Origin of the sequence: Sediminibacterium sp. C3 (genome assembly GCF_000508085.1) — a bacterium.
Classification (GTDB): Bacteria; Bacteroidota; Bacteroidia; order Chitinophagales; family Chitinophagaceae; genus Sediminibacterium.
Map to the genome: position 1 here is coordinate 1446964 of NZ_KI669560.1, position 57671 is coordinate 1504634.

47 protein-coding genes and 2 rRNA genes (2 of these 49 only partly in view) are annotated in these 57671 nt (G+C 40.7%); 29 read left to right on the forward strand and 20 right to left on the reverse strand.

Translation table 11 applies throughout. The annotated features are described in order from the left end of the window. From F777_RS0106645 to F777_RS0106655, 3 genes are all read left to right on the forward strand, one after another. Nucleotides 1–2559: ribosomal RNA gene (locus tag F777_RS0106645) — 23S ribosomal RNA — on the forward strand (it extends 253 nt beyond the left edge of the window). Nucleotides 2560–2621: 62 nt separating this feature from the next. Beyond that, nucleotides 2622–2732: ribosomal RNA gene (gene rrf / locus F777_RS0106650) — 5S ribosomal RNA — on the forward strand. A 151-nt stretch (nt 2733–2883) separates the two neighbouring features. After that, nucleotides 2884–4155 (forward strand): sensor histidine kinase, encoded by a 1272-nt coding sequence (locus F777_RS0106655; protein WP_026751352.1) that lies wholly within the window; start codon nt 2884–2886, stop codon nt 4153–4155. Nucleotides 4156–4161: 6 nt separating this feature from the next. Here F777_RS0106655 and F777_RS0106660 read toward each other — a convergent pair whose 3' ends face one another. After that, nucleotides 4162–4629: a GNAT family N-acetyltransferase gene (locus F777_RS0106660; protein WP_235785896.1), complete on the reverse strand. Its 468-nt coding sequence runs from the start codon at nt 4627–4629 to the stop codon at nt 4162–4164. A gap of 96 nt (nt 4630–4725) precedes the next feature. Between F777_RS0106660 and F777_RS0106665 the strand changes: the two genes are divergently transcribed. Further along, nucleotides 4726–6396, forward strand: a complete 1671-nt coding sequence (locus F777_RS0106665; RefSeq protein WP_026751354.1) for an ArnT family glycosyltransferase — start codon at nt 4726–4728, stop codon at nt 6394–6396. Nucleotides 6397–6415: 19 nt separating this feature from the next. Here F777_RS0106665 and F777_RS0106670 read toward each other — a convergent pair whose 3' ends face one another. The 3 genes from F777_RS0106670 to F777_RS0106680 are packed head-to-tail and all read right to left on the reverse strand — an operon-like array spanning nt 6416 to nt 10103. After that, a complete protein-coding gene (locus F777_RS0106670) occupies nt 6416–7633 on the reverse strand; it encodes a glycosyltransferase family 9 protein (RefSeq protein WP_026751355.1) in 1218 nt (405 codons plus the stop codon). A 49-nt stretch (nt 7634–7682) separates the two neighbouring features. Beyond that, nucleotides 7683–8945: a replication-associated recombination protein A gene (locus tag F777_RS0106675; protein ID WP_026751356.1), complete on the reverse strand. Its 1263-nt coding sequence runs from the start codon at nt 8943–8945 to the stop codon at nt 7683–7685. A 12-nt stretch (nt 8946–8957) separates the two neighbouring features. After that, nucleotides 8958–10103, reverse strand: a complete 1146-nt coding sequence (locus tag F777_RS0106680; RefSeq protein WP_026751357.1) for an MFS transporter — start codon at nt 10101–10103, stop codon at nt 8958–8960. A 106-nt stretch (nt 10104–10209) separates the two neighbouring features. Here F777_RS0106680 and aspS point away from each other — a divergent pair, with 106 nt between their 5' ends. Further along, nucleotides 10210–12036, forward strand: coding sequence for an aspartate--tRNA ligase (gene aspS, locus F777_RS0106685; protein ID WP_026751358.1), 1827 nt, complete (start codon nt 10210–10212; stop codon nt 12034–12036). On the opposite strand, the gene F777_RS17215 is transcribed toward aspS, so the two are convergent. Both F777_RS17215 and F777_RS0106695 read right to left on the reverse strand, forming a co-directional pair. Next, a complete protein-coding gene (locus F777_RS17215) occupies nt 12037–12723 on the reverse strand; it encodes a hypothetical protein (RefSeq protein WP_051408484.1) in 687 nt (228 codons plus the stop codon). Next, entirely contained in the window at nt 12720–13058 is a 339-nt protein-coding gene (locus tag F777_RS0106695) for a PadR family transcriptional regulator (RefSeq protein WP_026751359.1), read from the reverse strand. The genes F777_RS17215 and F777_RS0106695 overlap by 4 nt, the downstream gene beginning before the upstream one ends. Nucleotides 13059–13230: 172 nt before the next feature. Between F777_RS0106695 and F777_RS0106700 the strand changes: the two genes are divergently transcribed. The 4 genes from F777_RS0106700 to accC all read left to right on the forward strand — a co-directional run bounded on the left by F777_RS0106700 (nt 13231) and on the right by accC (nt 16388). Then, nucleotides 13231–13737, forward strand: a complete 507-nt coding sequence (locus tag F777_RS0106700) for a hypothetical protein (RefSeq protein ID WP_026751360.1) — start codon at nt 13231–13233, stop codon at nt 13735–13737. Between the two features lie 89 nt (nt 13738–13826). Beyond that, a complete protein-coding gene (gene efp, locus F777_RS0106705) occupies nt 13827–14393 on the forward strand; it encodes an elongation factor P (RefSeq protein ID WP_026751361.1) in 567 nt (188 codons plus the stop codon). A 151-nt stretch (nt 14394–14544) separates the two neighbouring features. Then, entirely contained in the window at nt 14545–15024 is a 480-nt protein-coding gene (gene accB, locus F777_RS0106710) for an acetyl-CoA carboxylase biotin carboxyl carrier protein (RefSeq protein WP_026751362.1), read from the forward strand. Nucleotides 15025–15050: 26 nt separating this feature from the next. Beyond that, nucleotides 15051–16388, forward strand: a complete 1338-nt coding sequence (gene accC, locus F777_RS0106715; protein ID WP_026751363.1) for an acetyl-CoA carboxylase biotin carboxylase subunit — start codon at nt 15051–15053, stop codon at nt 16386–16388. 131 nt (nt 16389–16519) lie between these two features. On the opposite strand, the gene F777_RS0106720 is transcribed toward accC, so the two are convergent. From F777_RS0106720 to F777_RS0106730, 3 genes are all read right to left on the reverse strand, one after another. Beyond that, entirely contained in the window at nt 16520–16906 is a 387-nt protein-coding gene (locus F777_RS0106720) for a hypothetical protein (protein WP_026751364.1), read from the reverse strand. 103 nt (nt 16907–17009) lie between these two features. Further along, complete coding sequence (locus F777_RS0106725) at nt 17010–19199, reverse strand: glutamine synthetase III family protein (RefSeq protein ID WP_026751365.1); 2190 nt, start codon at nt 19197–19199, stop codon at nt 17010–17012. A gap of 117 nt (nt 19200–19316) precedes the next feature. Then, entirely contained in the window at nt 19317–23477 is a 4161-nt protein-coding gene (locus F777_RS0106730) for an SdrD B-like domain-containing protein (protein WP_026751366.1), read from the reverse strand. A gap of 232 nt (nt 23478–23709) precedes the next feature. Here F777_RS0106730 and F777_RS0106735 point away from each other — a divergent pair, with 232 nt between their 5' ends. From F777_RS0106735 to F777_RS0106750, 4 genes are read left to right on the forward strand one after another with little or no spacing between them, the layout of a single operon-like run. Next, nucleotides 23710–24648, forward strand: a complete 939-nt coding sequence (locus F777_RS0106735) for an SMP-30/gluconolactonase/LRE family protein (RefSeq protein WP_152530879.1) — start codon at nt 23710–23712, stop codon at nt 24646–24648. 23 nt (nt 24649–24671) lie between these two features. Next, complete coding sequence (locus F777_RS0106740) at nt 24672–25556, forward strand: cytochrome c peroxidase (protein WP_235785897.1); 885 nt, start codon at nt 24672–24674, stop codon at nt 25554–25556. A gap of 6 nt (nt 25557–25562) precedes the next feature. Then, nucleotides 25563–27335, forward strand: coding sequence for a hypothetical protein (locus F777_RS16015; RefSeq protein ID WP_051408485.1), 1773 nt, complete (start codon nt 25563–25565; stop codon nt 27333–27335). A gap of 21 nt (nt 27336–27356) precedes the next feature. Next, the gene (locus F777_RS0106750; protein ID WP_026751369.1) at nt 27357–27995 is read left to right on the forward strand and encodes a response regulator transcription factor; all 639 of its coding nucleotides are present in this window, start codon (nt 27357–27359) and stop codon (nt 27993–27995) included. 1 nt (nt 27996) lies between these two features. On the opposite strand, the gene F777_RS0106755 is transcribed toward F777_RS0106750, so the two are convergent. Next, complete coding sequence (locus F777_RS0106755; protein ID WP_026751370.1) at nt 27997–30483, reverse strand: DUF4114 domain-containing protein; 2487 nt, start codon at nt 30481–30483, stop codon at nt 27997–27999. A gap of 162 nt (nt 30484–30645) precedes the next feature. Between F777_RS0106755 and purL the strand changes: the two genes are divergently transcribed. Continuing rightward, nucleotides 30646–32853, forward strand: a complete 2208-nt coding sequence (gene purL / locus F777_RS0106760; protein WP_026751371.1) for a phosphoribosylformylglycinamidine synthase subunit PurL — start codon at nt 30646–30648, stop codon at nt 32851–32853. Next, nucleotides 32853–33854: an ADP-glyceromanno-heptose 6-epimerase gene (rfaD, locus tag F777_RS0106765; protein ID WP_026751372.1), complete on the forward strand. Its 1002-nt coding sequence runs from the start codon at nt 32853–32855 to the stop codon at nt 33852–33854. Before purL ends, rfaD begins: the two co-directional genes overlap by 1 nt. Before the next feature lie 115 nt (nt 33855–33969). Here rfaD and F777_RS0106770 read toward each other — a convergent pair whose 3' ends face one another. Next, the gene (locus F777_RS0106770; protein WP_026751373.1) at nt 33970–34845 is read right to left on the reverse strand and encodes a dienelactone hydrolase family protein; all 876 of its coding nucleotides are present in this window, start codon (nt 34843–34845) and stop codon (nt 33970–33972) included. Between the two features lie 190 nt (nt 34846–35035). Between F777_RS0106770 and F777_RS0106775 the strand changes: the two genes are divergently transcribed. Both F777_RS0106775 and F777_RS0106780 read left to right on the forward strand, forming a co-directional pair. After that, entirely contained in the window at nt 35036–36685 is a 1650-nt protein-coding gene (locus tag F777_RS0106775; RefSeq protein WP_026751374.1) for a CTP synthase, read from the forward strand. A gap of 118 nt (nt 36686–36803) precedes the next feature. Beyond that, nucleotides 36804–37184: a hypothetical protein gene (locus tag F777_RS0106780; protein WP_026751375.1), complete on the forward strand. Its 381-nt coding sequence runs from the start codon at nt 36804–36806 to the stop codon at nt 37182–37184. Here the strand turns inward: F777_RS0106780 and F777_RS0106785 are convergent. Next, nucleotides 37181–38143, reverse strand: a complete 963-nt coding sequence (locus F777_RS0106785; protein ID WP_026751376.1) for a DUF4407 domain-containing protein — start codon at nt 38141–38143, stop codon at nt 37181–37183. The two genes, F777_RS0106780 and F777_RS0106785, sit on opposite strands and share 4 nt — an antisense overlap. Nucleotides 38144–38269: 126 nt before the next feature. On the opposite strand from F777_RS0106785, the gene yidC reads away from it, so the two are divergent. Then, a complete protein-coding gene (gene yidC, locus F777_RS0106790; protein ID WP_026751377.1) occupies nt 38270–40108 on the forward strand; it encodes a membrane protein insertase YidC in 1839 nt (612 codons plus the stop codon). 5 nt (nt 40109–40113) lie between these two features. Continuing rightward, nucleotides 40114–40749 carry a hypothetical protein gene (locus F777_RS0106795; protein WP_152530880.1) on the forward strand — a complete coding sequence of 212 codons (636 nt, stop codon included), beginning with the start codon at nt 40114–40116 and terminating at the stop codon, nt 40747–40749. A 15-nt stretch (nt 40750–40764) separates the two neighbouring features. Here F777_RS0106795 and F777_RS0106800 read toward each other — a convergent pair whose 3' ends face one another. Further along, nucleotides 40765–41118: a hypothetical protein gene (locus F777_RS0106800; protein ID WP_026751379.1), complete on the reverse strand. Its 354-nt coding sequence runs from the start codon at nt 41116–41118 to the stop codon at nt 40765–40767. A 132-nt stretch (nt 41119–41250) separates the two neighbouring features. On the opposite strand from F777_RS0106800, the gene F777_RS0106805 reads away from it, so the two are divergent. From F777_RS0106805 to F777_RS0106815, 3 genes are read left to right on the forward strand one after another with little or no spacing between them, the layout of a single operon-like run. Continuing rightward, a complete protein-coding gene (locus tag F777_RS0106805) occupies nt 41251–42672 on the forward strand; it encodes a tetratricopeptide repeat protein (RefSeq protein ID WP_026751380.1) in 1422 nt (473 codons plus the stop codon). 34 nt (nt 42673–42706) lie between these two features. Further along, nucleotides 42707–43471 carry a phosphosulfolactate synthase gene (locus F777_RS0106810; protein WP_026751381.1) on the forward strand — a complete coding sequence of 255 codons (765 nt, stop codon included), beginning with the start codon at nt 42707–42709 and terminating at the stop codon, nt 43469–43471. Nucleotide 43472: 1 nt separating this feature from the next. Then, complete coding sequence (locus tag F777_RS0106815; protein ID WP_026751382.1) at nt 43473–44207, forward strand: shikimate dehydrogenase family protein; 735 nt, start codon at nt 43473–43475, stop codon at nt 44205–44207. A 30-nt stretch (nt 44208–44237) separates the two neighbouring features. Here the strand turns inward: F777_RS0106815 and F777_RS0106820 are convergent, their stop codons facing one another. From F777_RS0106820 to F777_RS0106830, 3 genes are read right to left on the reverse strand one after another with little or no spacing between them, the layout of a single operon-like run. Continuing rightward, the gene (locus F777_RS0106820) at nt 44238–44666 is read right to left on the reverse strand and encodes an acyl-CoA thioesterase (RefSeq protein ID WP_026751383.1); all 429 of its coding nucleotides are present in this window, start codon (nt 44664–44666) and stop codon (nt 44238–44240) included. Nucleotides 44667–44685: 19 nt separating this feature from the next. Then, a complete protein-coding gene (gene rdgB, locus F777_RS0106825; RefSeq protein WP_026751384.1) occupies nt 44686–45276 on the reverse strand; it encodes an RdgB/HAM1 family non-canonical purine NTP pyrophosphatase in 591 nt (196 codons plus the stop codon). A gap of 6 nt (nt 45277–45282) precedes the next feature. Beyond that, a complete protein-coding gene (locus F777_RS0106830; protein WP_026751385.1) occupies nt 45283–45939 on the reverse strand; it encodes a hypothetical protein in 657 nt (218 codons plus the stop codon). Between the two features lie 71 nt (nt 45940–46010). Here F777_RS0106830 and F777_RS0106835 point away from each other — a divergent pair, with 71 nt between their 5' ends. Beyond that, nucleotides 46011–47075 (forward strand): branched-chain amino acid aminotransferase, encoded by a 1065-nt coding sequence (locus tag F777_RS0106835; RefSeq protein WP_026751386.1) that lies wholly within the window; start codon nt 46011–46013, stop codon nt 47073–47075. Nucleotides 47076–47139: 64 nt separating this feature from the next. Here F777_RS0106835 and F777_RS0106840 read toward each other — a convergent pair whose 3' ends face one another. The 4 genes from F777_RS0106840 to F777_RS0106855 form a co-directional block, all read right to left on the reverse strand. Continuing rightward, the gene (locus F777_RS0106840; RefSeq protein ID WP_026751387.1) at nt 47140–47958 is read right to left on the reverse strand and encodes an IS3 family transposase; all 819 of its coding nucleotides are present in this window, start codon (nt 47956–47958) and stop codon (nt 47140–47142) included. Further along, entirely contained in the window at nt 47955–48359 is a 405-nt protein-coding gene (locus tag F777_RS18570; RefSeq protein WP_026751388.1) for a hypothetical protein, read from the reverse strand. The genes F777_RS0106840 and F777_RS18570 overlap by 4 nt, the downstream gene beginning before the upstream one ends. A gap of 141 nt (nt 48360–48500) precedes the next feature. Next, nucleotides 48501–50102, reverse strand: coding sequence for a T9SS type A sorting domain-containing protein (locus F777_RS0106850; protein ID WP_026751389.1), 1602 nt, complete (start codon nt 50100–50102; stop codon nt 48501–48503). A gap of 164 nt (nt 50103–50266) precedes the next feature. After that, nucleotides 50267–51982 carry a hypothetical protein gene (locus tag F777_RS0106855; RefSeq protein ID WP_026751390.1) on the reverse strand — a complete coding sequence of 572 codons (1716 nt, stop codon included), beginning with the start codon at nt 51980–51982 and terminating at the stop codon, nt 50267–50269. 188 nt (nt 51983–52170) lie between these two features. On the opposite strand from F777_RS0106855, the gene rpsL reads away from it, so the two are divergent. From rpsL to rplD, 6 genes are all read left to right on the forward strand, one after another. Next, nucleotides 52171–52551, forward strand: coding sequence for a 30S ribosomal protein S12 (rpsL, locus tag F777_RS0106860; RefSeq protein WP_026751391.1), 381 nt, complete (start codon nt 52171–52173; stop codon nt 52549–52551). Between the two features lie 71 nt (nt 52552–52622). After that, on the forward strand, nt 52623–53090 hold the full coding sequence (gene rpsG / locus F777_RS0106865; RefSeq protein WP_026751392.1) for a 30S ribosomal protein S7: 468 nt from the start codon (nt 52623–52625) through the stop codon (nt 53088–53090). Nucleotides 53091–53332: 242 nt separating this feature from the next. Further along, complete coding sequence (gene fusA, locus F777_RS0106870; RefSeq protein ID WP_026751393.1) at nt 53333–55483, forward strand: elongation factor G; 2151 nt, start codon at nt 53333–53335, stop codon at nt 55481–55483. A gap of 348 nt (nt 55484–55831) precedes the next feature. Continuing rightward, nucleotides 55832–56137 carry a 30S ribosomal protein S10 gene (gene rpsJ, locus F777_RS0106880; RefSeq protein ID WP_026751395.1) on the forward strand — a complete coding sequence of 102 codons (306 nt, stop codon included), beginning with the start codon at nt 55832–55834 and terminating at the stop codon, nt 56135–56137. Between the two features lie 291 nt (nt 56138–56428). Beyond that, on the forward strand, nt 56429–57046 hold the full coding sequence (gene rplC, locus F777_RS0106885; protein WP_026751396.1) for a 50S ribosomal protein L3: 618 nt from the start codon (nt 56429–56431) through the stop codon (nt 57044–57046). 35 nt (nt 57047–57081) lie between these two features. Further along, nucleotides 57082–57671, forward strand: the 5' portion of a protein-coding gene (gene rplD, locus F777_RS0106890) for a 50S ribosomal protein L4 (RefSeq protein ID WP_026751397.1). 43 nt of this gene lie beyond the right edge of the window; the window shows 590 of its 633 coding nt (coding positions 1–590); its start codon is at nt 57082–57084; its stop codon lies beyond the right edge, outside the window.

The following is a 57671-nucleotide window of genomic DNA, read 5'->3' on the forward strand; positions in this document are numbered from 1 at the left end:
AAGAGCCCAAACCGGGTCAGCGTGCTGATCCGGGGTTATAGGACTGCATTTAGAAATTGTTATCAAACTGAATCATCTGGAAAGATGAGCCATAGCAGGTGATAGCCCTGTAGGTGCAAATTAACAAGGACGAGCAGTATCCTGAGTAACGCGGGACCGGAGGAATCTTGCGTGAATTTGCCAGCACCATCTGGTAAGGCTAAATACTCCTCAGACACCGATAGTGAACCAGTACCGTAAGGGAAAGGTGAAAAGCACCCCGAACAGGGGAGTGAAATAGTACCTGAAACCGTGCGCCTACAAGCGGTCGGAGTCCCGATTTATCGGGATGACGGCGTGCCTTTTGCATAATGAGCCTACGAGTTGCTCCTCACTGGCGAGGTTAAGTTCTTATATAACGGAGCCGAAGCGAAAGCGAGTCCAAATAGGGCGAATAGTCAGTGGGGGCAGACGCGAAACTTTGTGATCTATCCATGGGCAGGTTGAAGGTGTGGTAACACACACTGGAGGACCGAACCCGTTGACGTTGAAAAGTCTTGGGATGACCTGTGGATAGGGGTGAAAGGCCAATCAAACTGAGAGATAGCTCGTTCTCCCCGAAATGTTTTTAGGAACAGCGTTGCATTATGAAGTTTATTAGAGGTAGAGCTACTGATTGGGCTAGGGGGCTTCACCGCCTACCAAACCCTGACAAACTCCGAATGCTAATAAATATCTGCAGCAGTGAGGCTTTGGGCGCTAAGGTCCAGGGCCGAGAGGGAAATAACCCAGATTAGCAACTAAGGTCCCTAATACGTAGTTAAGTTGATCAAACGAGGTGGGATTTCTATAACAGCCAGGATGTTGGCTTGGAAGCAGCCATTCATTTAAAGAGTGCGTAACAGCTCACTGGTCGAGAGATCCTGCACGGAAAATAATCGGGCATCAAACTACGAACCGAAGTTCTAAATTCTAGCTTGCTAGAGTGGTAGGGGAGCATTGAAATCTGCACAGAAGGTGTATCGCGAGATATGCTGGAGCGATTTCAAAAGAAAATGTAGGCATAAGTAACGATAATTAAAGTGAAAAACTTTAACGCGAAAAGTCTAAGGTTTCCTGATCAACGTTAATCGGATCAGGGTTAGTCTGGTCCTTAGGAAAACCCGAAAGGGGCATCTGATGGAAAGAAGGTTAATATTCCTTCACCTACTATGCAATAAAAGTGACGCAGGGACGTGGTGGTTGCGTACGGACGGAAGTGTACGCCTGAGTGGAGTCTTCGGATGAAGCGAAATCATAAAATCCCTGCCAAGAAAAGCGAGCATAGCAGCCAGTACCGGAATCCGACACAGGTAGACGGGATGAGTATTCTAACGCGCTCGGGTGAGCCGTGGAGAAGGAACTAGGCAAATTAACGCTGTAACTTCGGGATAAAGCGTACCATCGCGAGATGGTCACAGTAAAATGGTACAACCAACTGTTTAACAAAAACACAGGGCCCTGCAAAAACGTAAGTTGACGTATAGAGCCTGAAACCTGCCCGGTGCTGGAAGGTTAAGGAAGGGTGTTCGGCGCAAGCCAAAGCTCCTGACTGAAGCCCCAGTAAACGGCGGCCGTAACTATAACGGTCCTAAGGTAGCGAAATTCCTTGTCGGGTAAGTTCCGACCTGCACGAATGGTCTAATGAGTTGTACACTGTCTCCTCCACGAGCCCGGTGAAATTGTAGTATCGGTGAAGATGCCGGTTACCCGCCACGGGACGGAAAGACCCCGTGAACCTTCACTACAACTTTGCATTGATTTTGAGCAACAAATGTGTAGGATAGTTGGGAGACTATGAAGCAGTGTCGCCAGGCATTGTGGAGTCAACGTTGAAATACCAACCTTTTGTTGCTTAGAACCTAACCCTGAACAAGGGGACATTGCATGGTGGGTAGTTTGACTGGGGTGGTCGCCTCCTAAAAAGTAACGGAGGCTCGCAAAGGTACCCTCAGTACGGTTGGTAATCGTACGCAGAGCGCATTAGTAAAAGGGTGCTTGACTGTGAGACAAACACGTCGAGCAGGAGCGAAAGCTGGCTAAAGTGATCCGGTGGTTCTGTATGGAAGGGCCATCGCTCAAAGGATAAAAGGTACTCCGGGGATAACAGGCTGATCTTACCCAAGAGCTCATATCGACGGTAAGGTTTGGCACCTCGATGTCGGTTCGTCACATCCTGGGGCTGGAGAAGGTCCCAAGGGTTCGGCTGTTCGCCGATTAAAGTGGCACGTGAACTGGGTTCAGAACGTCGCAAGACAGTTCGGTCCCTATCTGTGGTGGGCGCTAGTAAATTGAGAGGACGTGACCTTAGTACGAGAGGACCGGGTTGCACGTACCGCTGGTGTATCTGTTATGCCGCCAGGTGTAATGCAGAGTAGCTATGTACGGCAAGGATAAACGCTGAAAGCATCTAAGCGTGAAACCTTCCACAAGATGAGTTTACTTTTAAGGGTCGTCGAAGACTACGACGTTGATAGGCTATAGGTGTAAAGTTGGTAACAACAAAGCCGAGTAGTACTAATTGCCCGTAAGCTTTATTTTTTTATGTTTTGTTTTTTTCCTTTCCAATATGTAAAATATTAAGGTCGTATGACCCAAGATTTTATGGTGGTTTTGCCGGGGGTGTTCACCTCTTCCCATTCCGAACAGAGAAGTTAAGTCCCCCATGGCCGATGGTACTCGCATCTAGCTGGGAGAGTAGGTAGCTGCCATATTTATTCAAGCCTCGTTCCGTTTTCTCGGATCGAGGCTTTTTTTATTATTATAATAGCTGCATTTTCTCAAACCACCTCCCTATTTTCAATAACTTGCAGATTGCTGTTTTTTTACTGTATTTTGCATTTGTATTGATTTTACTATCAACCAATGGCTAACCCAATAAAATCCTTTTTCAATAAGATCCTTACGTTGGGAATCAATGATGAGATGCACTTTGTAGAGATACAGAAGAGCTATATGTTCAATTTGTTTCTCGTCATTGCTACTCCACTTGTTTTTTTTGTTTTTTTATTCAACCTGGCTAATCAACAATACTTACCAGCAGCTGTAAGCGCTTTACAGTTTTCCATTTTTTGTTTTGGCTTCTGGATCTCGTACTCGCAGAAATACTTGTATCTGCGTTCCGGAATGCTGATTGTACTTGCTTTTATTGGACTATTGGCAGCTTATTTTTTTAAGTCAGGAAATGAATACCGCATGCTCATCATGATCATTGCGGCGGTAGTACTCTTCGATAAACTATGGCAGTACACGGTCTTTGCCATCATGGTTGCCTTTGTTTTTGTATTTATTCGCCTGGCCGATATACCCATATCCACGATCTCCAGAGTAGACCTGTTGGTAGAAACGGTTAAGATATTGCTGCCCATGCTGATCTTTATTCTCTGTCTGTTTTATCTAAAACACGGATACCTGAATTATCAGTTGAAGCTGGAAAAAGCATTCCAGGAGCTCGCTGCAGCCAAAGAACAAAAAGAAAGAATACTCAATGCCGTAGCGCATGATCTGAGAAGCCCGATCAGCAGTATTGCCGGTATTACCAAGCTGATCCTGATGGATGATAACCTTACTGCAGAGCAGAGGGAATTGCTGCAGCTTGCGGAGCATTCTTCCTCTAATACAATTGGATTAATCAATGATCTGCTGCAGACCAATCTGAAGGAGATCCATTCTTATAAATTTGTTAAGGCCGACCTGAATGAAGTGTTGCATCAGTCGGTTCGCCTGCTGGAATTCAATGCCAGCGATAAAAAAATTCAGCTTCGGACTGAAATGGTTCATGAGCACCTGATTGCTTCGATAGATCCCGACAAAATTGATCGGGTCATTACCAATCTGGTGAACAATGCCATTAAATTCAGCAATCCCAATTCCGTAATCAATATTTCGCTGTCGAGGCAGCAGGATGAAGCAGTGATTGCAGTGAAGGATCATGGTATCGGAATTCCTGAAGATAAAAAAGAGAAAGTATTCGACTCTTTTACAGAAGCCAAACGAAAAGGAACTTCCTGTGAAACCAGCTTTGGTCTTGGACTCTCTATCTGTAAGCAAATCATCGAAGTACACAAAGGAAAGATCCGGCTCGAAAGCAAGGAAGGAGCAGGTAGCTCATTCTATGTGTATCTGCCATTAACGTAGCGAGGCTTAAAGCACCATCTCAATGTGCTCAATGCCATCTTCGAGGTATATTTCGCCCACTGCCACAAATCCAAATGAAGCATAAAATTGTTTGAGGTATAGTTGTGCGCCAATCCGGATAGGACCTCTTCCAAAGTATTTGTAGCATTGCTCTATGGCCATGGCAATCAGTTCTCTTCCTGCGCCTGTTCCCCTGGCAGCAGGTGCGCTTACCACCCTGCCAATGCTCATTTCATTATAGGCCAGTCCGGGTGGCAGTAAACGGCAATAAGCAATCAACTGATCGTTCTTCCAGTACATCTGGTGATAGCTTTCCTGATCTTTGTTATCGGCATCCTGGAAAACACAGTTCTGTTCCACTACAAATACTTCATTGCGAAGCCGTATAATGCTGTATAATTCCAGGGGCGTTAATTCCCCGAATGGTTTAATAACCCAATGGCTGGTAAAGGACATGGCAGTTGTATTGATCATTTAAGGATAAAAATAGCGTTTAAAATGAAACCGGCCGTTGCCCTGATTTTTGTACTATTGCACAGCGCTACCATTTTTTAAACAATCCGGACGAGTATGAAAAAAATCAGCATCAGCGAATCTCTTGTATGGAAGCTTGTTTTCTTCCTGACCCTGGTGGTATATGCGGCCGGCCTGTTTGTGGAAGTGCTGGAACCGGATGCAGCTGTATACGCCGAAGTATCGCGCGAAATGTTTGTATCGGGTAAATGGATGGATATTTTTCTGATGGGGGCAGACTGGCTGGATAAGCCCCATTTTCAGTTCTGGGTTACTGCCTGGTTTTACAGTTTGTTTGGCGTAAATATTATTGCCTATAAACTGCCCGCCGTTATTGGTGTGCTGTTGGCTGCCTGGTATACCTATCTCTATGGCAAACGTTTTTATTCAGAGAAACATGGGGTGGTGGCCGCACTTATTTTACTTACTGCCCAGCATACCATTACTTCCAATATGGATGTACGGGCAGAACCTTATATGACGCTTTTCACCATCATGGCACTGTACCATGTAGTGGTGTACCTGGATAGCAAAAAAATGGCCCATCTGATTTATTGCAGCGCAGCACTGGCCGCTTTGATGATGACCAAGGGGCTCTTTACCATCATACCTGTTGGCGCAGGGGTTGGATGTACGTTGCTGTACCGGGGCAAATGGAAAGAAATATTGCACTGGCAATGGCTGTTGCTGGCAGTACTTGCAGTTTTTTTCATGATTCCGACACTTTATGGTTACTACCAGCAGTTCGACCTTCATCCCGAGAAATGGGTGTTCGGGAAGCAGCAGGTTTCCGGAATCCGTTTCTTCCTGATCGACAGCCAGTGGGGAAGGTTTGCCAACAGTGGCCCGATCAAGGGCAGCGGCGATCCATTCTTTTTTGTGCATACCCTTTTATGGGCTTTTTTACCCTGGGCCTGGCTGGCTTATTATGGGCTGGCGCTAAGAACAAAAGCATTGGTTCAACGCAAACATGTTCCGGAAACCTATACCTATTTTGGTTTCCTGGTCATGTTCCTGATTTTCTCCGCATCCAAATTTCAACTGGCACATTACCTGAACCCGGTATTCCCTTTACTGGCCATCATGGCTGCCGAAGCGCTCATGAACGCATCGCAAAAAGCACTGCGGGTACTTACGGTAATGCAGTCTGCAACCGTTGTGTTGTTGCTGATTGCACTGGGTATGCTGATGGTGTTTTTTCAAAGTAGTTTCCTTCATACAGATACTTTGTTGGTATTGCTTGCAGGTATGCTGCTGGCTGGTTTCGTTTTCTTTGCTAAAAACAAGCCTGTATTTGCCCGGATGATTTTTGTTCCGGTACTGGTTACCCTGAGCATCAACTATTACCTGAACAGGGAGTTTTATCCAATACTCACCACATATCAGTCGGAGTCTGCAGTGGCAGATTATTACCTGCAACAACAATTGCCCAAAGACCGTCTCGTAAGCCTGGATGTAACATCGTTCAGTACCAGCTTTAAATTAAATACGGTGGTGCCTCCTCTGTGGACAGATAAAGTACAACCCGATGAATTGCAGGATAAGTATGTGTACACAACACAACGCGGGCTGGAACTGATCGACTCTTTACAGATACCACGGAAACCGGTTCATCAGTTTACAGACTTTCATGTAACCATGCTTACCGGAACCTTCCTGAACAAAGCAACCAGAGAACAGGAACTGAGTCCTATGTTCCTTGTGCAAACAGGAAAGCGGGTTCAATAATCTTGTTGGCGGATGAAACTTAAACGCCTGCAGCTAAAAATCTTGCCAGTCTTTCTTCTACCTGTATGGTACTGATGCCGGTGATGCAGGGACGTTCTGTGCAACTTGTTTTACGATGGTTGGCTGCACTCACGCAAGGAGAGCAGGCCAGTCCCAGATAAAATGGTTCGGCATTGCCACCCAGGGGCAGGTAGAGGCTGGGTGTTTCAGGCCCAAACAATACAAACACTTTCAGATCGGTTACTGCAGCGAAATGAGCAGGCCCGGAATCGTTTGTAATCATAAAGGAGCTTACGCTGTACAGGGGAACCAGTTCACTGAAAGAAAATACACCGGCAGAATTCACACAGCGGGTGCCGGGCGTCATATCAATCACGTTTTGTACATAACCACGTTCTGCAGGAGAGCCGGTAAAAACAATCAGGATATCGGGAAACTGCGCTACCAGGTTTTGTGCCACGAGGGCAAAGTTGGCCGGTAACCACCTGCGTTGGGGTAACAGATCGGATGCGTTTACATTGAACAGCACAACACGCTCATTCTTCCATTCCGGATACAGCCCCCTTATTTTTTCACGGACTTTGTTTTTGGCTTCTTCCGGTACGGTTGCTTTAGCCAGTTCCAGTTCATGCCCGGTAACCAGGCTGGTAGGATAGGGGTTCTGGTAAAAACCCAGCGCCTGATTGGTAAGCGAAATAAAATTCACTCCCATGTGTACATGCGGATTGTACCGCACAGGACGGTTGATCAGCCAGCCCCGGAACATACCTTCGTCGTGAAAACTGCTGTAACCCACTCTGTCTTTGGCTAAACTAAAAAAGCTGAGCATGGCAGTGAAGCGAGAAAACAACTCCAGGTCGATGGTGCAGGTAATCTGCTTTTTGCGGCACCAGATCATGAAACGGATCAGGTCGCCAGCCAGGTGAAGCAGGCTGCTGGGCCGCATGGTAAAAATATTTTCTGCGGGTACGGTTTTTAAAATCTCCAGACTTTTTACGTTGTCTTTGAAAATAACAAAGAACAGTTCGGCATTGCCCTCGGCTTTGAGTTTGCGCATGGCCGGGTCGGCAATGATGGCGCTGCCCATTTCGGATAATTCAATGAACAGGGTGCGCTCAATGGCAGGTCTGCCCGATTTTCCGCGAAACAGATCGGTAACAATCGATACTACACTCAATAAAGTACACAATGGAACACCTGCCCATTTGTCTATCTTTCGCATAGTATCAACTTTCATGTAGTATTCTTTTGGTCAAATAAAAGCGAAGGTATGAATTAACTGACTCCTAGTATCCATATTTGTTCTTCCATCGTTCCTTCAGGAACTTACGGAGCTCATTTTCACGGGCATTGTTTCCGGGAACATAAAAAGGGGTGTTCTTCAACTGATCCGGCAGGTATTCCTGTTCTATGAAATTGCCTTCTCCCAAATGAGAATACTGGTAGTCCTTTCCATAATCCATGCGCTTCATGAGCTGGGTGGGTGCATTGCGCAGGTGCAGCGGCACCGGCAGGTCTCCGTGCTTCTGCACTGCCTGCTGTGCTTTTGAAATGGCTTCGTACGAAGCATTGCTCTTGGCAGAGGAAGCCAGGTAGGTAGCACACTGCGAAAGAATGATCCTGCTTTCCGGATAACCGATTTTGCTGACTGCATCAAAAGTAGAGTTGGCCAGCAGCAGGGCATTTGGATTGGCATTGCCGATATCTTCACTCGCAAATATGAGCATCCTTCTGGCAATAAACTTTACATCTTCTCCACCTTCAATCATTCTGGCTAACCAGTACACCGCTCCATTTGGATCTGAGCCACGCATGCTTTTAATAAATGCTGAAACAATATCGTAATGTTGCTCGCCGCTTTTATCGTATAAGGCTATTTTCTTTTGTGCAACTTTCTGAACTGCCTCATCAGTAATTTCCGTAACACCTGACTGAACAACAATTTCCAGTAGGTTCAATAATTTTCGGCCATCTCCACCGCTAAGGTTGATCAAGGCCTCGGTTTCCTGTAGCTGTATATTTTTTGCTTTCAGCTGTTCGTCTTTCTGAATAGCTTCTTCTAATAGTTGCACCAGTTTTTCTTTGTCCAGTGCTTTGAGTACATACACCTGACAGCGGCTTAACAAGGCTGCATTTACTTCAAAGGATGGATTTTCTGTTGTTGCCCCAATTAAGCGAATGGTTCCTTTTTCTACTGCACCCAATAATGCATCCTGCTGACTTTTATTGAAGCGGTGTATTTCATCTATGAATAAAACGGCACGCTGCAATTCTTTCGCCTGTTCAATTACTTCTCTTACTTCTTTCACGCCACTGCTGATAGCGGACAATTGAAAATAAGGGACCCTAAGGGTTTGGGTAATTACATTGGCTAGCGTTGTTTTGCCCACGCCTGGAGGCCCCCAGAGAATCATGGAAGGAATGCTTCCGTTTTCCATTGAAGTCCTTAGTATGCTTCCCTTTCCTGTGATATGTTCCTGACCAACAATATCATCAATGGTATTGGGACGCATTCTTTCTGCAAGCGGTATCTGAGATTCGAACAACATTCACCTCAAGGTTTAGGTTTTAAATTTAGTGAATCTGGCTAGTATCGTGGTACCAAATCCCAGTATGGCAATAATACCAAATGACCACTGTAATCCAAAAGCCTCTGCTATGAATCCAATTAATGGAGGACCAATAAAAAATCCAAAGAACCCGATACTGGATACAGCAGCCAATGCCATGCCCGGGCTCATTTTCTCTGATTTGCCTGCCTGACTATATACAATGGGAACCACAGAAGAAACACCAAATCCAACCATCAGAAAGCCGATAGTTGCGGTAACGATTGAAGGAAAGAAAACTGCCATTAATAAGCCGGCAGCTATAATTCCCCCGCTTGCCTGTAAAATTTCTTTTCTTCCAAAACGTAACACCAGGCCGTCTCCTAAAAATCTTCCCAATGCCATCGTACCCATAAATGCGGAATAACCCAGGGTTACCAATGATGGGGGAGCTTGTACCACTTTTTGAAAATAGATACCACTCCAGTCGAACATGGTACCTTCTGCTGCCATGCAACAGAAAGAGATTAATCCGAGTTTTAAAAGAGAGGAATCTGGTTTTACAAAAATGGGTTGATTACCTGTAACGGCATCTTTGGGCATTCTGCCAAATTTCATGATCAATGCCAAAGCCATCATGGTAAGGGCAACAATCAAAAAATGTTGCAGAGGAATTAATCCCAATGATATCATTAAAGTCCCAACAGCAGCACCAGTAAATCCTGCCAGACTCCAGATGCCATGGAAGGAAGCCATAATGGATTTACCGTATAATTCTTCCACAGCAACTGCCTGGGTATTCACGGATATATTCATCATGTTGCCCAATAAGCCAAAGAAAAATAATAAGCTGGTTAGCACTACAACAGAATCAGCTGTTCCCAGTAAACTCAACACCAGCGGGTAGCATAGTGCAGCCAGTAACATAACGGTTCTGCTCCCCAGTTTAGCTACCAACCAGCCAGAGATGGGCAAACTGACCATGGATCCGGTGGGTAAGGCAAATAAAATACCACCCAGTTCAGCATCATTGAGTTCCAGTTTCTGTTTGATATCTGGGATCCTGCTGGCCCAGCTGGCAAATGTAATTCCAGCAATAAAAAAATATGTTCCGATTGCCAGTCGATGCGTTCGCTTCGACAGTGTTTGATGACCCATATACTTGATTCAGGTTGCAAAAATACCTCAATCCTGCTACTTGACCCATTTAGGTTATATTTGCGCTCAGAAACAGGCCTGGCCTGGTATAAACTTCAGTTAGATTATGTATCGTTCAAATAATTGCGGAGAATTAAGAATCTCTAATGTGGGCTCGGAAACCGTTTTAGCGGGTTGGGTTCAGACTGTCAGAAAATTTGGTGCCATAACTTTTGTAGACCTGAGAGACCGTTATGGAATTACCCAGTTGTTGTTTGGGGAAAACCTGGCTAAACAATTAGAAGAGCAACCCTTGGGTCGTGAGTTTGTTTTGCAGGCCAAAGGATTGGTGCAGGAGAGAAGTAATAAAAATCCCAATATCCCAACTGGTGATATTGAAATAGTGGTGAGTGAGTTTACCATTCTGAATAAGTCGGCTGTTCCACCATTCACCATTCAGGATGATACCGATGGGGGAGATGATTTAAGAATGAAGTATCGCTTTTTGGATTTAAGAAGAAATGTAGTCAAGCGAAATTTAGAATTGCGTTATGCAGTGAATCGCGCTGCCAGAAATTATTTGCATGAGAACCATTTCATGGATATTGAAACTCCATTCCTGATTAAATCTACGCCTGAAGGGGCCAGAGATTTTGTGGTTCCTTCCAGAATGAATCCGGGTCAGTTTTATGCATTGCCACAAAGTCCGCAAACTTTCAAGCAATTGTTGATGGTGAGCGGTTATGATCGTTATTACCAGATTGTAAAATGCTTCAGAGATGAAGATTTGCGTGCAGATCGTCAACCTGAGTTTACGCAGATTGACTGTGAAATGGCATTTGTAGAACAGGAAGATATTCTGCAGATGTTTGAAGGAATGGTGAAGCGCATTTTCAAAGACGTTAAGGATATTGACTATACGGAAACAGTAGAGCGTATGTCATGGGAAGATGCCATGTGGAATTACGGTAACGACAAACCGGATATCCGCTTTGGCATGAAGCTTTCAAATTTGAAGAGTGCCTTTTTGAAAGCAGGTAAAATTGCTGCAACAGGGGAGCTCATTAATGGTGCAGGTTTTGGGGTATTTGATAATGCTGAAACAGTATTGGCGATTGCCGTGCCCGGATGTGCTGAATACACACGCAAGCAAACTGATGAATTAACCGAGTGGGTGAAAAGACCACAAATTGGCATGCAGGGATTGGTGTTTATCAAATGCAATGCTGACGGTACTTACAAGAGCAGCGTAGATAAATTTTATACTGAAGAAAAACTCAAGGCAATAGCTGATTCTGCCGGAGCTAAAGCCGGAGATTTGGTATTGATTCTAGCAGGTCGTGAAGAAAGAACCCGAAAAGCCATTAGTGAATTGCGATTGGAAATGGGTAAGCGACTGGGTTTGCGCAAGGACAATGAATTCAAGTTGCTATGGGTGATGGACTTCCCATTGTTTGAATATGCAGAGGAAGAGAATCGCTGGGTTGCCCGACACCATCCGTTTACTTCACCCAAGCCTGACCAGATTGATATTATGATCAATAACAATCCGGTGATTGAGAATGCAGAGAAATACCTGGAACACCCTTATTCCAATATCAAAGCCAATGCCTATGATATGGTGTTGAATGGTAATGAAATAGGCGGAGGCTCTATCCGTATTTATCAGCGTCCGCTACAGGAAAAAATGTTTGCAGCCCTGGGTATGACCGAAGAAGAAGCTCAGCATAAGTTTGGTTTCCTATTGGGAGCATTTGAATATGGTGCCCCTCCACACGGTGGTATAGCATTTGGATTCGATCGCTTGTGTTCTATTTTAGGTGGAAGTGAAAGTATCCGTGACTTCATTGCCTTCCCTAAAAACAATAGCGGAAGAGATGTGATGCTGGATGCACCAAGCAGTATTGATGACAAGCAGTTTGATGAATTGCAGATTAAATTGAATTTGAAATAATCATGCAAAAGCTTTAGGGTATAATGTAATTGCATTGCGGTGCAGCTCCTTTACAAAATCGCGGTGGGCCAAAAGAGAAATGAATATGATCAACATGAAGAGTGCAACTATGGCATAGGCCGTGAAGTGCATTTGTTTTACTCCTGCATAATCAAATAAACTGTTACTGAAAAATATCTGTACAAATAAACCTGAATGAATAACTCCTGAAAGCCGCTCACTGGTCAGTATCATTTCTTTTTTTTGTGCTTTGAAAAGTTTATTCATTTTAAGGGTGTATACGATCTCAAAAACAAACAGGCAAACACCTACTATGAATAAGAAAAGTCCACGGTGATAATCCTGCGTCAAAAATTTACCTATTAAGAGCATTGCCGCATAAATACAAAGCGTCATTGCAATTTTTGGAACGGTGAAATAGGAGAAGAACAGTTTCCATTTTTGTTTTCTGCTTTTTTTGCTCACCATTTCCATTCTGGTGGCAACAATATCAGCAAACCCTTTGATACCAAATCCCGCGTATACTTTATCCAATGCCTGATCAAAAGAGAGCTTGGGATTGGTTTTCATTTTTTCTTCTATGGCTTCCGATAAGTGATCTACCAGTTCAACCTGTACATCATAATACTGTACATAATGCTTTCTGCAAAAGGCATAGAGACTTTCGTATTGGGCTTCTGTAATCATCCTATTACGGGTTTAGGGTTTACAATGAATTCCAGACTTTGCATGAATGCTTTCATTTCATCCATGGCAACTGCAGTTTGTTTTTTACCTGCCTTTGTTAAGCTGTAATATTTGCGCATACGGCTACCGTTCATCTCTGTTTCTGTTTCAACAATTCCCTGCTCTTCCAGCTTATGCAGCAGGGGATAAAGGGCACCTTCCGTAATGGTTAGTTCACCCTTAGTAATTTCTTTAACCATCTGCGTCATCTGGTATCCGTACATTCTGCCATTGTCTTTTAATAGCCGCAATAGAATGGGTTCCAGGCACCCTTTGTAAAGAGAAGATTTTTTCATGATTGATGTATTACTACTGAATGAATGATGTAAATCCTATGCAATAATACATAATTTCATTATACATAAGTAAATTATGCATAATTTTTTTGTGTATTAATCCTCTCATGCATTGTTGGGAATCGCCATGGGATAATTCTTTACCTTTAGGCCCTATTTATCGTTTGCATTTATGAAACAACTGACTATTTACAGAATTCTCTCTTTTATATTGGTTCCTGTTGCTTTTTTCATTGCCTTAATCGACATATTTGTTTTGCTGATGGGGCTTTCCGGTAATCCTGCCATGTTGTTCATTGCCTTTGTGATGGCCTGTCTGGTGATTTATGTGTTTACCTCGTTACGGTTTTTGCTCAATGGCATTGGCAACCAGCGCCAGTGCAGTCATTCTCTGCGGGACTGGATTAAGGTAAATGCCTATGGAACTTTGTTTATTGCAGGTATGTTTTTTCTGAATTCATCAGGTGTTTTTTTTCTGGGGGATTTACAGTTGCAGCAAATGTTAACGGATGTAATGGAACAACAACCCGAATTGTCCGGACAGATTTCTATGGAAACGATGGTAAGCATGTTCAAAACAGTGGCTGTTATCATGTTTATTGTGAGCATTACTGCAATCATCCATGTTCAAATCAGTTTCAGACTTTTGCGTAAATACGCCTATTTATTTGGACAATAATCGGCTAATAAGCAAGCTTATTTGTTGTTTCCATCGTATTTCCTACTTTTGCACCCGTCTTATCCAGACACTATATTAAAAAAAATTATATGGCAACAACTTCCGACATCAGTCGTGGCATGATTTTAAAATTGGATGGTAATTTATACTCTGTTGTAGAATTTGGTGAAAACAAGACTGCCAGAGCTGCAGCTAAGGTTTGGGCCAAGTTGAAAGGAGTAGACAATAAGCGTTCTATTGAAAAAACCTGGAACAGTGGGGAAACCATTTTCCCTGTAAGAGTAGAAAAGAAGGCTTTTCAGTTTCTTTACAAAGATGAAACTGGCTACAATCTGATGAACAATGAAACTTTCGAGCAAATTGCTTTGTCAGAAGAAATGATTGATGCACCCCAGTTCTTAATGGATGGTTCCGAGGTTTTTGTATTCATCAATACAGAAACTGAACAACCGATTGGTGCAGAATTACCTGAAAAGATTGTAGTAAGAATTACTTACTGCGAACCAGGCTTAAAAGGTGATACAGCTACCAGAGCGCTAAAAGCGGCAACTATTGAAACCGGAGCTACCGTTATGGTGCCTTTGTTTGTTGATCAGGATGAATTAATCCGTATCAATACCAAAACCGGAGATTACGTAGAACGCGTAAAAGAATAATATACCGGATTGCCGGATAAAAATGACCTGAACACTGCGATTCAGGTCATTTTGTTTACAAACAGAAAATCCGCTGTTTTTATTAAAAAAAGGCTATTTTGCCCCCGATTTCAGTAAAAAATAACTGTTTTTACCCCTAAAATTGCCATTTATGGACTTAAAGCAAATCCACGAATTAATCAAAATCATCAACAAAAGTAATATCGGAGAAATCAGCATCGAGGATAAAGATGGTAAAGTAACCATCAAGCAGAAGGAAGAACCTGCTGTTACCGTGGCTGCCGCTCCAAGTCATCAAGTGTATACTACTGCTGCTCCCGCTCCGGCACCTGCTCCGGCTGCTGCTGCACCAGCTGCCCCTGCTGCTGCCCCTGCACCAAAGGCTGATAATCTGATTACCATTAAGAGCCCTATGATTGGCACATTCTACCGCAGACCAGCACCGGATAAACCAATCCTTGCAGAAGTAGGTACAGAAATTGCGCCAGGTAAAGTTGTTTGCATTATTGAAGCAATGAAGCTATTCAATGAAATTGAAAGTGAAGTGAAAGGAACCATCGTGAAAGTACTGGTGGATGATGCTAGTCCAGTAGAGTATGATCAGCCATTGTTCCTGGTTGAACCGGCTTAATCGATTCTTTACCTAAAAAAAATTACATGTTTAAAAAAATACTAATTGCCAACAGAGGTGAGATTGCTTTGCGCGTAATCAGAACCTGTAGAGAGATGGGCATCAAGACAGTAGCTGTTTATTCAACTGCTGACAGAGATAGCCTTCACGTTAAGTTTGCAGATGAAGCGGTTTGTATTGGTAAGCCGCAGAGTAGTGACTCTTACTTGAATATTGCGCATATTATGGCGGCTGCAGAAATTACCAATGCAGATGCCATTCACCCCGGGTATGGATTTTTGGCAGAGAACGCAAGATTCTCTCAAATATGTGCGGACCACGGTATAAAATTTATTGGCCCTACTCCTGATATGATCAGTAAAATGGGAGATAAGATTACCGCTAAGGAAACCATGATTAAAGCGGGTGTTCCAGTGGTGCCAGGTGGAGAAGGATTGCTGGAAAGCATTGAACAAACCAAGGCTTTAGCCAAAGAAGTTGGTTACCCAGTTATTCTAAAAGCTACTGCAGGTGGTGGTGGAAAGGGAATGCGTGTGGTTTGGAGTGAAGACGAAATTGAAAAAGCATATACTACCGCTAAAATGGAAGCTGCTGCTTCTTTCAAGAATGATGGTATCTACATGGAGAAATTTGTAGAGGAGCCACGTCATATTGAAATTCAAGTGGCTGGTGACCAATACGGAAATGTTTGCCATTTAAGTGAAAGAGACTGCTCTATTCAGCGTCGTCACCAGAAACTGGTAGAAGAATCTCCCTCTCCTTTCATGACTGCAGATTTGCGCGCCCGTATGGGTGAAGCAGCTATTAAAGCGGCTGCCGCCATTAACTACGAAAGCGTAGGAACGATTGAATTCCTGGTAGATAAACACCGCAATTTCTACTTCATGGAAATGAATACCCGAATTCAGGTAGAACATTGTGTAACAGAAGAAGTGGTTAGTTACGATTTGATTAAAGAACAAATCAAGATTGCCATGGGCGAAAAAATCTCTGGCAGAAACTATGAGCCCCAGTTACATGCTATCGAGTGCAGAATCAATGCGGAAGATCCGTATAATGATTTCAGACCTTCACCAGGAAAGATAACGAATCTTTTCACACCCGGTGGGCATGGCGTTAGAGTAGACAGTCACGTGTATGCGGGGTATGTAATCCCTCCGTACTACGATTCCATGATTGGGAAATTAATTACGGTTGCACAAACCCGCGAAGAAGCCATTGATACCATGTACAGAGCTTTGAGTGAGTATGTAATTGAAGGAGTTAAAACAACCATTCCTTTCCATTTACAGCTGATGCAAAATGAAGATTTTAGAAAAGGTAATTTTACTACCAAATTCCTGGAGTCCTTTACTATGAAGTAATACATTCAGATAATATGGATACCTAAAACAAAAGCCCCCGAATGTATTTTCGGGGGCTTTTTATATAAATTTTTAACAGTTTCTATCTGCTAATGCATGTATGCTTCACGTTATTAGTGAAGCTTCCTGCATTACTTTGAACCGCCACCACCTCTCTGTGGACGGTTTCTTCTCATCTCCTCGTAGAAGTCATTCACAGCTTTAATCTGATCATCCGTTAAAGGAATTGCCTTGAATTTTTTGGTTTTTTCATCATTCACGGTCTTCATTTTAGTGGCTCTTTCTTCTTCGCTCATATCGCGCATGCCACGCATTTCTCCCTGACTCCAAAGCTGGATTTCCAATACTTTGTCTGCCTGAGCATCTGTTAATTTGGTTTTTTCAATCAATTGTGGTTTTACACGTTGCTTCATCATTTCAAGCATTTGTGCTGGGTCCATCTGACCCATACCCTGGGCCTGAACACTTCCTATAGAAAGCGCTAAGGCAAATACGGCTAAAGAGATTATTTTTTTCATTTTTGTAAGTTTATAAAACAAAATAGTGGATTTTTTGAATCCACTATTTGTTTATCGGTCAAATACCAACTGAGGTCGGCATTTATTTTTGGTTTTTGAGCAACTATCTGATGAATAATAACTCACGGTATTTAGGCAGGGTCCAGTATTCGTCGTCTACCAGGTGTTCCAGTTTATCAACGTGGTATCTGATTTCGTCAAAATAAGTGCTCTTGATATTTTCATAAGCAATCGCTTTTTCACGGCTATGAACAATATTGTTGGCAACTTTTCTGGCTTCTACCATTTCATACACTTTGGTGTGTACAACAGAAATATGTTTGCTGATATATTTCAGAATGGTTAACTGACTGCTGTAGGCTGATTCATCCAGGCCTGCATTTTTTAGTCCGTTTACATTGTTTAATAAATCATTCTGGTATTTGATAGCCGCCGGTAAGATATGATTGATGGCCAAATCACCCATTACACGAGCTTCAATTTGTACAGTCTTAATGTATTTCTCCAACTCAATTTCGTATCTGGCTTCCAGTTCTGAATGAGAATAAATGCCATTGGATTGATACAAATTCATGGCTTTTTCAGTGATCATTGCATCTAAGGCTACAGGAGTAGTTTTTAGATTGGGTAAACCACGTCTTTCTGCCTCTTTATGCCATTCTTCGCTGTATCCATCTCCTTCGAATAATACATTCTTACTGGCAACAATATATTTCTGAATTACGTGCATGATGGCAATTTCTTTCTTTTCTCCTTTCTCAATCATGCCATCAACTTCAACCTTGAACTTCTTCAGCGTATCAGCCATAATTGTATTTAATACGGTCATGGCATTCGCACAGTTTGCAGAAGATCCAACTGCTCTGAATTCAAATTTATTACCAGTAAATGCAAATGGAGAAGTCCTGTTTCTATCTGTATTGTCCAGCATTAATTCCGGAATGCTTCTGTGTAAATCTAGTTTTAAGATGGCTTCATCCTGCTCATCAAATTTGTGTCCGACTCTTGATTCAACATCTGCCAGTACCTTAGAAAGATATTGTCCAACAAATACCGATATAATTGCAGGGGGAGCTTCATTGGCGCCTAATCGGTAGTCGTTTGAAGCTGATGCAATGGCTGCTCTCATGATGTCTGCATGATCGTGTACTGCCTTAATGGTATTCACAAAGAAAGTAAGGAACATCAGATTGGTCTTTGGCGTTTTGCCAGGAGCGAGAAGGTTTACACCTGTGTCTGTTGCAAGGCTCCAGTTATTGTGTTTACCGCTTCCGTTGATTCCTGCAAATGGTTTCTCATGTTGTAAAACAACAAGATTATGGCGTTTTGCCACGCGGGCCATCACATCCATCAATAAAATATTGTGATCCACCGCAATGTTTACTTCTTCAAAAATTGGCGCACACTCAAACTGAGCCGGTGCTACTTCATTGTGTCTGGTTCTTAAAGGAATCCCTAATTTATATGATTCCTGTTCAAAATCTCTCATGAAAGCATATATTCTTTCAGGAATAGAACCGAAGTAGTGATCTTCCATTTGCTGGCCCTTTGCAGGTGCTGCACCAAAAACGGTTCTGCCACACTGAATTAAATCGGGTCTTGCAGTAGCTAATCCTGCATCAATTACAAAGTATTCCTGTTCCCATCCAAGCGTTGTGGTTACTTTGGCAATATTCTTATCAAAATAATTACATACTTCCACAGCTGCCTTATTCAGCGCTTCCGTTGCTTTTAATAAGGGGGCTTTATAGTCAAGTGATTCACCTGTATACGATACAAATATGGTTGGAATGCACAAGGTTTTACCTTTTCCAATTTCCATGATGAAAGCCGGGGATGAAGGGTCCCATGCTGTATAACCACGAGCTTCAAAAGTAGCTCTTAAGCCACCACTGGGGAAAGAAGAAGCATCGGGTTCCTGTTGAATTAACGCAGCTCCGTCAAACTCTTCAATGGCTGTACCGTCACTTTTTAAGGTAAAAAAGGAATCGTGTTTTTCAGCAGTTGTACCTGTTAATGGCTGAAACCAGTGTGTAAAATGGGTAACACCCTTGCTTTCTGCCCAGGCTCTGATGCCATTCGCAATTTGACTTGCCACGCTGCGGTCAATTTTTTTACCACCGCGAATGCTGTTGATTAAACTTTTATATGCTTCGTCGCTTAAATATTCCCGGGCAGTTTTTTGGGTAAAAACGTTTTCTCCGAAAATAGCAGTGATTTTTTTGCTGAATTCTGGGATGGCTGTTTCCGCATCATTGGCAATGCTACTGATTGCTTTAAATCGTAAAGACATATTTTTTGGTTTATTTCGAGCAAAAATAAGCCTATTTGCCATTAATAGTTAAATATTTCAGGCAAATAGGCTTAAAATGTGAATAAAATAACCAAAAAATATTACATATAATTATTACTAATATTTCCCTGCCATGATTTTGATTGGCTTGTATTTAGAATTATCAACGCCAGTACCATCCAGGTTCAGAATCATGATTTTATGAACTTCATTGCTGTTCATTTCAACAGGTACAATATTTTCTCCTCTGAAAGCATTTACCTGTTTGGTCAATATTACTTTACCAGTAACAGCATCTGTTAATTTCAATTGAAGTGTTTTGGTGTTCTCACTTCTAAACCGAACGTTGAATTTATTGCCGGTAACAGGATTAGGGAATGCACTCATGCTCATTTCTTTCAGGCTGTTCAGGTAGTTCTTATCTTCTTTACTGAACGAAATACTGCTCATAGCCAACTGTAAATCGGATGACTTCCCTTTTGTTGGAGGAACAACAGTGATAACAATTGAGTTTACATCTTTTAAATCAATTGTACTGCTGAATGCGCTTGATTTGAAATCTTCAATGCCAACCGCGTATTCTTTAGCTTCCGTACTGATAGGCAAGGTAAGGTTGTATTGATCATCCCATTTTGCAATGGATTGTTTCACCAGGGTAATAATTACAGGCGTATTTCCAGCTGCAGTAAATTTCAAAGATTTGAAAGCGCTCAGATCCTGAAGTACGCCACCTGCTCTTAATAATTTGTATACAGTTATATAGTCAGGAGTGGTACCTGAAACTTCTACATTTCTGAATACATTAAAGTCTTCCTTGTTTCTAGTAGCATTGCTATTGGTTACAGTAAATTTCTTAACACTGGTAGTGTTATTGTTGTAATCCAGTCCCCACGCACCATCAGCCATGAATACCTGGTCTTCTAGTTTTCCATTCATGTATAAGTGAATAGAAGATTCAAATAAATCACTGGTAGGGATGGTAACGGTACTTAATCCATTTGCATTGGCTGTAAATGGTATGGTACGTTTTACCTGGGTAGTGGTTTGCTCATTTGCTCTGTCGGTAATTTCAAGGTAACCACTGGTTCCTGCAGTATTATTCTTTAATGTTAAGGTAACGGTTTCATCCAGACGGTTACCTGCAGTGAAGTATACATTAGGTAATCCCGCAGTGTTGGGAACTGCAACTACTGGTAAACTGTTATTAAGTCTGGTAATGATATCGTTTGCCATTTCAATAACCAGGCTTGGTGAACCTCCCCAAAGCTGAATATTGTACATCATTTCTTCCAATGTATAGTCCTTGTTTAACCAGTTGGATTGTAAAGTGTAATTGTTTCTTCCACTTTCTGCACCAATTACAAAACTGGTAGCGTATTCAATTTCTCCTTTGTTGTTTCTAAGATTGTATTGTACCAGTTCGTGACCTTTTACTTTGATTGTTCCCAAAGAGATAAGTTCATATCCTTTTAAGCGATCACAAATTGCTTTGGTATGGTCGTATACCTGTCCAACCGTTCTGGTTCCAAAAGCAACTGCTTTAGAAATATTATTACTTACAAAATCAATCGACATGATTTCTTTTGCATTGGTAATGGAAATGATATCTGTTGGTGTTGATATATAAGACTTGTAACCGTTTGATAATCGGGTAGGAAGAATGTCCTGTAATTTCAAAGTAGTTCCTACAGATGCTCCTGCATAACGGTTATACTGATCAGGCTGTGGTAATTTTGCATAATCTACAGGTCCTTGTTCACTTTTTACAGCTCTGTTGTATACACGGTAAGCAATGGCATCACCTAAACTCTTGCTTTCAACACCACCGCTTCCACCACCACCTACACCACCAATGGTTACAAAACCAAAGTCGTAAGTATGGTTATTTTCTCCATAAACGCCTGCTGTGATGGTAATATCAGCATCGTTGTTGTTTAGTGCGGCGTCACTGTCTCTTAAATCAGCATCAGCATCAACTCCACCATTGTTTATAATCGTTAATTCATAAGTGCTTAACGGAGTCTGAACGCTACCACCTGTTGCGTTTGGAATGCGAATAATATAAGATCCACCTGGCTGTAACTGACTGATATTATAGATAGCAGAAGCAGTATTTACACCATTAGGATCAGAAGAGAAGAAGTAGTTGCCATCTGCATCAGTTGTAGCTGTTGCAATTACAGTAGCTCCCTGAACCAGGGTTACGGTAACGCCGGCAATGCCATTTTCATTGGCATCCTGTACACCATCTCCGTCTGCATCAAACCATACACGGTTGCCTATTTCAATAGGAGCAGGCGCTGTAATCAATTCCAGATCACCCAGTCCATTGGCTTTACCGAATACGCTTACATCATTTCCGGTATATAAAACCTTACCATTGGTAGCAACACCATTGTTGTTATTATAATATCTAACACCTCCAGTGTACCAATCATTGATTGGGTCAAATGCGGTTGATATCAATTCCTTACCGGGAAAATTCAATACTGAACCGGTACTGGTTTCCTCATGATCAAGGAATAATTTTCCACTTGCGGTATTGCCCATGCCTAATGCACTGCCTTCATTTTTTCTGAAACGGTCTGTAAAATAGAATTCACCGCCTCCAGGGCCTTCACCATTTCCGGCACCTGCAGAAGTAAGGGAACCGTCAGAGCCATTATTTTCTAATGTAAAACTGCTGTAAGTTCCATTGTTGCTTGCTTTTAGAATATCTCCGGCAGCATTACCCGTATATAAAGTTGAACCGCTCAACGCAAAATTCTGGTTGCCGGTCTGATGACCTGTACGATCCATTAAACCCAAAATCATTGATCCGTCTGCTGGATTAAATTCAATGCTGGTTAGCATGGGTTGAGGATAGATGGCAGTACCTGCATTTCCTTTCACTGTTAATTCTGTAAAAGTTCTGGCCCACGGATGCCATGATCCATGGCTGGTAGTTGCAAATGGTATCGTGCCGTTAGGATCTACATAGTCGGTATTGTGATAAATATTAAATCCTGTGTTGATATTGGCTCTTCTGTTGTAGGTTAAAGGCGCATCCAGAACAGTTGTAAATGTTGCTGTGCCTGGAGTAGCGGTTGCATCCACTTTTAATACAACCATTTTTAATTCATTTCTGTCAACGGCTGAGTTGTCTGGTTTTACTCCATCCAATACACCCCCAACATAAATGGCGCCTCTGTAATATTTAACTGCAAAAGGTCTGAAACTACTATTGCCTTCTGTTACAGGGAAAGTATTATAAGATACAATTTGAGAGGCTAAAGTTGGGGCTGTTCCGTTCGCGCCAATTTCCACTCTCCACAATTTTCTGTCATTCAAATTAATCAGGTATAAATAACGACCATCATCTGAAATAGTCATACCTCCGATACCTTTTTTACCAACTTCTGTAAAAGCCAATGCATCATAGTTGGCTGATCTGATATCGTTATCTCCTGGATTGAAATTTCTACCAGGTATATCGCCCGCATCAAATGCAGGGTTAATTGCTTTTAAGTCAACAAAACTGGTTGTGTTCGATTTGTTCGTTGTTGATTTGGCATTGTTGGTAACATAGATTCCATTCATTCCAAGAGGCCCCATAGAAACATGGCGTTTTACAAATGCTGCATAGAAGAGTTTATTGGCCTGTCTGCTATAGGCTGTTGCCCAAACCGAACCTATTTGTCCCATATCTGCTAAAACATTGGCCGCAGCAACACCGTCATAATTAAAAGCATAGCTGGCATCGTTATTAGCTGCGTTAAACCAGTCTCCATTACTTATTCTGTTGTTTCCGTTCGTATAAGTAGGTACAATGATTCTTGCGTTCAAATTGTCTATATAGTCGCCAGGATAGTTAATTCCAAAATCTGCATTGGTTGCAGGTGCAGTTACAAATTGAACAGAGGTTTTATTGTTTGCACCAGAAGCAGCAGGGAAATCAACTGCATTCCATCCGCTGAATTCAAGTCTTACCTTGGTTGCGGCAGGTATTGTACCAGCAGAAAAATTATAGATGCCATTTGTGCCTGATGTAGTAGTTCCTAATACGGTGCCCGTTTCATCATAGGCTTTCACAGTGATACCCGCAACTCCCGGCTCATTGTAAGAAGCTGTGTTGTTCTTAACACCATTAGAGTTGAAATCTCTGTAAACAACACCACTAACCTGAGCATCCAATGATTGCATCAAGCTCAGTGAAAAAAAAGCGGTGATAACCCAACCCATCATTCGTTGGGATTGCGTTGCTTTTTTGGTTGGTTCAGCTGTGTAAAAACGACTCATAAAACAGATATTTAGAAATAAGGTAAAATCACTGATTAAATATTAAACTAAAGGTAGATACAATGCTGGTTTTTTTGCTAAAAATGCCCTAAAATCAAGGCTTTTGGGCGAAAAATACCAACCGATTTGTAGGAAATTATCCCGCTGGAATATAAAAAAATGGTCATATTTCAAGGGAAGGGTATTTTACAAACCAGATAGGGTGTATTTTTAAAGTTGAAAAAAACGGAGTTTGTTGTATAATAAAATTTTATTTACCCTGCTTTTTGTCTGGACTACTTTAGGGCCAGTTTGCCTTTATGCGCAACGCGAAATAAAACCTTGTCAGCAAGAGCCTGCATTTATCAGAACCCTGGGTTTTGATCCGCTTTGGACTGGCTTGAGTACTTCTGAAAAAAAATTGATTGGAATTAGTTTAGTTGTGTTTGAGAAAAAAAACGGCGAAACTGCACCCAATCCGCAAACGCCTAAACAGGAAATATATCAGCATCCCAGTTGGAGAGAAGCTGGTTATCTTTCTACCATCACATTTGACAGGCAGGGAAATGTATATGCCATACCGGCACCATTAATTTCCATGTTGTACAATAAAACAGAAAAGCTAAATACGGTTTATCAGATTAATGCAAATACAGGTGAAATGAGCGAATGGATGTCATTGCCTTTTTACGGGAAACCTGGTATCACCAATCCTTTTGGCTTATTGGGAATTACGTATGATTGTTTGCAGCAAACAATGGCCGTTGGATCAGTTGCAGGATCGGACCGATATAATGAAAGAGGCGTAATTTATTTGCTGGATGTGGAATCAAAAAAAATCACGGATACGCTGCGGAATATAGACGTTATGGGACTTGCTTTTGCCTTGGATGAAAAAGGGAACAAGCGATTGTATTTTGGAAAAACCAGAACTGGTGAAATATATTCCGTGCAGGTAAACTCGAATGGAAAATGGATTCGTAAATCGAAGCGAAGAGAGTTAACTTTAGAAGGCTATGGGCCTCGTGGTGATGATAAAGCCAGGAAAATTAAATTCAGTGGCAATCAGATGATAGTTAGCGGAACTGCATTCAATTATAATCTTCAGGCCTCCAGTGAGAAACCCGAAACGGTTTATACATTTATCTGGCTCCCTAAAGAGCAGAAATGGGGGCTGATTCAGTATCAGTAAAATTGAAGAAAAAGCTTTACATATTGGGTTTAATAATAACCGTGTCTGGTGTTCTGATGGGTTTGATTAGAACCTCTGTTCATAGCGTTCCATCCACCAGATTGGCGAGGGTTTCACTCGGAAGATTTTTATTTTATGATAACAGGCTTTCCTATAATCAAACCAAGTCCTGTGTTTCCTGTCATGATCCTAAACTAGCATTCACAGATGGTTACAGAAGATCTGTAGGAGCCGATGGTTATGCAGTTAGGCACAATGCACCGTCTTTGCTAAATGCTGTTTACCGGTCTTCACTTACCTGGAAAGATTCAACCGTAAATAGTTTGTATAAACAGCTTCATTTTCCATTTTTTAATGAACAACCCAAAGAATTGGGATGGACTTTACATGAAACACAAATTTTAAAAAGACTGGCTTCAGTTCCAGTCTACAGTAAACTATTCAGGTTGTCATTTCCTTCTGCAAAAAAATGGTTTACAACAGAGCAGATAAAAACAGCCATTGTAGCTTTTGAAGAACAATTGGTTGCTTATGGTTCTGCCTATGATGGGTATATAAGAGGGAGTAAAAATGCTTTGAGCTCAGAAGCAGCAAAAGGTTTGTTGGTGTTTAATTCAGCTAAAACGAAATGTAGTAAATGTCATCAGCCGGAAAGACCATTTCAGTCTGTTCCATCCAGATTTGTGGATGGAATAAAGGTTCCTTCTTTGCGTAATATTTGGTTAACGGGTCCATATATGCATGATGGCAGACTAGATAATCTAGAAGACGTGATTGGCCATTACGAATCTAAATATTCCTTTCAGTTGAATCAATCAGAAAAGCAACAACTGCTTGCTTTTCTCAAGGCATTAACAGATACTAGTTATCTTAGCAGAACGGTGTTGCTAAATCCATTTCAATATTAATTGTATATGCAAAAGTCTGGACTGATTTTCTTAACGATACTGCTTGGTTTTTTTCTGTCAGCTGATGCCCAGATAAAAAATACTAAAAATCAAAAAAGCAAAACAAAATCATCCGTTTACCTGAATGAGTACAGAAAGGGATTAATGTCACCCACTGTTAAGGATACCCAATCATTTATTATTGCAAGAAAAAAGGAAATTGAAAATATTCTAAAGGATTCTCTCCCTGTAAAATTGTTTCGCGAAAAGGGGGGAGCGCAGGCTATGCTGGCACAGAAAATTGCCTTGTCTGATGGTTTCTTTACTCGATACCTTTTTGATCTCAAAACGAAAAAGCCATTATGGAATGAAATTTTTGGAGTTTATCCTGCCAGACCCGGTGATATTAAAAAAGGGATAAAAGCATTGCCCGGAACCCTGATGCGCGTGGAAATGTACAATTATGCAAATAATCTCACAACTATTGGGATTGTTGATTTATTTACACAGAAACTAGTGAGTGCCGATCATTATCCGGATATGCAGCCGGATATTCCACAGTCTTTGATTGAGCTGGCCGAGCAAATTGCAATGAATGCACCGGAAGTAGAAAAGGCACTGGGTTATAAACCCGGGAATCAGAAGCCGGTAATGACCAGTACTAAAACGGCATTAAATAGAACCAAATGCGAGCGTTCCCAACATTTATGTGTTGCACCCACTTTTATTCAGGGCAATCGGGCGCTTTGGGCAATTGTAGATTTGACTGATAATCGGCTTGTAGGATTGCGCTGGACCAATACAGGGGAGGACGGAGCGGTTGTAACAGAGAGAAAACTCCAAAACGAAACCGTTGCAGACTGTTATTGTGAAAAAGTAAATACGGTTGAAAAGTACGGATGGAAAATGGATTACTTGTTGACTGCTTCTGACGGACTGGAAATCAGTAATGTTCAGTTTGGCAATCAAAAAGTATTGAATAGTGCCAAGCTGGTTGACTGGCATGTAAGTTATTCAGGAACGGACGGATTTGGTTACAGTGATGCCGTTGGCTGTCCTATCTACAGTCAGGCAGCTGTAGTGGCTACCGATCCCCCCCGGATTGCAGATATTGTTGAAGGAGATTCTGTTGTTGGATTTATGATTGAGCAGAAATTTTTTTCAGAGTTATGGCCAGGCCCCTGCAATTATAGTTACTCTCAAAGAAACTTTTTTTATAAGGATGGCAGATTCCGGATTACCTGTGCAAGTATCGGTAGAGGCTGTGGTAACAATGGTACCTACAGGCCAGTTTTCAGAATTGCATTTGCCGGAAACCAGCAGAACTTCTATGAATATGCTTCCACTGGCTGGAAACAATGGAATAAGGAAGGTTGGCAATTACAGCAACCCACTACCCAATATGATTCCAACGGATTTCAGTATAAAATACAAACCAGCCCCTCTCTCAGCTATATGGTAGCACCTGGCAATGGGCAGTTTAATGATGGAGGCAAAGGAGACAATGCTTTTGTTTATCTTACTAAGAATCATCTCAATAAGGATGAGGGCAATACCGACCTTGTAACAATTGGTCCTTGCTGCAATACAGACTTTCAACAGGGACCTGAAAAATTTATTGGTTCCAATCCTGAATCAACTGTAAATACCGATCTTGTTTTTTGGTATGTGCCTCAAATGAAAAATGATGACAGGCCAGGTTCAAAATATTGCTGGGCCGAAACCTACTATGAAAATGGTGTCTACAAAATAAAAGCGTATCCTTGCTTTGCGGGGCCAATGTTTGTTCCCCAAAAATAACTTATATTGTCATTCGTTTATATGGAAAAAAAGATTCAAATAATGATTGCAGATGATCATCCCCTTTTTGTAGAGGGATTAAAGATGATTCTGAACAGCAATGATCTTTTGCAGATTTCAGGTATTGCAAATGACGGTAAACAACTCTTGTATCTGCTTACTCAGCAGCCCGATATTGATTTGATTTTACTGGATGTGAATATGCCCAATCTGAACGGACTGGATACCATTAAGTACATAAAACAGTCATTCGGATCATCCAAAGTTTTAATGCTTTCTGCCTACAGTGATGAGAAAGTAGTAACTCAGGCAAAACAGGCGGGTGCCGATGGCTATATCCTAAAGAATAGCAGCAAGGATGAGTTAATGAAAGCTATTATGGATGTGGTGGATGGCAAGCCCCATTTTGATTTACAAAATGAGCCAAACCAGGAAGATGCATTCAAAAAAATGGATTTATTCCTGCGCAAATACAATTTAACAAAGCGCGAAAAGGAAATTCTTTTGTATTTAAAGCAAACCTATACCAATCAACAGATTGCAGACACTTTGCATTTAAGTATTTACACAGTGGAAACGCACCGTAAGAATATAATGCAAAAGCTGCAGTTGAATTCTCCTGCAGCTTTGGTTAAATTTTTAGTAGAATTTAATATCTGATTTAATTCAGAATAAGCTGATTGCTACCATATCTCATTCCAGCTTTTTCAATACTAATTGTGTAAATACCTGCTGCCGGTTTACTATTCAATTGTACAGGAATAACATTGTCGCCTTTAATGGATTGAATTACTTTACTGAAAATAGTTTTGCCTGAAGAGGTATTGAAAATTCTTAGCGTATAAGTAGACTCTGTATCAGACCTGAAAGTGGCATTGAATTTTCCTCCAGTTGCAGGGTTGGGGAATAAATGAATCTTTTGTTGTTTTATATTCTCTACGTATTCTTTTGATTTTTTAGAAAAGAATATATCGGCAACGGCCCCGTCAATCGTAGTGGTTAATCCTGTTGAATTTTCAAAGGCAAAAACAACTGTAGTTACATCATTGGCATGTATTTTTTCCAATGGATCAATTCCAGTAAACTCATCCAGATTAATGGTGTAGTCTGTCAATGTTTTACTTAGTGGAATAGAATAACTATACTGTTCTGCAAAGTTCTTAATGGAATATTTTACTAGTGTAATCTTTAGGTTTGCACCCTCTCCCTTGGCTTTAAAGCTCATGGTTTTATAGCTTGTCAGGTCTTGCTGAGCTGCAGCACCTCTAAGCAATTTATAGGCACTTACATAGCTATCTGTCTTTGCTTTGAACTGTATGTCTCTGAAGACGGGATAGGTATCTGCAAAATTTCTGGCAGTATCATTGGTGATACTATATGTTTCAATCACTGTTCTGCTAGAATCAAAGTCTAGGTCCCAGCTTCCGTCACTCATGTAAACCACATCCTGTAGTTTGCCATTGATGTACATGGAAATAAGGCTTTCATGTGTATCATTCATCGGGAATGATACATTGGTTTTACCATTTGGATTCAGGGTAAAAGGAATGATTCTTTTGGTTTCTATCGGAGAAAGTTCATTGTACTTTTCTTCTACTTCAAAATAGGCATTTGTGAAAGTTGTTTCATTTTCTACCAGTAAATTCACTTTTAAACCATCTCTGTTTCCATACCGGATATAGGTATTAGGAAGTGGGTTAGGACTAGCCATAGCTTTTACGGGCATTATTTTTTCCAGTTTATCCAAAACGTTCAATGCCATGTCGATGCATAAATAAGGAGCAACACCCCATACCTGATAATTGAACATAGTGTCTTCGCCAACAAAATCAGCATTCAGCCAGTTACTTTGAAAAGAGAAACTGTTTCTTCCCGCTTTTTTGCCAATAGAAAAACTCATGGAGTATTCAATATTGCCGTTTTCTTGTTTAAGCTCGTATCTGGTAAAAATAAGGTCACGAAGTTTGAACTGATCCATGTTTAGCAATACGGCTCCTTTAAGACGATCGCATATTGGTTTGGTATGGTCGTAAACATCACCCAGTGTTTTGGTAGCAAAGGCAACAGCCTTACAAGTGTCGTTCTCGGTAAAATCAATAGCCCTTACTTCAACTGCATTTGTGATGCCAGGAATGTCGGTGGGGGTACTTACATAGGCAGTGTAAGCGCCTTCCGGTATTCTGTCTGGCATAATATCAGCAAGGCCAAGGGGTCTGTTTAAAGACATGCTTCGAATCTGGTTGCTTTCCAGATTCAGTTTTTCCATGCGTGCATAATCGACTGGTCCGTTAAGCCCCTGTTTTAGTTTGGTTAAGGTTCTCTTGGCTATTTTATTGCCAAGTCCTTTGCTTTCCAGTCCACCTGTGTTACCGGAAAAGGATACACCACCATCTTCAGTAAAAATAGGAATGGAATCCAGTCTTTCGGTACAAAGAATAGGGGTAACGGTTGCATAAAACAATAAGTCATTAAAATCCTGATCACAATCATTGCGATCTCTTAAAATATCTTCAAATCCAATCACCAGGCGGTTGGTCATGGTATCTCTAACGATTACTGTATGTTGTTTTAATGAATCATTCGACTCCGGATTGAATTCTGGATTGGAATATACTTTCCAATTGCCTTGCTTAACAGAACTGCCATCCCAGCCGTTGGAAATTAACACAAATCCAATTTCAGTGTTGGCAGGGAAGTTTCCGAGATATACTTTATCTCCTGCAACCAGGGAGCCACCAAAGCCTTGTTTGGAAGCATTGGGGAAAATAATCTTGATATCCTGATTATTAGGAGGGGTACTCGGAGGGTTTCCTTTTGGAAAAGTATAGTATCCTAAAGAGTTCAGATAAGAAGCTCCTTCGTCAATAAAACTAATCCAGATATCTGATGGGCAATTGGTCCCGATTGTTTTTACTCTTTCCGGGGCAATTAACAAGGGGTTATATACAGGTACAGGCCTGTACTCTGGTAAAGTAATATCTATTAAGGTTCTGAAAAATGCACTGACACTGTCACCGGGTGTTACCAGGTAATTGGGTCTTCCACTGGAACTATAAGTTCCCAGGTAGGTGTAGTTCTGTGCATGAACCTGTCCGGCGCCGGAAATAAGTAACAACGCAATGACAAATGAAAGGATAGGGCGGTTCATAACACTAGATTTTAGTATAAAATTACTGTATATAGATAGATTCAATACGCTAATAACGTGCCAATAGGCCTAAAACGTATTAAATACCTACTAATTTGTATGTATTTTATTGGGAAAACTTCATTCGGAGACTAAGCCTTCGTTTTGTACCTTCGCAGCATTATGGAAATTACAGTTAAAACCGCCCAGCAACTAAGGCTAACCGAAGAAGAATTTGAGTTGATTAAACAAAAATTGGGTCGTACGCCCAATTTCACAGAACTCTGTGCTTTTAGCGGAATGTGGAGTGAACATTGTAGTTACAAAAACTCCATAAAATGGTTAAAAACCCTGCCCAGAGAAGGGGGAAGAATGCTAGTGGCAGCCGGGGAAGAAAACGCCGGATTAATGGACATGGGCAATGGATTTGGGGTGGTTTTCAAAATTGAAAGTCACAACCATCCAAGTGCTATTGAACCTTTTCAGGGAGCAGCAACAGGGGTAGGGGGTATTCAACGTGATATTTTTACAATGGGAGCAAGACCAATTGCTTCCTTAAACAGCTTGCGCTTTGGCAATCTGAAAGATAAAAAGACACAGCATTTATTGGCTGGGGTTGTAAAAGGGATTGGACATTACGGAAACTGTTTTGGAGTACCTACGGTTGGCGGTGAAGTTTATTTTGAAGATTGTTATCATACCAATCCCCTGGTAAATGCCATGAGCGTGGGCATTATGCAGGCCAATAAAATGGTAAGTGCTACAGCAAAAGGTACAGGTAATCCGGTTATTTATGTAGGTAGCGCTACCGGAAAGGATGGTATTGGCGGAGCTAGTTTTGCAAGTGCAGATATTACCCACGATTCTGTTCAGGAATTACCTGCCGTTCAGGTGGGAGATCCGTTCCAGGAGAAAAAATTATTGGAAGCCTGTCTGGAGGTTTTAGAAACCGGTGCTGTAGTAGGTATGCAGGATATGGGGGCGGCAGGAATTATTTGTTCTACTGCTGAAATGAGTGCAAAGGGAAATGTGGGAATGCATATTGATTTGGAGAAAGTGCCTACCCGTCAGCAAAATATGAAAGCCTGGGAATTGTTATTGAGTGAAAGCCAGGAGCGTATGTTGATGGTGGTAGAGAAGGGCCTTGAAGCTGAAGTAGTAGCTGTTTTTGAAAAATGGGATTTAAGTGCCAGCACCATCGGGCATGTTACAGATGATGGCATGCTGAATTTTCACATGAATGGAGTATTGGAAGCCAGTATACCTGCTTATGAGCTGGTATTGGGTGGAGGGGCACCTCAGTACACCAGAGAGTACAAAGAGCCAGCCTACTTTGCCAAAATCAATTCCTTTGATATAAACACAGTGGCCGATACCGATGATCTTAAATCAACAGCGGAGGCCTTAATCAGCCTGCCTAATATTGCCAGTAAAAGATGGGTGTATACCCAATACGACAGCATGGTTGGTGCTGCCAATACCAGTACCAATGATCCGAGTGATGCAGCGGTAGTATTGGCAAAAGGTACCGGAAAGGCTTTGGCAGTAACGGTTGACTGTAATAGTAAATACGTTTTTGCCAACCCTAAAGTGGGTGGTATGATTGCAGTTGCTGAAGCCGCAAGAAATATTGTTTGCAGTGGTGGGGAGCCCATTGGTGTTACCAACTGTCTGAATTTTGGTAACCCATATGATCCTGAAGTTTATTATCAGTTTGTACATGCAGTAACAGGAATGGGGGATGCCTGTAAGAAATTCAATACGCCAGTAACAGGTGGAAATGTGAGTTTTTATAATCAGAATCCGGACGGTCCTGTTTATCCTACCCCAACCATTGGTATGGTAGGTGTACTGGATAATGTAGATCAGAAAATGACCCTGCATTTTAAGGAAGCGGGAGATGTAATTGTTTTGATCGGAGACCAACCCAATGATATTGCGTCCAGTGAATATTTACATAAAATAAAAGGCATTAGTCATTCTCCTGCACCTTATTTTAATTTAGATGATGAGTACGCCATGCAGCAATTCCTTGCCAATTGTATTAAAACAAAAATGGTGAAGAGTGCACACGATATCAGTGAAGGCGGATTGATGATTACTTTGCTGGAAAGCGGATTCGCTGGAAACAAGGGATTCGATGTGAGTCCAACGGTTTCCATCCGAAAAGATGCCTATTGGTTTGGAGAAGCACAGGGACGCGTGGTCGTTTCTCTCTCTGCTGAAAAGGCAGCTGAATTTATTGCACTGGCCAATGAAAATAAGATTCCTGTAACAACCCTGGGTTCGGTAACTGATGATGCAGTCATTGTTAACGGAACTAGCTGGGGTTCTATTGATAGCTGGAAAGAAAAGTACGATACTGCAATTGAAAAAATGATACAGGGGTAATGGACAATAAGCTAACCATATTGGTGACAGGCGCTGCAGGGTTCATTGGTAGTTGTATGGTTCAGTATTTGAATAACCTGGGATATGACCGGTTATATCTGGTAGATGATTTTGGTGTAGAGGAAAAGAGAAAAAACTGGGAATCCAAAAAGTTTCTTGCCATTATCGAAAGAACAGGATTATTTGATTGGCTGGATGAAAACAAACCGGTAATAGATATTTTCATTCATTTAGGTGCCAGAACCGATACCACTGAATTTGATTATGCAGTTCATGAAACACTGAACCTGGAATATTCAAAACAAGTCTGGAATTATTGTGCTGCTAAAGCGATTTCACTGATTTATGCGTCCAGTGCAGCTACTTACGGCAATGGCGAAAACGGATATAAAGATGATCATGCTTTGGTAGAAAAGCTTGAACCTTTGAATCCATATGGGATTAGTAAGAATGAATTTGATAAGTGGGCCTTATTGCAAACCCCCCAGCCTCCTTGCTGGACAGGACTTAAATTTTTTAATGTTTATGGTCCCAATGAAGCACATAAGCACAGAATGGCTTCAGTAATCTGGCATTCATATAATCAGATAGAATCGGGAGGATTGGTAAAACTTTTCAAGAGCCACCATCCTGCATATAAAGACGGAGAACAGCTTCGAGATTTCATTTATGTAAAAGATGTGATTGCGGTGATTGCCTGGATGATGCAGACGATGACTGATAAACAATGGGACAAAGCTCATAATGCGCTTTATAATCTGGGTACCGGACAGGCAAGAACATTTACCGACCTGGTGAAAGCCACATTTGCCGGAATGGATCTTGAACCCAATATAGAATTCATTGATATGCCGGAAGATATCCGAGACAAGTATCAGTATTTTACGCAAGCGGATATGCAGAAATTAAAATCGGCAGGTTACACTGAACCCTTCCACACTTTGGAAGAAGGAGTTACGGATTATGTAAGGAATTATTTAAGAAGAAACGCATCATATTAAGAATATACTATCGCATAAAAATAAAACCCGACTGATTGGTCGGGTTTGTTTTTTCAGTGAAATGATATCTCAAGAATATATATGAGTCAATTTTTGAAAGTTATTTATTGCAGGATTACAATCTCGCTTTCAAAAACTCAATTGTTTTTTTGTGCGCATCTTCCGTAGCTTCTTTGTTGAAAGATGGATTGCTTGGATTGGCAAATCCATGATTGGCTTCATAACGGTGAATGGTAATTTTTTTACCAGCAGCAGCCATGTCTTTTTCAAATGCATTTACAACTTCAGGAGAAGGGCTCCTGTCCTGATTACCAAAGAAGCCAATTACTTCTGATTGCAGCGTCTTTAGTTTTTCAAGATTGTTTTCCGGACGTCCATAATACATGACAGTTCCTGCAGCCTGTTTGCCGGCAAGAATGCTGCTTTGTAAACTCCACATGCCTCCAAAACACCAGCCGATTGTGAAGATTCTGGCTTTAGGTCCTGCATAGTTTAAAGCACCTTTTACAATGGCTTCCAGTCTGGGCGTAGTAGCGGCTCTCATCAACTTCATGGCACTGTCTGCAGTGGCTGCCACTTTTCCGTCGTACATATCCAGTGCAAGTACGTTTACATCACCCAGCTCTGCAGATAGCTTTTCGGCTTCTTGCTTAATCTGGTCGTTTAATCCCCACCATTCCTGAATAACAAAAATCCAGTTGTTGGTCTTTTTCTTACTCTTAATAAAATAGCCAGAAGCCTGATTACCGTCTGTTGCTTCAAAGCGAATGGTTTCGCCGGTAGCATTGGTTAGATGGAAGGGCAAAGGGTTTTCGTGCATAGCAGCAAATTCAGGTGTCATGGCTTCATCTCTGAACTGATCGCGAACATCGCTGTAGCAGGCAAGATAGTCTTCGGTGGCCCTAATTTGCCTTTTGGTTTCCTTAAAACGGAATCCCTGAACGGCAATCAGAACAATAACCGATAAAGCAAATAATTGTAAATGTTTCATATCTATTCGTTTTATTTTGGAACAGTTGTTCACTTTTCACTAACAGTTTTTCGTCAGATTGGTTGAAATTGTCTGGTCTATTTTTTCTATTCACTTATTAAAGCTAACTTTGTACGACCTCCGAACTATTTCAGTTCATTTTCCAGGTCCAAGTTTGTTATTTCATTTATCGCAGTAAAATAGTCATTTTATGGCCAAGTATATTTTTGTAACTGGTGGCGTAACCAGCAGTTTAGGTAAAGGGATTATAGCCGCCTCGTTGGCAAAGTTGTTACAGGCCAGAGGGCTTCGTGTTACCATTCAGAAGTTTGATCCCTATATCAATGTGGATCCCGGAACATTAAACCCCTATGAACACGGGGAGTGTTATGTAACGGAAGACGGAGCAGAAACAGATTTGGATCTTGGTCACTATGAAAGATTCTTGAATATTTTTACCTCTCAGGCGAATAATGTTACAACTGGCAGAATTTATCAGACTGTAATTAATAAGGAACGTGCAGGTGAATTTTTGGGAAAAACGGTACAGGTTGTTCCCCATATTACAGATGAGATAAAGCACAGAATGCTTTTATTAGGTCAGAATAATGAGTACGATATCGTTTTAACTGAGATTGGAGGAACCGTTGGGGATATTGAAAGTTTGCCTTTTATAGAATCAGTAAGACAGTTGCAATGGGAATTGCCCGAAGAAGATGTAATGGTGGTACACCTTACGTTGATTCCTTATTTAAAGGCCGCCAAAGAACTTAAAACTAAGCCAACACAGCATAGTGTAAAAATGTTGAGTGAAACAGGTGTGCACCCTGATATTATTGTTTGTCGTACTGAAGAACCTTTGAACAATGATATCAAGCGTAAGATTGCTTTGTTCTGTAATGTAAAACAAGAAGCAGTAATTGAAGCGATGGATGCAAGCACGATTTATGAAGTTCCCTTGCATATGTTGAGAGAAAAACTAGATTTAATTTGCCTGAAGAAGCTAAATATTACCCAATTTGGTGAACCCAATCTAAATAACTGGAAAGAGTTTCTGGATAAATTGAAATATCCCAAGAGCAAAGTTACCATTGGTCTTATTGGAAAGTACATTGAACTGCAGGACGCTTATAAGTCTATACTGGAAAGCTTTGTACATGCAGGCGCCATTAATGAAGTTAAGGTTCAGGTAGTTAATGTGCATTCTGAATTTATAACGGATGAAAACGTGGCTGAGAAATTGTTGGGGCTGGATGGATTACTGGTTGCTCCGGGATTTGGAAACAGGGGCATCGAAGGTAAAATCATTGCTGTAAAATATGCAAGGGAGAAAGGTCTTCCATTCTTTGGAATCTGTTTGGGTATGCAAATGGCGGTGATTGAATTCGGAAGAAATGTGCTGGGTTTAAAAAATGCGCATTCAGTTGAAATGGATGCCCAATCTGAACATCCGGTAATCAATATGATGGAAGAGCAGAAGAAAATTACCATGATGGGAGGAACCATGCGTTTGGGGGCTTATCCCTGTGTAGTAGAAGAGGGATCGCTGGCACACAAAATATACGGCACAGCAGAATTTACAGAAAGACACAGACACCGTTATGAGTTTAATAATGCCTACCTGACCCAATACCAGGAAGCAGGAATGAGAACAAGCGGAAAGAACCCTGCAACAGGGTTAGTGGAGATTATTGAATTGCCCAATCATCCTTTCTTTATTGGGGTTCAGTATCACCCTGAGCTAAAGAGTACGGTGGAAAGACCCGCTCCATTATTTGTAGGGTTTATCGACGCAGCAAAAAAATACAACGAGCAAAGAAGCTCTCTGAACTCAGGAAATAAAAAAGACGCTGTTATTTAGGTGTTAATGAAGAAATCCCCCTGTTTCATGAAAAAAACAGGGGGATTGGTGAAGTTTCTCATTTTGGGAATTATTCCTGTAGGAACTTAGTACAGTTGATTTCCAATACATCCTGAAAATGAAAAAATCACTGATTGTTTTTATTTTACTGTTTCCTTCCGTCGTATTTCAGATGGAAGGCAATTTGGAAGCAACTTCCAGTTTCAGTTTCATGCCAGTGCTCTCACCTGTAGAAAGTCAACCCTTAGCGAGAGATGAAGATTTAATGCACGGCGCCATTTTGTTAAGTGAACGGGTAATCATTAATTTATATTCATCCGAAATTTCCGTACCCTATGATTCCCTGCAAAGCTTTATCCAGAAAAACGCTTCCCTTATTAACCGCGAGTCTTTCTGCATAGCAGTAGCTAAAGAAGTGGATTATAAGGAAGTAATCCGGGTGGTTGACGCAATGGCAACTAGCAATATTGGCAATTATACTTTAATGAGATACGATTAAGTGGATTCAATCGCTGCAATTTCCTGTTCCTCTATCTTTTTTGCATATACCTGATAGGTTCCCGTTGGCAAAAGGAGTTTAGAAATCACGGGCATGAGTTCTATCAGCAACAGCAAAGCTACCAGTAAATAATAACGGTATGCCACGGCAGCATTATTTTTAATCAGGTGATTAAGGGCTTCAATTTGTGTGATAAAGCCATTATTCAATAAACTTTCAAAACGGGCCAGTTCCACTTGTGTATTCTGGTCCATTCTCTGCAAATTACTGTCTATCTGCTGTTGCAGCGGAGAGAGCCTGATGAGCGTATTCTGATATACTTTTTCTGCCTTGTCGGCTCTTTCTTTCTTGGCCAAAGCAATGGCTTTCAGCCCCAGCTTTCCCGATCCACCTGTGCCATCGGTTTCCTGTATAAAAGAGTTTTGAGTTGATACTACTTCCTCATATAAAGTTTGTAACTCTGACCTTATAGCCTGCTTTTCCTTAATGAGCTTTTCTCTTTCGGTTTTAAGCCTTTTTTCTATGGCTTTTTGCTTCTCATTCATTCTTTCCTCATTGTCAAGCGATGCTTGCAGCTTAACTTCCTTCTGGAACAGAAATAGCAGGGCAGGCTGAGCCATAAATAAACCGATTGTAATGGCCAATGCTCCCCTGAATGCCAAAGTCAGCCAGATTTTTTTCGTAATCCTTCCAATTCCTTTAATCAATGCCCTGTCTATTGACAAGATCATACCACCCATAAATATGCCCAGCAGTGCGGCTTTCCATAACTCTGTTATTACCGTACTGAAAAAATAGGTCCAGGCCAGTGTTGCAAAACACCAGGTCCCCAGCATAAGCATGCCAATAATGGCATGTCTGTTGCGGTCTACAACTGCATTTTTTACCAGTTCGGTTTCGGCGGTGCTAAGCCACCACAGCATTTTTTCCCGATTGTTCGGGGTGTAATTTTCCTGCATAACTTTCAATTAAGGTTATGGCAGGCACAGGTTTTAGGGGTTGGTGTTGGTTGGCTGGTTGAGAATACAAAGAAAAGACATTTTTTGTTAGGCAAACGTTACCTTTGCCGCTCAATAAAAGTTTGTATGAAGACGGATAAAAATACGGTCATTGGGTTTGTGTTGCTGGGTATTCTGATGTTTTTGTATTTCTGGTATACCAGCCAGCAGCAGAATGCCATTATTGAAATGAAAAAGAGGGAAGAAGACTCTTTGGCAAAAGTGGCTGCTGCCCGTATGAAGTTACTGGATACGGTGGCTCTTAAAGTAGATTCCCTGAAAAGAGATTCTGCGGTAAGAGTAGCCAGTGCAGGTAGCTTTACGGATGCTGCGATTGGACAGGAGACAGTGGTTGCACTTGAGAATGATCTTGTTAAAGTCAATCTAACCAATAAGGGTGCTCAAATTAAGTCTGTTGTGCTTAAACAATATAAAGATGCAAAAGAGCAGCCGGTGGAGTTATTGAATAATAGTACCCTTGCTTATGCGATTAATACAGCCCCTGCTCAATCTGCAGGAATTGAAAATTTGTATTTCACTCCGGGAGAAATTGTAAAGAATGCAGATGGATCACAAACGCTGCAGTTCAAGCTTGCTTCTGTAAATGGACAGTCTGTAGTTCATACATTTACCCTGGCACCTAATAGTTATAATATTAGCTGGAAACTGGGTATGAACGGCGCTTCACAGTTGCTGACCAATCAACAACTGAATCTTAACTGGAATGTTGCAACAGAGCAAATGGAGCGTACTTCTCAGTATGAGCGTCAGGTCTCTAATATCTGTTTCTCTGAGGATAATGAGTTCGACTACATCTCTTCCAATACCGACCATACTTTTGAAAAACCTGCACAGTGGGTTTCGGTAGTTCAGCAGTTTTTCAATAGCACTTTAATTGCAGATAATTCCTTCAATTCAGGCAGTATTAAATGGGCTCGTGCTACAGACTCATCCAGAAGTCTGGCCAATACTACCAGTTCGCTTCAGGTTAAAGTACCGGCAGCTGCATCTGTTGAAATTCCATTCCGTTTTTATGTAGGACCAAATGAGTACGAAATCCTCTCCAAACAGGCACCTGAAATGGATAAGATTATCAATCTGGGTCGTGACATGTATTCCTTTGTAAGGCCTATAAATAAATATATTATCATGCCTGTATTCGATTTCTTTGCATCGTTTGTGAAGAATTACGGATGGGTGATTTTCCTATTAACCTTATTCATTCGTCTGGTAACCGCTCCTCTAACGTATAGCAGTTACTTAAGTGGAGCCAAAATGAAGGCATTGCGTCCGGAACTGGATGTGTTGAAAAAGAAAATGGGGGATGATCAGCAAGGTTTTGCCATGGAGCAAATGAAGCTTTTCAGAGAAGCTGGGGTGAATCCGCTGGGAGGTTGTATTCCTGCTTTATTACAGATCCCAATTTTCTTTGCATTATATAGCTTTTTTAATTCTGAAATAGCATTGAGAGGTCAATCCTTCCTTTGGAGTGCAGATTTATCCAGTTATGATTCCATAGCGTCTCTTCCTTTTAGTATTCCTGCTTTTGGTAATCATGTAAGTTTATTTACCATAACAGCTGTATTAACAAGCTTTTTAATTTCTATCTATAATATGAGTATGACTCCAACACAGGACAATCCTGCATTGAAGTACATGCCTTATATTTTCCCATTCATGTTACTGTTTATATTTAACAGTCTTCCTTCGGCGTTAACCTGGTATTATACCGTATCAAACGTAATAACCCTGTTATTGCAATTTGTAATTCAGAATTACATTATTGATCATGATAAAATTCTGGCTAAGATTGAAGCCAAGCGGAAAGCTCCAAAAACCAAAAGCAAATGGCAGGAACGTTATGAACAGATGGTAGAGAGTCAGAAGAAATTACAGGAGTTGAAAAACAAGACCAATAAAAAATAAATCATATGCGCTACTTATTAATTCTTTTTTTCTGTGGTGCAATAAGTAGCGCATTTGCACAAACAAGAGTAGTGGCCGAATGTACCGTAACATATGCCATCACTATCAATAATGAAGAGGCCCTAGATAAGGACGCTTTAGCCCTGTTGAAACAGAGTGTGAAGACGGTTTATATCAAGGGGAATCATAGCCGCTCAGATTTAATTAGCCCCTCATTTTCACAATCATTAATATACAATAAAGCTACCGGCGATGCTGCCATATTAAGGGAGATTGGTGCGAATAAGTTTCTAACCAAAATGAATGCTTTACAATGGGCCAAACAGAATGATAAATTCTCGGATTTAACTATTCAGTTTACAGAAGAACGAAAAGCAATTCTGGGATACGATTGCAAGAAAGCCATTATACAATTAAAAGACGGCAGTACTTTTTCGGTTTACTATGCTTCTAATATTGTACCCTCTGTAAAAGAGTTTGAGTATCAATTTAAAGATATACCAGGTTTTGTTCTAGAGTATGAGGCAAGGGATGGATACACACAGAAGATTATTTATACAGCTACCAAAATAAATCTGAACCCTGTGCCCGGAGGAAAATTTGATATTCCAACAACCGGATATCGGTTATTGAATCAATAAATGAATTACGGTAGTTTAATTGCGATTTTCAGGAACTTTGAATTTAGGAACTTTCACCTTTATCTTGTAGGGATAGATATAAGAAGTGTTCCCATTGTTGTATTGCAAAAGGCTATTCAGTTCAGTATTTGCATTCATTAAACTGCTGCTATTATTTGAAAGTGTTAAGCCTTTGTAATTAAGATTCGATTTTATAGCTGACAAGGAAAGCCCTTTCTTTGAATATTTGTTCAGGCTGTTCAAAGTGAACTTGCTGTTTTTGGTTTTTTCGTCTACAATTCCTGTAAATGCAACCGCAACTAATACCAGGTGCAGGCAAACTGCCAGCATCAGGATTGTCTTTTTTACGGATTTGTTTTGCATTAACATATGGCAAAGGTAGGATATATCCTAAATATTTTAACGATTTATTTTTATTAACAAACGTTAATAAGGGCTAAAAAGTTTGGTTTTTACCAAAAAAAGTACAAATAATTGTATAAATTAGGTAAACCTTCACCCATGAGCAATAATCCGTATCGAGAAGACAGGGAAGCACTGAAAGAGTTGATTATTCAGTATCAGCATCTTAAACATGGTAGAAGCCACCCATATTTAGAAGAAGAAGCTTTTGAGCGAATCATTGATTATTACGACGAAAAAGACGACTTGCAGGAAGCAATGGAGGCAGCAGATATGGGGCTGGAACAGTTTCCCTATTCAGCGAGTCTAATGATAAAAAAGGCTGATTTATTACTGGCAACCCGAAAATACAAGGAGGCTTTAAGTCTGCTGGAGACAGCTGAACTTTTTGATAGTACAGACCTGAATTTATTCATATTGAAAACAGACGCCTATCTGGCGTTGGACCAGCCAGCCAAAGCGGCTGAATTGTTAGAATCTGCATTGCAGTTATTTGATGGAGAAGAAAGGCTTGATTTATTGTTTGAGCTGGCCGATGTGTACGATGATTATGAGGAATTTGACAAGGTTTTTGATTGCCTTCAACTCATTTTAGAGGAAGATCCCAATAATGAAGAAGCTTTGTATAAAATCTGTTTCTGGACAGATTTTACAGGAAGGAACGAAGAGAGTATCAAATTGCACCAGTCTATTATAGAAGAAAACCCCTTTAGTGAACTTGCCTGGTTTAATTTGGCCGCCGCTTTCCAGGGATTAAAACTGTATGAAAAAGCCATAGATGCCTATCAGTATGCAGTAGCCATCGATGAAAAATTTGATTATGCTTACCGCAATATGGGAGATGCCTATCTGCGGTTGCGCAAATACAAAGAAGCCATTGAAGTGCTGGAGAAAGTATTGGAACTAAGCAGACCTGAAGATGTAATTTATGAAGCCATTGGACATTGTTATCATCGGATGGGTAAATATGCTCAGGCGAGGTTTAATTATAAAAAAGCAGTACACCTGAATGCTGGCGATAGTAAGCTTCATTATAAAATTGCTGTTACTTATATGCTGGAAGAGCAATGGCAGGCTGCAGCAAAGCAATTGGAGAATGCCATGCGTATGAACCGTACTATTCCCGAATATAACCTGGCGATGGGAGAGTGTATGATGAATCTGGGGAAATTCAAAGATGCCATTATTTATTTTGGGACTGCTGTAAAACACAAAAGCAAATCAGTTGCCGGTTGGGAAGCTTTGTTAAGATGTCTTATAAATGCTGACATGCTTGAAGAAGCCTACGAGCAATGTATTGCAGCATTTATGGCTACAGGGGAGAAGCCGGTTTTTTATTATTATGCCACAGCCATATTACTTGAATTGGGCAGAACCAAAGAAGCGTTGCTGAAACTGGAAGCTGGAATGGAGAAATCTCCCAAACTGCTTAAAAAATTACTGGACTTAAATCCATCTGTATTACAAAATAACCAGGTCGTTGATATTGTAGCCAGATACAAGAAAGGAAAGAAAATATAAATATGTATTTTTGTTGTTCAATAATGATCTTCGAATGAACTACAGACTTTCACAAATTCCGGAACGTACCCAACAACCCAGAACCTCAGGATTAACTATGGTGATGGATAAAGGGTTAAGCATCAATCAGGTTAAAGACTTTTTAAGTGTAGCTGGTCCTCATGTTGACATTGTAAAGCTTGGGTTTGGAACTTCATTTGTAACGCCAAACTTGAAGGAAAAATTAGCCGTTTACCGTGAAGCCAATATGCCCGTTTATTTTGGGGGTACTTTGTTTGAAGCATTTCTGATTAGGAATCAGTTTGATGACTATGTTGAAGTATGTAAGGAATATGGGGTAAGTTATATTGAAGTATCCGATGGTTCTATCACCATACCACATGCTGAAAAATGTGGTTATATAGAAAAACTTACCCAATATGCCACTGTGTTGAGTGAAGTGGGTAGCAAAGACGCTGCACATATTATACCCCCCTATAAATGGATTGAATTGATGAGAGCTGAGTTAGAAGCAGGTTCCTCCTATGTTATTGCAGAAGCCAGAGAAGCCGGAAATGTAGGAATTTACCGGGGCAGTGGTGAAGTTAGAGAAGGGTTGGTACAGGAAATTTTAACCCAGATTCCTGCGGATAAAATTATTTGGGAAGCACCCCAGAAAGCACAGCAATTGTACTTTCTTGAATTGATAGGCTGCAATGTGAACCTGGGAAATATAGCGCCAAACGAAGTATTGCCATTAGAAGCCATGCGTATTGGACTTAGAGGAGACACTTTTCATCTTTATTTAGACAAAGCCTAGTATGCAGCTTTATGGATTATTAGGATATCCGTTAACTCATTCTTTTTCGCAACGATATTTTTCTGAGAAGTTTAAAGAATTGGGGTTAACCGAATCGCATGCATATCAGAATTTTGAAGTTCCATCAATAGACGCGTTTCCTGCATTGTTACAGAAATATCCTGATGTAAGAGGATTCAATGTTACTATTCCGTACAAAAAACAAATCATGCGTTTTTTATATGAGATGAACGATGCTGTAAAGGAAATGGGTGCCTGCAACTGTGTGCAGATTAAAAACAATAAGCTTTATGGATATAATACAGATATTATTGGCTTTGAACAATCCTTACAGCCTTTCTTAAAACCTTCTCATACTCATGCATTGATTTTGGGAACAGGTGGAGCTGCTGCTGCTGTTGCCTATGTATTGAGAAAGCTTCAGATTTCCTATTTGTTTGTTTCCCGTAACAGTGGCGAGCAGACCATTCAGTACCAGCAGCTGGATGCTGTTTTTTTAAGCAAGTACACTTTAATAATCAATACCAGTCCGGTAGGCCAGTATCCTCATTTAACTGCTTCGCCGGATATACCTTATGAATTACTTGGACCCAATCACCATTTATACGATTTAATTTACAACCCCGAAACAACCCGCTTCATGGAATTAGGGAAGCAGCAAGGGGCTACTGTACAAAATGGGTATGAGATGCTTGTTTTACAAGCGGAAGAGAGCTGGCGTATCTGGAATTCTTAACTCAAAATTGAATGATTGAATACAATCGGATTATTGTAAAACAGATATGATTTTTTCGGTCATGGAAACTTTTTTGCCCAATTGGTAATCAAACAGCATCATGCCGGTTTTTGCTCTTACGGCTAAAATTTCCTCCCCGTTTTTTTGAATCATCACCCTGTAGTATAAATCAAATCCCATTTTGTCGAAATCGGTGGCAACAATTTCAATTTTAATCTGATCTAAGTGATTCATTTCTTTTTTGTATTCCACCATCGCATCAGCCATAATCAATCCATATTCTTCAACCTGTAATTCAGCGTAGCCACGGGATTGTAAGAACTGTTGTCTGGCTTCCTGCAAGATGGATAGGACTGTATCATTACCAACATGTCCGCCATAATTAAGGTCGGTTATTCTTATCTGTAGATGAGTTGAAAAGCTGAACTTTTCCGGAAGATTGATTTTGATGCGATTCATAAAACAATGATAATTTGAATTATAAAACGCCAACTTGGTTAAAAAAATCAAGTAGCGCTTGCATGGCTTTCTTTCTGTGACTGTATAGGTTTTTTTCTTCCATGCTCATTTCTGCAAAAGTGTTATCAGTACCAAGCGGAATGAAAACAGGGTCGTAACCAAATCCTGATATGCCTTTTGCCTGATGTGTAATCTGACCTTTACAGATTCCCTCAAATAAATATTCCTGGTTATTCCAGATTAAGGAAATGACTGTTCTGAATTGTGCTTTTTTATTGGCATGGGCTTCCAGATTGTTTAATAACAAATCAATATTTGCCTGAAAGTTTCTGGTGTCTCCTGCATATCTGGCACTTTTAACGCCAGGTGCACCATTGAGTGCTTCCACTTCCAATCCGGTATCTTCGCTGAAACAGTTTTTTCCTGTTAATTGATGAATCACTTTGGATTTTTCGCTGGCATTTGCTTCAAGTGTGTCGTGAGGTTCCGGAATATCAATAAGTATTCCGGCTTCTTCCAAAGACAAAATAGTCAACAGGTTACCGGTAACAGCTTTGATCTCTTTTACCTTGTTGGCATTATTGGTTGCAAAGATAATTTCAGTTGGCATAATCAATTATATATTGAACAAGGTTTTTAAACTTACCCAAAGTTTGGTTTTTTCTAATTTGGCTTCTGCATGATCACCGGCAAATTGGTCAAACGACGGTGCTGCCAAAAATTTACTTTGATCGTAAGGCTGAATTTGGTAATCAGGTATCATAAAAGGAAGTTGAATATCCGTTGTTTTAACGCCAAACAATATATAAGTAGAAGGAGTGAGTTCCTTTTTGATTTCGGGAAACAGTGCTAAATATCTCGCAGTATTAATAACAGCTACATCGCCCATATTCAACTTACAGGCCCCAAGTATTTTGGTAAGAAAATCCAGGTTCGCATCATTCAGGAATACAGCATCTGTTTCATGTACCAGTATCGTAATGTTTTTTGCATTTTTTCCTAAATACCAGTTTTCTGGTCTTTCTTTTAAAGGCAATGGTTGTTTGGGCAGAAAAGGTTCATCTGTTAAAGTTGTTGCAAGATTGGATAGATTGTCAGTATCACCAGTTGTTTTAATTTCCGCTGTTTGCGATTCTGTTGAAGCGGAGTGCTGTATTTGTTTTGAAACTGCCTGATCCAGTACTGGCTTTGGTTTTGCCTCTTCCGTTTCAACAATCACCAGGCTTGATGGGTAAAGTTGCGCCAACACAAAATCGGGTAGTTGTTCAGCCATGGTTACTCCGTTTAAATATTAACAGTTGTTAGTTTTTATTTTTTTTGTTTCTTTGCGCCAAATATAAAACTATGAACGCAGTACTAGACATAAACATTAAGAGAGCAGAAAAGTCTAAGTTAGATACGATTAGTTTAGAGAATATCCCTTTTGGCAGAGTGTTTACCGATCATATGTTGGTAGCTGACTACAGTAATGGAGTATGGAAGAATGTTGAAATAAGACCCTATGAAGCATTGTCAATGGATCCGTCATTGGCTGCTATACATTATGGTCAGTCTATTTTTGAAGGGATTAAAGCCTATAAGAACGAGGAGGGAGAAGCCGCCATTTTCAGACCGTATGAAAATTTTAAACGTTTCAATATTTCTGCTACAAGAATGCAGATGCCAACTGTTCCGGAAGAAATTTTTATAGATGGGATGAAAGCCCTGGTTAAATTAGACCGCAACTGGATTCCTTCCATGCCGGATCATTCCTTGTATATCAGACCTTTTATGTTTGCTACTGATGCAGTATTGGGTGTAAAGCCTTCTGATTCTTATAAATTCATGATTATTTTAAGCCCAACTGGGCCTTATTTCAGTACACCTATGCGGATTTTTGTGGAAGAAAAATACACACGTGCAGTTGCTGGGGGAGTGGGATACTCTAAGAATGCAGGTAACTATGGTTCCAGCATGTACCCGACCAATCTGGCAAAGGAAATGGGATACGATCAGGTACTATGGACAGACGCTTTTGAACATAAGTATTTACAGGAAGTTGGCATGATGAATGTATTTTTCATTATCGGTAATCAGGCAGTAACTCCTTCTCTGGAAGAGGGAACTATTCTTGCAGGTATTACCCGGATGAGCTCACTTACCCTATTGGAAGAAATGGGACTGGAAGTAGTGGAAAGAAAAATATCTATTGATGAATTGATGGAAGCGTATAAAGCAGGTCAGTTAAGAGAAGTATTTGGAGCTGGAACTGCTGCAACTATCTCTCTGATAAAAGAGTTGCGTTATAAAGATGAATCCATGTTCTTTGATACCGAAAAATGGACGGTTGCTCCAGCTTTAAAACAAAGATTAAACGAAATCCGTCAGGGAAAAACCGAAGACAAATACGGATGGATGTTGCCCGTATAAATGATTTCATGAGGATGAATTGTCCTGAAATAGGTTGACAGTTTTAAAATAAGTCCCGGTTGCCTCAGGTAGCCGGGATTTTTTTGTTGTAGACCTGATCTGGCGTTTTCATTTGAAGTGCTAGATGTGGTCTTTTGTTGTTATATAAAAATACACTTTCTTGAACTAACTGTTTGACCTGTTCTTTACTTTTCAATTTCCGATCCATTCCAAATTCTTCTTTTATGGTACGGTTCATTCTTTCGGCTAATGCATTTTCGTAAGGGTCTCCATTTTCTGTCATGCTTAATTGTATATTATTTTTTGCTGTCATTAGCACATATTCCTTGCTACAATATTGCAATCCTCTGTCTGAATGATGGATGGTTGACATACTTGGGTTGTTTCGTTGTGTTACAGCCATTTTCAAGGCTTCAATCATACTTTCGGTTTCCATATTATCTTCAACAGCATAGCCCATGATTTTTCTGCTGTAGGCATCCGTTATCATGTTCAAATAACAATTTCCTTGTTCTGTCTTGATGTATGTTATATCGCTTACCCAAACTTCATCCTGATGATTTATTGTTTTCCCCTTGATTTGATTAGGCCATTTTCTTAGCCAATGTTTACTCATGGTTGTTTGTGTGTAGCGCCTACGGGGATTGATTTGTAACCCATAATGACGCATTAAGCCAAAGAGCTTATCCCGACCAAACTTCAGTCCATTCTTCTGTAAATCTTCTTTAATCAGATAGTATACTTTGCGCGTTCCAATTCTAGGCAGTTGTTTTCTTTCCCTATCCACTAGCTTTTTGACAGCCTCTAGTGTTAACGTCTTTTTTATCCTATCTTTTTGCTGCTTGTATACATTTTGACGACTGTAACCTAAGACTAATGCTATTCTTCCGACGCTGTATTCTCTTCTTTTTCCCCCTGTTTGTCGGAAGCTGCTTGTGACAGGGGTAAGAACTTTTTTCTAATCTCAGTATCGAACATATCATCGGCAATATCTATGGCTCTATTTAATATCTCTTTCTCTGCTTCAAGCCGTTTGATCTTTGATTCCAATTGCGATATGTACGTCTTCGGTGGTGCTTTCTTTTTCATGGGAGATTTACTAGTCCAATCTAAAGTTCCGTGTTTTCTTAACCATACCAAAACGGTACTTCTTCCCTGGATGCCATACTTCTTTTGACTCTGTTTCCAGGTTAAGTGCCCTTTTTCAACTTCATCAACTACCTGAAGTTTAAAGGATAAGCTGTAGTCCCTTTGGGTTCTCTTTAAATAATTGTTACTCTGCATAAGTCAACTTTTGTGTCAACTTATTTTAGGACGAGGCAGGAATAATAACAAAAAAGCCCTGGGTTTTCCCGGGGCTTTTCTTTTTTGACTGTATTCAACCATTATAGTGCCGTAATTTTTGAATTATAGTCCTAACCTGATTTATTGCTTAAAGAACGGAATATTCTGCTGATGAATACCACTGGTTATCTGTAATAGATATTGGCCATTGACTAGGTTCCCGATGGGTACGCGGATGAAGCCTTGCTGCATGGTACCGGCTGCAATTGTTTTGAGAAGGGTTCCCTCCATATTGAATATTCGTAAGACACTGTTTGCTGGTACTGCCGCGTTAATAATAACATTCAGTTCAGAACTTGAAGGATTAGGATATATTTTAACTGTTAGCAGATTTGCCAGGGGTATTATTGCTCTTGGCGCCCATTTTGCAATATAGAAACGTTGATTACTTCTGCTGGAACTGTCTGAATTTATATCAAAACGTATGCTGCTGTCTTTCAATAGTTCTAATTGTTGATTGGAATAAGTATCGTACAAAACCAATTTCAGGGAACCGGGCATGTAAGCATCTGCTATTTTTAGCTGATAGGTTCCATTCGTTAAATTAGAAAGCTCAATTGGTATTCTGGTTTGTTCACTAAACACACGGCTATCAACCGCCAATTTTTTATTGTCAGCGGAATAGCTGAAAATATTTACCCCTGGATTTAACAGTTTGCCTGCATCAAATTGGTCTTTCCCATTTTTGGCATTGCCTTGTTCACGTATGATTAACCTGTCTTGTAGTTGTTGATTATAGTAGAGCTGTATATTGGCATAGTAGCCATTCAATTCTTTAAATTCCTCTATTTTTCCATTGTTCCATTCATTTGATTTTGATGCTTCACTAAATAGTAATTCATTTCCGGAAATACTATCTGTTTGTAAAATGATTGCTTCAAATGGATTTAAAATATACTTCTGATTGTATGGAATTGTAGTATACCCACCTGCATTTCCAAGTTGACTGTCCCATACATACTTGTAGTTTTGTATGGAGTTCCCTTTCACAATTAATGTGGAATTGATTGGACTGAGATAGGGATTACTTACCAGCTGAAATCCATTTCCAGCAGAGGACAGATTTTTCATATAATTGCCCACAAGGATATTGCCTCTAAAGTAATCGGCCCAGCTGGTCTTATCTTCATTGTTGCCAATATTCCATCGAATTCCCTGTTGTTGTTTCCAAAGGTTTTCATTTCCCTGAGCAAGTGTCTGCCAGCCCGCTTCTATAGAGAAACTATCTGTATTTAAAACAGCATTATTCCAGTGGATGTTTGGTGTGTTGACCCATTGCTGCAAGGATAAAGAATCAGTAAACGGATGCCCTGCCAAATATATACCTGAGTTCTTTTGTTTAAAGGTATTGGCTACAAATACATTTCCGCTTAGTGTAGCTCCCTGTGCAGCAGGACTGATGATGGCAGATGCATTAAAATACAACTGATTGTTGGTTAAAAAATTTCCAGATTTTAATTGTAACGATTCATTAATATACAGAGGATTCAACAGTGTAATATTGTTATTAACAATCAGGCTTCCGATGGTCTTATTTTTGAAAATATTGCCATTGAGTTGTTGCGCAACTACTCCGTTCAGTTCAATATTGCCGTTTTTGGCTTCAATGCTGGCACTATCAGCCAGTAATTCACCTAAAACCTGAAGGGTCCCGGTAATATTTAGTTTTGCTCCAGAAGCCATCCAAAGATTTTTGATAATATGCTTCTGTAGAATATTCGGCTGATACGGCGTATTAGGGCCAATGGTAACATAGGCATTACTGTCGGGTATCAGTGCATTACACCAATTGAGTGGATTGTGCCAGTTGCTGTCTGTAGACCCTATCCAGCTTAGAGATTCCAGCTTTATTTTTTTTGTGTGTCTGTAAAACCATTGGAAACAGAAACAAGAATGCTATCGGCAGACTGTATGTTGGCAACAGCATATTTGATAGATGCAGGTTGCATGATACCTCCTTCACTGATTTTAGTAAAACTGGATTGATTGCCATTCCATCTGACTGAACCCTCTGTTATTTTCCAGGTTAATATTTCACCGTTACCAGTACTGTCTATTGCCAGAATAGGGGCGATGTCTATACTGTCTCTTGTATTACACTGTAAAACAGTGCTATCCCCGTCGTTTTGATAATGAATGGGAATTCCGTTGATGCGTATATGTTGAATTGAGCCGGAGGTTACCGATAATTCGCTGCTATTTTCCGCAGGGTCCTTTATGACAATTTGTGTTGGATTGTATGAACCGGCCAGTTGAATTCCATCCAGGTCTTTATCAGTTGATTCTATGATATACCTAAAGAACAAATTATTAGAATGATTCCCTTTCCAGTAAGATGCCTGTTTAATCTGGTTACTGATTTGTATGGGAATGGATTGCAAGGGGGACAATGAGTCAAGATGAACGGATTCATTGAAACTGAGTTGTAGTGTTAACGTATCTCCTTTTTTGAGAATTGAGTCATTCAAAGGTATCAGGCTAATTTGAATGGGTTTTATTTTATCAATCAATTGCGTATCAATGCTGAAAAAGGGGAGTCCTGCCAACCCTGGAATCAGGTTGTCGTTATTGTTAATACCCAATACCATTTTTCCCTCTCCATTTCCTGTAAAAATTTTTATATGATAGTCTGTACCCGATCCGGTTACTTCTGTTATAGCAGCATTGCCCAGTCCCTGGGTGTGCAGTACAAAATTCTGAGTGCTCAGTCCTGTGATGTCCCCGCTGGGTTTGAATGCGTATTGAATAGTGTCTGCATTGGTAACGCCGGAAGTAGTTGAATGCAGACTATCTATCAGTACTTGATTATTCGCTGAACTGTCTGAATCTGCCTTAAAACTAAAATCATCTATTGCCATTAAATCATCACCGCCTCCTTCATCTGAATCCTCCCAAAGAAGCACCAGCTGTTCCCCGTTTTTCCATGTTAACCCACCAATATTAAATTGAATGATGGATTGATTTTCCGGATTGTTGCCGTTAAGACTTCCAGCACCGGTACTGCTTTGTATAGAGTTAAAGTTAAGAGAAGGTGCTGCACTAAGTAAGCTGGCATTTATGCCGTTGAATACGCCGGTTCCGATTTTACCTGTCCAGGTATTTGTATTGCCCGATCCTCCTTTACGCCATTGTTCCGCAGTAAAAGATCCATTGATTGTATGGAGTGTCTTTCCTGTTTGATTGGTTATAATCAACCCAACAGCATAAATGCCAGTACCCGCAGACTGGGTTCCCAATGCCCGGTCGTTGTTTGTGTTTCCCACACTGTAGGTGCCTGCTGCCGTTGAACTGCCAGTGCCAATTGAAAAAACTGCATTTAAACTGCTGCCGGAACGCTGTATCATTTCCCAGCCGGCCATTGAAGAAATAGCAAAAGGTGTACTTAAAAAAGCGTGGGGGCCTTTCCCCACTAAAACAAAACTGCCACTCGAAGGCAGGCCGTTAAAATTTTGCTGATAAATAACATTGGCCTGGGAATAAATCAGGCTGCTTCCGGATTGTGCACGTAAGGGACTATAGACTGCTTGAAATACCAAGAGCCATAAGCATAAAGATTGCTTCATAACTTGGGCTGGGGGCTTTGCGGGGCTACTCTGTAAAGCAAGGTTATATTTGGTTTATAAACAATAGGGGGGTGAAAATTGGGCTAAATCCCTTTTTTTTGCCCGTAGAAATACTTTTTTTTGGAAAACATTTTGGATTCTCATTTAGAGCCATTACCTTTGCCGTCCGAAATTTTAAATGGTTTATAATGCCTACAATACAACAATTAGTTAGAAAAGGCCGCGAAATTATCAGGGCTAAGAGTAAGTCTAGAGCTTTGGATGCTTGTCCTCAGCGTCGTGGTGTATGTACTCGTGTATATACTACTACTCCTAAAAAACCAAACTCTGCTTTGCGTAAAGTAGCGAAAGTGCGTTTGACCAATAAAGTTGAGGTTATCGCCTATATCCCAGGTGAAGGCCACAACCTACAGGAGCACTCAATTGTACTTATCCGTGGTGGTCGTGTTAAAGACTTACCGGGTGTACGTTACCATATTGTACGTGGTAGTTTGGATACTGCTGGTGTAAAAGACCGTAAGCAGAGCCGTTCCAAGTATGGTACTAAGAAAGAAAAAGCTAAGAAATAGTTTTATTCACTATAGCGACTGAGTAAAGTTTTAATACTTGAAGACCTTCAGTCCCTTTTAAAAATTAAACAATGCGTAAAGCACAAGCCAAAAAATTACCCTTAGCGCCTGACGGTCGCTTTAACGACAAAATGGTAACCCGCTTCATCAACAATTTGATGTGGGATGGTAAAAAAAGTACTGCTATCAACATTTTCTATGATGCAGTTGACAAAATAACAAAAGCAACTGGTGAAGATGGATACGAGGTATGGAAAAAAGCCATTGCCAACGTAACTCCTGCCGTTGAAGTAAGAAGCCGCAGAATCGGTGGTGCTACTTTCCAGATTCCTTCTGAAGTTCGCCCTGACCGTAAAATCTCTTTGAGCATGAAGTGGTTAATCCGCTACAGCCGCGAAAGAAACGGTCGTACTATGGCAGATAAGTTGTCTAATGAAATCATGGCAGCTGCTAAAGGTGAAGGTGCCGCTTTCAAAAAGAAAGAAGATACACACCGTATGGCTGAAGCCAACAAGGCATTCTCACACTTTAAAGTGTAAGCATATAAAATTTCACAGAGCCCCGAATTTTTCGGGGCTTTTTTGTTTTTGGAGCTTACGGAATCTTTAACTCTTTCTGCTTGTTTAAAATCCGCTTGCTTCGCAGATCTATACTTTACCCGGCAGACCGAATTATGTAATTATTCAATATTTTATCCCCAAAACAAATAAATGGGGCTGAAACCTTTGTTGGTTCGGGATTATCTGTACCTTTGCGGCCTCTAAAAAAATAAGAATACTATATGGCTGATTTGAAATTTCAACGAAACTTTGGTATTGCCGCTCACATTGATGCCGGTAAAACCACTACCACCGAGCGTATTTTGCGCTACACTGGTATGATCCACAAGATTGGTGAAGTACACGATGGTGGTGCTACTACCGACTGGATGGAGCAGGAAAAGGAAAGAGGTATTACTATTACCTCTGCAGCGGTAAGCTGTCAGTGGAATTTCCCTACTGTATTGGGAAAGTCTACTCCTGAAACCAAGTCTTATTATTTCAACATCATCGATACTCCCGGACACGTGGACTTTACTGTAGAAGTAGAGCGTTCTATGCGTGTATTGGATGGTTTGATTGCATTGTTCTCTGCAGTAGATGGTGTAGAGCCTCAGTCTGAAACCGTTTGGCGTCAAGCGAATCGTTATAAAGTTCCCCGTATTGGTTTCGTAAACAAAATGGACCGTGCTGGTGCCGATTTCTTAAATGTGGTTAACCAGGTGAAAGAAATGTTGGGTGCGAAAGCAGTTCCGTTGCAGTTGCCAATTGGTGCTGAAGATAATTTTAAAGGGGTTGTTGACCTTATTAAAATGAAGGGTATTGTATGGCATGCTGAAACAGAGGGAATGACTTTTGATGAGATTGATGTTCCAGCTGATATGCTGGAAGATGTAATGCATTGGAGACAAAACCTGATTGAAGCAGTTGCTGAATACGATGACAACCTAATGGAGAAATTCTTTGACAATCCAGATTCAATTTCTGAAGCTGAGGTTCACGAAGCCATCCGTAAAGCTTGTATCGATTTAAGCATCGTTCCAATGATGTGTGGATCTTCATTCAAGAACAAGGGAGTACAAACTGCATTAGATGCTGTTTGTAGATACCTGCCTTCTCCAGTTGATATTGAAGATACCGTAGGTACTGATCCTAATACAGGTGAAACCATCACCAGAAAGCCTAGCGCTAAAGAACCATTCGCTGCATTGGCTTTCAAAATCATGACCGATCCTTTCGTTGGTCGTCTGGCTTTCTTCCGTTGCTACTCTGGTCATTTGGATGCAGGTTCTTATGTATTAAACGTAAGAAGCGGAAAGAAAGAGCGTATCAGCCGTATCATGAAAATGTTTGCCAACAAGCAAAATCCAATTGACTTTATTGAAGCGGGTGATATTGGTGCTGCTGTAGGTTTCAAAGAAATCAAAACAGGTGATACCCTTTGTGATGAAAACCATCCTATTACGTTGGAAAATATGTTCATCCCTGAGCCGGTAATTGCGATTGCAGTTGAACCTAAAACTCAGGCTGACGTTGATAAAATGGGTATGGCAATTGCCAAACTAGTAGAAGAAGATCCTACCTTACGTGTAAATACAGATGAAGATACAGGTCAGACCATCCTTCGTGGTATGGGTGAATTACACCTTGAAATCATCATTGACCGTATGCGTCGTGAGTTTAAAGTTGAAGTTAACCAGGGTGCTCCTCAGGTAGCTTACAAAGAATCTTTCGGAACTACTATTCAGCACAGAGAAGTATTGAAGAAGCAGTCCGGAGGTCGTGGTAAGTTCGCCGATATTCAGTTTGAAATTGGACCAGCTGATGAAGAGTGGTTGGCAGCAAACGAAGGAAAGAGCTTCCAGTTTGTAAACGACTTATTTGGTGGATCTATTCCTAAAGAATTTGTACCAGCTATTACCAAGGGCTTTGAAACTGCAATGAGTACAGGTGTTTTGGCAGGTTACCCTGTTAACAACATGAAAATCCGTGTATTTGATGGTAGCTACCATGATGTGGATTCTGATGCAATGAGCTTTGAATTGTGTGCTAAGTCCGGATTCCGTGAAGCAGGACGTAAAGCAAAGCCTACTTTGCTTGAACCAATCATGAAAGTGGAAGTACTTACTCCAGACCAGTACATGGGTGATGTTACCGGTGACTTGAACCGTCGTCGTGGTATGCTGGAAGGTATGGACAGCCGTGCCAACCTTCAGGTAATCAAGGCTAAAGTTCCATTGAGCGAAATGTTTGGTTATGTAACCCAATTGCGTTCTTTAAGCTCTGGTCGTGCAACTTCTACCATGGAGTTCTCTCATTACAATCCAGCACCTAATAACGTTGCCGAAGAAGTAATGGCAAAGAACAAGGGTAAGGTTAAGAACGATGAATAATTTCATCTAGTCTAAATTATAATTGACTTGAAATAGGCGCCCCGATTTATCGGGGCGTTTTTTTGCGCAGATGCGAAAAGTTTGTCGGGGAATTCAAATTATAGAATAGGGGAGATGGTGGTTGTACTTAGCTTGGTTTCGGATTCAAGTGGTGCGGAATCGGCTGGATTCTCATCAAATAAATTAAAATTTGTTTTAATATTAAGGCCAATTTTGTGGAAAACCAGCTTTTTTACCAGAAAATAAAAAATAAATCCACAAAAAAGGCGAAAAAAAACATAAAAAACTTGTCTGTTCAATTACAGCTCCTTACCTTTGCAACCCCAACGTAAAAATTGGTTTTTGACTATGTCTCAGCGAATCAGAATCAAATTACAATCATACGATCACAATCTTGTAGATAAATCTGCAGAGAAGATCGTTAAGACAGTACGTAGTACAGGTGCAGTAGTAACAGGTCCAATTCCTTTGCCTACTCATAAGAAAATTTTCACTGTATTGCGTTCACCACACGTAAACAAGAAGAGCCGTGAACAATTCCAGTTAGCAACGCACAAACGTCTAATGGATATCTACACTTCTTCTTCAAGAACAGTAGATGCGTTGAGCAAATTAGATTTGCCATCTGGTGTTGAGGTTGAAATTAAAGCTTGATAAATCAGGCCGCTGTTTGAAAGTAAACAGCATTAGTTCTTATTAAATACATTATCTGCCAATCAGCTTAACCCTGAGAAAGCAGCTCTGATTAAAAAATAAATCATCAGCTTCACAATGAAACTGATGGGTAACATATAAACAGGCCCTTCGAGGTTTGTTTACTACCGGTACTTCCCCTTCTTGTTTTAAGCAGGAAAACAAAGGAAAAGGTCGGTAGCAAACTAGGATTGAATCCCGCTTCATCGGTGGGATGTCCTCATAACCGAGCGGGGCATAAACCGCAAAACGATGAAAGGAATTATTGGAAAAAAAATCGGCATGACCAGCATCTTCGCCGCTGATGGAAAGCAAACTGCTTGTACCATCATTGAAGTTGCTCCGAATACCGTAACTCAAATCAAGACGCAGGAAACTGATGGTTATTCTGCAGTACAATTAGCATTCGGCGACAAGAAAGAAAAGCACGCTACAAAAGCCGAAATCAATCACTTCGCAAAGGCTCAGACTACAGCCAAGAAATTTGTTAAAGAATTTCGCAACTATTCAATAGAAAAGAATTTAGGTGAAACTGTAACAGTAGATATCTTCTCTGAAGGTGATACTGTTGAAGTTGTTGGTACCACAAAAGGTAAAGGTTTCCAGGGTGTTGTAAAGCGTCATGGTTTCTCTGGTGTGGGTGAAGCTTCCCATGGTCAGCACGATCGTCAGCGTGCTCCAGGTTCAATCGGTGGATCTTCTTATCCTTCACGTGTATTCAAAGGAATGAGAATGGCCGGTCGTATGGGTGGAGACCGTGTTAAAATGAAAGGTTTGAAAGTAGTTAAAATATTTTCAGAAAAGAACTATATCCTGATCAGTGGATCTGTTCCAGGTCACAACGGTTCTATCGTTTTAATTCAGAAATAATCACCCTGTTTAATTGACAGATTAATTGAAAGATCATGCAAGTAGATGTATTAGATATAAAAGGACAGAAAACCGGTAGAACGGTTGAATTACCACAGGAAATCTTTGGTATTGAACCCAACGACCACGTTATCTATCTAGCCGTTAAGCAATACTTAGCCGCTCGTCGTTCCGGAACGCACAAGGTTAAAACCCGTGCAGAAGTGCAAGGTGCAAGCCGTAAGCTGCACAAGCAAAAAGGAACTGGTGGTTCTCGTAAAGGTAATATCCGTAACCCTTTATACAAGGGTGGTGGTACCATTTTCGGACCTAAGCCTCATGCTTACGATTTCAAATTGAACCGTAAAGTGAAGGATTTGGCTAAAATTTCTGCCTTAAGTTACAAAGCAAAAGAAAGTGCTATTGTAGTGGTAGAAGAAATTAAAATGGATGCTCCAAAAACCAAGCAATTGGTTGACATCATGGGTAACTTGAAAGTTGCTGATAAAAAAGCACTCATTGTTTTACCTGAGTACAACGATAATCTGTATCTAAGTTCTCGTAACGTACCAAATGTTGGCAGCACTTTGTTAGCTGACATCAATACATACGATATCATGAATGCAGATGTATTAGTAATAACAGA

Coding starts and splice junctions, on each gene's coding strand:
- F777_RS0106655 (WP_026751352.1), top strand. CDS start 2,884: ATGGCTAACCCAATAAAATCCTTTTTCAATAAGATCCTTACGTTGGGA.
- F777_RS0106660 (WP_235785896.1), bottom strand. CDS start 4,629: ATGATCAATACAACTGCCATGTCCTTTACCAGCCATTGGGTTATTAAA.
- F777_RS0106665 (WP_026751354.1), top strand. CDS start 4,726: ATGAAAAAAATCAGCATCAGCGAATCTCTTGTATGGAAGCTTGTTTTC.
- F777_RS0106670 (WP_026751355.1), bottom strand. CDS start 7,633: ATGAAAGTTGATACTATGCGAAAGATAGACAAATGGGCAGGTGTTCCA.
- F777_RS0106675 (WP_026751356.1), bottom strand. CDS start 8,945: ATGTTGTTCGAATCTCAGATACCGCTTGCAGAAAGAATGCGTCCCAAT.
- F777_RS0106680 (WP_026751357.1), bottom strand. CDS start 10,103: ATGGGTCATCAAACACTGTCGAAGCGAACGCATCGACTGGCAATCGGA.
- aspS (WP_026751358.1), top strand. CDS start 10,210: ATGTATCGTTCAAATAATTGCGGAGAATTAAGAATCTCTAATGTGGGC.
- F777_RS17215 (WP_051408484.1), bottom strand. CDS start 12,723: ATGATTACAGAAGCCCAATACGAAAGTCTCTATGCCTTTTGCAGAAAG.
- F777_RS0106695 (WP_026751359.1), bottom strand. CDS start 13,058: ATGAAAAAATCTTCTCTTTACAAAGGGTGCCTGGAACCCATTCTATTG.
- F777_RS0106700 (WP_026751360.1), top strand. CDS start 13,231: ATGAAACAACTGACTATTTACAGAATTCTCTCTTTTATATTGGTTCCT.
- efp (WP_026751361.1), top strand. CDS start 13,827: ATGGCAACAACTTCCGACATCAGTCGTGGCATGATTTTAAAATTGGAT.
- accB (WP_026751362.1), top strand. CDS start 14,545: ATGGACTTAAAGCAAATCCACGAATTAATCAAAATCATCAACAAAAGT.
- accC (WP_026751363.1), top strand. CDS start 15,051: ATGTTTAAAAAAATACTAATTGCCAACAGAGGTGAGATTGCTTTGCGC.
- F777_RS0106720 (WP_026751364.1), bottom strand. CDS start 16,906: ATGAAAAAAATAATCTCTTTAGCCGTATTTGCCTTAGCGCTTTCTATA.
- F777_RS0106725 (WP_026751365.1), bottom strand. CDS start 19,199: ATGTCTTTACGATTTAAAGCAATCAGTAGCATTGCCAATGATGCGGAA.
- F777_RS0106730 (WP_026751366.1), bottom strand. CDS start 23,477: ATGAGTCGTTTTTACACAGCTGAACCAACCAAAAAAGCAACGCAATCC.
- F777_RS16015 (WP_051408485.1), top strand. CDS start 25,563: ATGCAAAAGTCTGGACTGATTTTCTTAACGATACTGCTTGGTTTTTTT.
- F777_RS0106750 (WP_026751369.1), top strand. CDS start 27,357: ATGGAAAAAAAGATTCAAATAATGATTGCAGATGATCATCCCCTTTTT.
- F777_RS0106755 (WP_026751370.1), bottom strand. CDS start 30,483: ATGAACCGCCCTATCCTTTCATTTGTCATTGCGTTGTTACTTATTTCC.
- purL (WP_026751371.1), top strand. CDS start 30,646: ATGGAAATTACAGTTAAAACCGCCCAGCAACTAAGGCTAACCGAAGAA.
- rfaD (WP_026751372.1), top strand. CDS start 32,853: ATGGACAATAAGCTAACCATATTGGTGACAGGCGCTGCAGGGTTCATT.
- F777_RS0106770 (WP_026751373.1), bottom strand. CDS start 34,845: ATGAAACATTTACAATTATTTGCTTTATCGGTTATTGTTCTGATTGCC.
- F777_RS0106775 (WP_026751374.1), top strand. CDS start 35,036: ATGGCCAAGTATATTTTTGTAACTGGTGGCGTAACCAGCAGTTTAGGT.
- F777_RS0106780 (WP_026751375.1), top strand. CDS start 36,804: ATGAAAAAATCACTGATTGTTTTTATTTTACTGTTTCCTTCCGTCGTA.
- F777_RS0106785 (WP_026751376.1), bottom strand. CDS start 38,143: ATGCAGGAAAATTACACCCCGAACAATCGGGAAAAAATGCTGTGGTGG.
- yidC (WP_026751377.1), top strand. CDS start 38,270: ATGAAGACGGATAAAAATACGGTCATTGGGTTTGTGTTGCTGGGTATT.
- F777_RS0106795 (WP_152530880.1), top strand. CDS start 40,114: ATGCGCTACTTATTAATTCTTTTTTTCTGTGGTGCAATAAGTAGCGCA.
- F777_RS0106800 (WP_026751379.1), bottom strand. CDS start 41,118: ATGTTAATGCAAAACAAATCCGTAAAAAAGACAATCCTGATGCTGGCA.
- F777_RS0106805 (WP_026751380.1), top strand. CDS start 41,251: ATGAGCAATAATCCGTATCGAGAAGACAGGGAAGCACTGAAAGAGTTG.
- F777_RS0106810 (WP_026751381.1), top strand. CDS start 42,707: ATGAACTACAGACTTTCACAAATTCCGGAACGTACCCAACAACCCAGA.
- F777_RS0106815 (WP_026751382.1), top strand. CDS start 43,473: ATGCAGCTTTATGGATTATTAGGATATCCGTTAACTCATTCTTTTTCG.
- F777_RS0106820 (WP_026751383.1), bottom strand. CDS start 44,666: ATGAATCGCATCAAAATCAATCTTCCGGAAAAGTTCAGCTTTTCAACT.
- rdgB (WP_026751384.1), bottom strand. CDS start 45,276: ATGCCAACTGAAATTATCTTTGCAACCAATAATGCCAACAAGGTAAAA.
- F777_RS0106830 (WP_026751385.1), bottom strand. CDS start 45,939: ATGGCTGAACAACTACCCGATTTTGTGTTGGCGCAACTTTACCCATCA.
- F777_RS0106835 (WP_026751386.1), top strand. CDS start 46,011: ATGAACGCAGTACTAGACATAAACATTAAGAGAGCAGAAAAGTCTAAG.
- F777_RS18570 (WP_026751388.1), bottom strand. CDS start 48,359: ATGCAGAGTAACAATTATTTAAAGAGAACCCAAAGGGACTACAGCTTA.
- F777_RS0106850 (WP_026751389.1), bottom strand. CDS start 50,102: ATGGCTTCTGGAGCAAAACTAAATATTACCGGGACCCTTCAGGTTTTA.
- F777_RS0106855 (WP_026751390.1), bottom strand. CDS start 51,982: ATGAAGCAATCTTTATGCTTATGGCTCTTGGTATTTCAAGCAGTCTAT.
- rpsL (WP_026751391.1), top strand. CDS start 52,171: ATGCCTACAATACAACAATTAGTTAGAAAAGGCCGCGAAATTATCAGG.
- rpsG (WP_026751392.1), top strand. CDS start 52,623: ATGCGTAAAGCACAAGCCAAAAAATTACCCTTAGCGCCTGACGGTCGC.
- fusA (WP_026751393.1), top strand. CDS start 53,333: ATGGCTGATTTGAAATTTCAACGAAACTTTGGTATTGCCGCTCACATT.
- rpsJ (WP_026751395.1), top strand. CDS start 55,832: ATGTCTCAGCGAATCAGAATCAAATTACAATCATACGATCACAATCTT.
- rplC (WP_026751396.1), top strand. CDS start 56,429: ATGAAAGGAATTATTGGAAAAAAAATCGGCATGACCAGCATCTTCGCC.